General features: G+C 63.9%; 51 protein-coding genes and 2 pseudogenes (1 of these 53 running past the window's edge). 30 read left to right on the top strand and 23 right to left on the bottom strand.

The window, feature by feature from the left end:
* The 3 genes and pseudogenes from HV744_RS24035 to queF all read left to right on the top strand — a co-directional run.
* Positions 1–181 (top strand): annotated as a pseudogene (locus tag HV744_RS24035) (threonine ammonia-lyase, biosynthetic); the annotation flags it as partial.
* 23 nt (positions 182–204) lie between these two features.
* Positions 205–1,107: a 5'-nucleotidase gene (locus tag HV744_RS24040; RefSeq protein WP_175151893.1), complete on the top strand. Its 903-nt coding sequence runs from the start codon at positions 205–207 to the stop codon at positions 1,105–1,107.
* The gene (queF, locus tag HV744_RS24045; protein ID WP_175151894.1) at positions 1,104–1,928 is read left to right on the top strand and encodes an NADPH-dependent 7-cyano-7-deazaguanine reductase QueF; all 825 of its coding nucleotides are present in this window, start codon (positions 1,104–1,106) and stop codon (positions 1,926–1,928) included. The genes HV744_RS24040 and queF overlap by 4 nt, the downstream gene beginning before the upstream one ends.
* Positions 1,929–1,990: 62 nt before the next feature.
* On the opposite strand, the gene HV744_RS24050 is transcribed toward queF, so the two are convergent.
* The 3 genes from HV744_RS24050 to HV744_RS24060 all read right to left on the bottom strand — a co-directional run bounded on the left by HV744_RS24050 (position 1,991) and on the right by HV744_RS24060 (position 4,829).
* Positions 1,991–2,377, bottom strand: coding sequence for a RidA family protein (locus HV744_RS24050; RefSeq protein ID WP_175151985.1), 387 nt, complete (start codon positions 2,375–2,377; stop codon positions 1,991–1,993).
* 76 nt (positions 2,378–2,453) lie between these two features.
* Complete coding sequence (locus HV744_RS24055) at positions 2,454–3,935, bottom strand: N-acyl-D-amino-acid deacylase family protein (RefSeq protein ID WP_175151895.1); 1,482 nt, start codon at positions 3,933–3,935, stop codon at positions 2,454–2,456.
* Positions 3,936–3,938: 3 nt separating this feature from the next.
* The gene (locus tag HV744_RS24060) at positions 3,939–4,829 is read right to left on the bottom strand and encodes a MurR/RpiR family transcriptional regulator (RefSeq protein ID WP_175151896.1); all 891 of its coding nucleotides are present in this window, start codon (positions 4,827–4,829) and stop codon (positions 3,939–3,941) included.
* Positions 4,830–4,988: 159 nt separating this feature from the next.
* Between HV744_RS24060 and HV744_RS24065 the strand changes: the two genes are divergently transcribed.
* Positions 4,989–6,266, top strand: coding sequence for an amino acid deaminase (locus tag HV744_RS24065; RefSeq protein WP_175151897.1), 1,278 nt, complete (start codon positions 4,989–4,991; stop codon positions 6,264–6,266).
* Between the two features lie 135 nt (positions 6,267–6,401).
* On the opposite strand, the gene HV744_RS24070 is transcribed toward HV744_RS24065, so the two are convergent.
* Both HV744_RS24070 and HV744_RS24075 read right to left on the bottom strand, forming a co-directional pair.
* The gene (locus HV744_RS24070; protein WP_175151898.1) at positions 6,402–6,905 is read right to left on the bottom strand and encodes a MarR family winged helix-turn-helix transcriptional regulator; all 504 of its coding nucleotides are present in this window, start codon (positions 6,903–6,905) and stop codon (positions 6,402–6,404) included.
* Between the two features lie 32 nt (positions 6,906–6,937).
* Complete coding sequence (locus HV744_RS24075; RefSeq protein WP_175151899.1) at positions 6,938–8,533, bottom strand: MDR family MFS transporter; 1,596 nt, start codon at positions 8,531–8,533, stop codon at positions 6,938–6,940.
* Between the two features lie 139 nt (positions 8,534–8,672).
* Here HV744_RS24075 and HV744_RS24080 point away from each other — a divergent pair, with 139 nt between their 5' ends.
* Positions 8,673–9,512, top strand: a complete 840-nt coding sequence (locus HV744_RS24080; protein WP_175151900.1) for an EcsC family protein — start codon at positions 8,673–8,675, stop codon at positions 9,510–9,512.
* On the opposite strand, the gene HV744_RS24085 is transcribed toward HV744_RS24080, so the two are convergent.
* From HV744_RS24085 to HV744_RS24120, 8 genes and pseudogenes are all read right to left on the bottom strand, one after another.
* On the bottom strand, positions 9,482–10,459 hold the full coding sequence (locus tag HV744_RS24085; RefSeq protein ID WP_175151901.1) for an alpha/beta hydrolase: 978 nt from the start codon (positions 10,457–10,459) through the stop codon (positions 9,482–9,484). The two genes, HV744_RS24080 and HV744_RS24085, sit on opposite strands and share 31 nt — an antisense overlap.
* Before the next feature lie 118 nt (positions 10,460–10,577).
* Positions 10,578–11,012 carry a CHRD domain-containing protein gene (locus HV744_RS24090; RefSeq protein ID WP_175151902.1) on the bottom strand — a complete coding sequence of 145 codons (435 nt, stop codon included), beginning with the start codon at positions 11,010–11,012 and terminating at the stop codon, positions 10,578–10,580.
* Positions 11,013–11,607: 595 nt separating this feature from the next.
* A complete protein-coding gene (locus tag HV744_RS24095) occupies positions 11,608–16,038 on the bottom strand; it encodes an ATP-binding protein (RefSeq protein ID WP_425497821.1) in 4,431 nt (1,476 codons plus the stop codon).
* Between the two features lie 55 nt (positions 16,039–16,093).
* Positions 16,094–16,840, bottom strand: coding sequence for an aquaporin Z (gene aqpZ / locus HV744_RS24100; protein ID WP_175151903.1), 747 nt, complete (start codon positions 16,838–16,840; stop codon positions 16,094–16,096).
* Between the two features lie 252 nt (positions 16,841–17,092).
* A complete protein-coding gene (locus tag HV744_RS24105) occupies positions 17,093–17,737 on the bottom strand; it encodes a response regulator (protein ID WP_175151904.1) in 645 nt (214 codons plus the stop codon).
* Between the two features lie 139 nt (positions 17,738–17,876).
* On the bottom strand, positions 17,877–18,545 hold the full coding sequence (locus tag HV744_RS24110) for a response regulator (protein ID WP_175151987.1): 669 nt from the start codon (positions 18,543–18,545) through the stop codon (positions 17,877–17,879).
* A 140-nt stretch (positions 18,546–18,685) separates the two neighbouring features.
* Positions 18,686–19,291 (bottom strand): response regulator, encoded by a 606-nt coding sequence (locus tag HV744_RS24115; RefSeq protein ID WP_246279174.1) that lies wholly within the window; start codon positions 19,289–19,291, stop codon positions 18,686–18,688.
* Between the two features lie 425 nt (positions 19,292–19,716).
* Positions 19,717–20,310 (bottom strand): annotated as a pseudogene (locus tag HV744_RS24120) (MFS transporter).
* Between the two features lie 96 nt (positions 20,311–20,406).
* Here HV744_RS24120 and HV744_RS24125 point away from each other — a divergent pair.
* The 7 genes from HV744_RS24125 (at position 20,407) to HV744_RS24155 (ending at position 27,109) form a co-directional block, all read left to right on the top strand.
* The gene (locus tag HV744_RS24125; protein WP_175151906.1) at positions 20,407–21,294 is read left to right on the top strand and encodes a LysR family transcriptional regulator; all 888 of its coding nucleotides are present in this window, start codon (positions 20,407–20,409) and stop codon (positions 21,292–21,294) included.
* A gap of 450 nt (positions 21,295–21,744) precedes the next feature.
* Positions 21,745–22,461, top strand: a complete 717-nt coding sequence (locus tag HV744_RS24130; RefSeq protein WP_175151907.1) for a c-type cytochrome — start codon at positions 21,745–21,747, stop codon at positions 22,459–22,461.
* On the top strand, positions 22,458–23,915 hold the full coding sequence (locus tag HV744_RS24135) for a c-type cytochrome (protein ID WP_246279175.1): 1,458 nt from the start codon (positions 22,458–22,460) through the stop codon (positions 23,913–23,915). Before HV744_RS24130 ends, HV744_RS24135 begins: the two co-directional genes overlap by 4 nt.
* A 24-nt stretch (positions 23,916–23,939) precedes the next feature.
* Entirely contained in the window at positions 23,940–24,116 is a 177-nt protein-coding gene (locus HV744_RS24140; RefSeq protein WP_175151908.1) for a hypothetical protein, read from the top strand.
* A gap of 2 nt (positions 24,117–24,118) precedes the next feature.
* The gene (locus HV744_RS24145; protein ID WP_175151909.1) at positions 24,119–24,691 is read left to right on the top strand and encodes a cupredoxin domain-containing protein; all 573 of its coding nucleotides are present in this window, start codon (positions 24,119–24,121) and stop codon (positions 24,689–24,691) included.
* A complete protein-coding gene (locus tag HV744_RS24150) occupies positions 24,678–26,303 on the top strand; it encodes a b(o/a)3-type cytochrome-c oxidase subunit 1 (protein ID WP_175151910.1) in 1,626 nt (541 codons plus the stop codon). Before HV744_RS24145 ends, HV744_RS24150 begins: the two co-directional genes overlap by 14 nt.
* On the top strand, positions 26,300–27,109 hold the full coding sequence (locus tag HV744_RS24155; RefSeq protein ID WP_175151911.1) for a c-type cytochrome: 810 nt from the start codon (positions 26,300–26,302) through the stop codon (positions 27,107–27,109). The genes HV744_RS24150 and HV744_RS24155 overlap by 4 nt, the downstream gene beginning before the upstream one ends.
* 84 nt (positions 27,110–27,193) lie before the next feature.
* Here HV744_RS24155 and HV744_RS24160 read toward each other — a convergent pair whose 3' ends face one another.
* Positions 27,194–28,846 (bottom strand): methyl-accepting chemotaxis protein, encoded by a 1,653-nt coding sequence (locus tag HV744_RS24160; protein ID WP_175151912.1) that lies wholly within the window; start codon positions 28,844–28,846, stop codon positions 27,194–27,196.
* Between the two features lie 298 nt (positions 28,847–29,144).
* Between HV744_RS24160 and HV744_RS24165 the strand changes: the two genes are divergently transcribed.
* Positions 29,145–29,945: a bestrophin-like domain gene (locus HV744_RS24165; RefSeq protein WP_175151913.1), complete on the top strand. Its 801-nt coding sequence runs from the start codon at positions 29,145–29,147 to the stop codon at positions 29,943–29,945.
* A gap of 204 nt (positions 29,946–30,149) precedes the next feature.
* Here the strand turns inward: HV744_RS24165 and HV744_RS24170 are convergent, their stop codons facing one another.
* Both HV744_RS24170 and HV744_RS24175 read right to left on the bottom strand, forming a co-directional pair.
* Complete coding sequence (locus tag HV744_RS24170) at positions 30,150–30,692, bottom strand: single-stranded DNA-binding protein (RefSeq protein ID WP_175151914.1); 543 nt, start codon at positions 30,690–30,692, stop codon at positions 30,150–30,152.
* Positions 30,693–30,849: 157 nt separating this feature from the next.
* Complete coding sequence (locus HV744_RS24175; RefSeq protein ID WP_175151915.1) at positions 30,850–32,037, bottom strand: MFS transporter; 1,188 nt, start codon at positions 32,035–32,037, stop codon at positions 30,850–30,852.
* A 334-nt stretch (positions 32,038–32,371) separates the two neighbouring features.
* On the opposite strand from HV744_RS24175, the gene uvrA reads away from it, so the two are divergent.
* The 3 genes from uvrA (at position 32,372) to HV744_RS24190 (ending at position 37,814) form a co-directional block, all read left to right on the top strand.
* Entirely contained in the window at positions 32,372–35,245 is a 2,874-nt protein-coding gene (gene uvrA, locus HV744_RS24180; protein ID WP_175151916.1) for an excinuclease ABC subunit UvrA, read from the top strand.
* Between the two features lie 34 nt (positions 35,246–35,279).
* A complete protein-coding gene (locus tag HV744_RS24185) occupies positions 35,280–36,365 on the top strand; it encodes an AI-2E family transporter (protein ID WP_175151917.1) in 1,086 nt (361 codons plus the stop codon).
* A 222-nt stretch (positions 36,366–36,587) separates the two neighbouring features.
* The gene (locus tag HV744_RS24190) at positions 36,588–37,814 is read left to right on the top strand and encodes a PepSY-associated TM helix domain-containing protein (RefSeq protein ID WP_175151918.1); all 1,227 of its coding nucleotides are present in this window, start codon (positions 36,588–36,590) and stop codon (positions 37,812–37,814) included.
* Between the two features lie 29 nt (positions 37,815–37,843).
* Here HV744_RS24190 and purU read toward each other — a convergent pair whose 3' ends face one another.
* From purU to HV744_RS24215, 5 genes are all read right to left on the bottom strand, one after another.
* Entirely contained in the window at positions 37,844–38,713 is an 870-nt protein-coding gene (purU, locus tag HV744_RS24195) for a formyltetrahydrofolate deformylase (RefSeq protein ID WP_175151919.1), read from the bottom strand.
* Positions 38,714–38,826: 113 nt separating this feature from the next.
* Complete coding sequence (locus HV744_RS24200) at positions 38,827–39,702, bottom strand: NUDIX hydrolase (RefSeq protein ID WP_175151920.1); 876 nt, start codon at positions 39,700–39,702, stop codon at positions 38,827–38,829.
* Positions 39,703–39,768: 66 nt separating this feature from the next.
* The gene (locus tag HV744_RS24205; RefSeq protein WP_175151921.1) at positions 39,769–40,383 is read right to left on the bottom strand and encodes a LysE family translocator; all 615 of its coding nucleotides are present in this window, start codon (positions 40,381–40,383) and stop codon (positions 39,769–39,771) included.
* Between the two features lie 74 nt (positions 40,384–40,457).
* Complete coding sequence (locus HV744_RS24210) at positions 40,458–41,024, bottom strand: adenine phosphoribosyltransferase (RefSeq protein WP_175151922.1); 567 nt, start codon at positions 41,022–41,024, stop codon at positions 40,458–40,460.
* 111 nt (positions 41,025–41,135) lie between these two features.
* Positions 41,136–43,139, bottom strand: a complete 2,004-nt coding sequence (locus HV744_RS24215; protein WP_175151989.1) for a monovalent cation:proton antiporter family protein — start codon at positions 43,137–43,139, stop codon at positions 41,136–41,138.
* Positions 43,140–43,288: 149 nt separating this feature from the next.
* On the opposite strand from HV744_RS24215, the gene kdsD reads away from it, so the two are divergent.
* The 11 genes from kdsD to HV744_RS24270 all read left to right on the top strand — a co-directional run bounded on the left by kdsD (position 43,289) and on the right by HV744_RS24270 (position 52,678).
* The gene (gene kdsD / locus HV744_RS24220) at positions 43,289–44,272 is read left to right on the top strand and encodes an arabinose 5-phosphate isomerase KdsD (protein ID WP_175151923.1); all 984 of its coding nucleotides are present in this window, start codon (positions 43,289–43,291) and stop codon (positions 44,270–44,272) included.
* Complete coding sequence (locus tag HV744_RS24225) at positions 44,272–44,832, top strand: KdsC family phosphatase (protein WP_175151924.1); 561 nt, start codon at positions 44,272–44,274, stop codon at positions 44,830–44,832. The genes kdsD and HV744_RS24225 overlap by 1 nt, the downstream gene beginning before the upstream one ends.
* A complete protein-coding gene (lptC, locus tag HV744_RS24230) occupies positions 44,829–45,437 on the top strand; it encodes an LPS export ABC transporter periplasmic protein LptC (protein ID WP_175151925.1) in 609 nt (202 codons plus the stop codon). Before HV744_RS24225 ends, lptC begins: the two co-directional genes overlap by 4 nt.
* 20 nt (positions 45,438–45,457) lie before the next feature.
* Complete coding sequence (gene lptA / locus HV744_RS24235) at positions 45,458–46,129, top strand: lipopolysaccharide transport periplasmic protein LptA (protein ID WP_175151926.1); 672 nt, start codon at positions 45,458–45,460, stop codon at positions 46,127–46,129.
* Positions 46,126–46,911, top strand: a complete 786-nt coding sequence (lptB, locus tag HV744_RS24240) for an LPS export ABC transporter ATP-binding protein (protein ID WP_175151927.1) — start codon at positions 46,126–46,128, stop codon at positions 46,909–46,911. The genes lptA and lptB overlap by 4 nt, the downstream gene beginning before the upstream one ends.
* Before the next feature lie 185 nt (positions 46,912–47,096).
* Positions 47,097–48,611 (top strand): RNA polymerase factor sigma-54, encoded by a 1,515-nt coding sequence (locus tag HV744_RS24245; protein ID WP_175151928.1) that lies wholly within the window; start codon positions 47,097–47,099, stop codon positions 48,609–48,611.
* A gap of 171 nt (positions 48,612–48,782) precedes the next feature.
* Positions 48,783–49,139 carry a ribosome hibernation-promoting factor, HPF/YfiA family gene (gene hpf, locus HV744_RS24250; protein WP_020066967.1) on the top strand — a complete coding sequence of 119 codons (357 nt, stop codon included), beginning with the start codon at positions 48,783–48,785 and terminating at the stop codon, positions 49,137–49,139.
* A 278-nt stretch (positions 49,140–49,417) separates the two neighbouring features.
* Entirely contained in the window at positions 49,418–49,933 is a 516-nt protein-coding gene (locus HV744_RS24255) for a PTS sugar transporter subunit IIA (protein WP_012431657.1), read from the top strand.
* A 110-nt stretch (positions 49,934–50,043) separates the two neighbouring features.
* Entirely contained in the window at positions 50,044–51,012 is a 969-nt protein-coding gene (hprK, locus tag HV744_RS24260) for an HPr(Ser) kinase/phosphatase (RefSeq protein WP_175151929.1), read from the top strand.
* Positions 51,013–51,109: 97 nt separating this feature from the next.
* Positions 51,110–52,003, top strand: coding sequence for an RNase adapter RapZ (rapZ, locus tag HV744_RS24265; RefSeq protein WP_175151930.1), 894 nt, complete (start codon positions 51,110–51,112; stop codon positions 52,001–52,003).
* A gap of 39 nt (positions 52,004–52,042) precedes the next feature.
* Entirely contained in the window at positions 52,043–52,678 is a 636-nt protein-coding gene (locus HV744_RS24270) for an LON peptidase substrate-binding domain-containing protein (RefSeq protein WP_175151931.1), read from the top strand.
* Between the two features lie 35 nt (positions 52,679–52,713).
* Here the strand turns inward: HV744_RS24270 and mutY are convergent, their stop codons facing one another.
* Together mutY and mutM are read right to left on the bottom strand one after the other, a co-directional pair.
* The gene (gene mutY / locus HV744_RS24275) at positions 52,714–53,853 is read right to left on the bottom strand and encodes an A/G-specific adenine glycosylase (protein WP_175151932.1); all 1,140 of its coding nucleotides are present in this window, start codon (positions 53,851–53,853) and stop codon (positions 52,714–52,716) included.
* 7 nt (positions 53,854–53,860) lie between these two features.
* Positions 53,861–54,691 carry a bifunctional DNA-formamidopyrimidine glycosylase/DNA-(apurinic or apyrimidinic site) lyase gene (mutM, locus tag HV744_RS24280; RefSeq protein WP_175151933.1) on the bottom strand — a complete coding sequence of 277 codons (831 nt, stop codon included), beginning with the start codon at positions 54,689–54,691 and terminating at the stop codon, positions 53,861–53,863.
* Positions 54,692–54,778: 87 nt separating this feature from the next.
* On the opposite strand from mutM, the gene HV744_RS24285 reads away from it, so the two are divergent.
* The 3 genes from HV744_RS24285 to ispE form a co-directional block, all read left to right on the top strand.
* Positions 54,779–56,620, top strand: a complete 1,842-nt coding sequence (locus HV744_RS24285) for a tetratricopeptide repeat protein (protein ID WP_175151934.1) — start codon at positions 54,779–54,781, stop codon at positions 56,618–56,620.
* Positions 56,620–57,252, top strand: coding sequence for a lipoprotein insertase outer membrane protein LolB (gene lolB / locus HV744_RS24290; protein WP_175151935.1), 633 nt, complete (start codon positions 56,620–56,622; stop codon positions 57,250–57,252). Before HV744_RS24285 ends, lolB begins: the two co-directional genes overlap by 1 nt.
* Positions 57,253–57,317: 65 nt before the next feature.
* Positions 57,318–57,671, top strand: partial view of a 4-(cytidine 5'-diphospho)-2-C-methyl-D-erythritol kinase gene (gene ispE, locus HV744_RS24295; protein ID WP_175151936.1) — the beginning only. 528 nt of this gene lie beyond the right edge of the window; 354 of the gene's 882 nt are visible here — the first part of the coding sequence; its start codon is at positions 57,318–57,320; its stop codon lies off the right edge, out of view.

Genomic DNA, 57,671 nt, shown 5'->3' on the forward strand with positions numbered 1-57,671 from the left:
GCCGAACTGGAACATCAGCCTGTTCCACTACCGCAACCAGGGCGCGGACTACAGCTCGATCCTGGTCGGCATCCAGGTGCCCGCGAGCGAGACCGAGGCGTTCGAGCGTTTTCTCGCGACCCTCGGCTATCCGAACTGGGAAGAGACCCAAAACCCGGTGTATCGGCTGTTTCTTGCCTGACCTTTTAGGATTGAAACGCGCAGATGGCTCTTTCGCTTGTCGACAAACTGGTAGTGGCAATCTCGTCGCGCGCGCTGTTCGACTTCGAGGAAGAGAACCGCGTGTACGAGGAAGGCAACCTTCACGCCTATGAAGCGTTGCAGCGCGACCGGCTGACCGTGCCCGCCAAACCGGGCGTCGCGTTTCCGCTGATCCGCAAGCTACTGGCATTGAACGCGGGCGACCATCGCGTCGAAGTGGTGATCCTCTCGCGCAGCGATCCGATCAGCGGACTGCGCGCGTTTCATTCGTGCCGCGAATACGGACTCACGATCGAGCGCGGCGTCTTCACCCGTGGCCGCGCGCCGTTCGGCTATCTGAAGCCGTTGAACGCGTCGCTGTTTCTGTCCGCGAATCAGCAGGACGTGCGCGACGCGCTGGCCGCCGGATTCCCCGCCGCGCGCGTGTTGCCCGAATCGGCGAAAATGGCGAGCACGTATCCGGACGAAATCCGTATTGCGTTCGACGGCGACGCCGTGCTGTTTTCCGACGAAGCCGAGCGCGTGTTCCAGAAGGATGGCCTGCGTGCCTTCGTCGGCCACGAGATTCACAACAAGGACTTGCCGCTCGCGGACGGTCCGTTAAAGCCGTTGCTCGAAGCACTGCACCGGCTGCAAAAACTCGCGGACCAAGCCGCGCCGATGCATATTCGTACGGCATTGGTGACGGCGCGCTCGGCACCCGCGCATGAGCGCGCGATCCGCACCCTGATGGCGTGGAACATCGAAATCGACGAAGCGATGTTCCTCGGCGGCCTCGACAAGAGCGCATTCCTGCGCGAGTTCGAGCCGGACTTTTTCTTCGACGACCAAATTGGCCACTGCGAATCGGCCCGCGTCGTGACGGCGACCGGGCACGTGCTGAGTGGCATCGTGAACGCATCATGACACCCGAACAATCACCGCTGGGCAAAGCCTCCGCTTACACCGAAAAATATGACGCTTCGCTCCTTTTCCCGATTGCGCGCAGAAATGCGCGCGAGGCGATCGGAATCGGCGCGCAGTTGCCGTTCTTCGGCACGGACATCTGGAATGCTTACGAGCTGTCCTGGCTGAATGCGCGCGGCAAGCCGCAGATTGCGGTGGCAACGTTCTTCGTGCCGGCCGAATCGCCGAACATTGTCGAATCGAAGTCGTTCAAGCTCTATCTGGGCTCGTTCGCACAGACGGCGTTCGAGTCGTTCGAGCTCGTGCGCGACACGATCAAGCGCGATGTGTCCGCGGCTTGTGGCGCGACCGTGTCGGTTCATCTGGCGGGTCCGCACGAGTTCGGCAAGCTACGGATGGAAGAGTTCGAAGGTTTGTCGCTGGATCGACTGGATCTGGACACCGACGTCTATCAGCCGGACGCTTCGCTGCTGAGCGCGGCACTCGACGAAGCCCCGGTCGAAGAAACCTTGTTCTCCAACCTGCTGAAGTCGAACTGTCCTGTGACCGGGCAGCCCGATTGGGGCAGCGTGCAGATTCACTACGTCGGCCCGCAGATCGATCACGCGGGCTTGCTGCGCTACATCATCTCGTACCGCAATCACACCGGCTTTCATGAGCAGTGTGTCGAGCGGATTTTTATCGATGTGCTGCAGGCCTGCAAGCCGGTCAAGCTCGCGGTGTATGCGCGCTATACGCGGCGCGGCGGGCTGGATATCAATCCGTTCCGCACGAACTACAATTTGCCGATGCCGGACAACATGCGTCTGGCCCGGCAGTAATAAGCGAGCGGCGGGTTGCCGCTAAGGGCAAGCGATGCGGCGCCCTCAGCGAACCCAACGCTTTAAGCCGCCGGCTTTTTATAAGCGACGCAGTCCACTTCGACCCGGCAGTCGATCACCATCGACGACACCACGCAGGCCCGCGCCGGCGGATTGTCGCCGAAGTACTCGCGGAACACCTTGTTGAACGACGCGAAGTCACGCGGATCGTCGAGCCACACGCCGCAGCGGACCACATGCTCCGCGCCATACCCGGCTTCCTTCAGAATGGCGAACACGTTCTGAATCGCCTTGTGCGATTGCTCGACGATGCCGCCATTGATCACTTCGCCGTTTTCCATCGGTGTCTGACCGGACACGAACAGCCAGCCGTCCGCTTCGACCGCGCGTGCAAACGGCATATGCTGACCGCCCGTTCCCTTTCCGCCTTCAACGCCATATCGCTTCATCATCACACTCCTTAAAAAGTCCGGCGCGCGTTCCGCACAATCGCCGCGCGCGCCGCAATCAATCGATCAAAAAATTTCAGAACGCGCCGTGCGCATCGCCCTTCGACGCCGCGCCGCGCGCCACGAAGTGACCGGCGCGCTCGCCTGTCACCGCGCCATCACGGTATGACAACACGCCGTTCACCCAGACCGCGTCGATGCCGTCCGCCGCTTGCTGCGGCTTCTCGAACGTCGCCGCGTCGCGCACTTTGTCCGGGCTGAACAGCACCAGGTCGGCGTGATAGCCGATGTGCACTTCGCCACGCTTCGCCAAGCCGAAGCGCCGCGCCGACAGACTGGTCATCTTGCGCACCGCCTCTTCGAGCGGCAACAGACCGGCGTCGCGCGCGTAATGGCCGAGCACGCGCGGAAACGCGCCCCACAAGCGCGGATGCGGCAGCGGGTCGTTCGGCAGGCCGTCCGAGCCGACCATCGTCGCGGGATGCGAGAGGATGCGCCGCACGTCCTCTTCTGACATGTTGTGATACACCGCGCCCGCCGGTTGCAAACGCTTGCCCGCTTCCTGCTGCGAGACGCCCCACTGCGCGGCAATCTCCTTCACCAACTTGCCCGCCATCTCCGGATGCGGCTCGGACCACGTGATCGTGATGTCGATGTCGCCCGTCACCTGCTTCAGGTCGAGCGTCGACGAACTGCGGTTGTACGGATAGCAATCGCAACCGATCGGCTGCATCCGCCGCGCGCCTTCGAGCGAGTTCAGCACCTCTTCACTGCGCCCCCAGTTCGACGGTCCCGCGCACTTCAAATGCGAGATCACCACCGGCACATGCGCGTGACGGCCGACGCGGTACGCTTCGTCCATCGCGTCAAGAATCGCGTCGAATTCGGTGCGCATGTGCGTCGTGTACAACGCACCGGCCGCGGCGAGGGGCTCAGCCAAAGCCATCACTTCCTCGGTCGGCGCGGCGAACGCCGAACCGTACGCGAGTCCCGAACTCAGACCCAGCGCGCCGTTGGCCAACGCCTCTTCGAGCTGCGCGCGCATGCCTTCGATTTCCTGCGGAGTCGCCGCGCGATCGAGCCGGTCCATCTGATTGCTGCGCAACGCCGTATGTCCGATCAACGCGCCGACGTTCACCGCCGGACGCGCGGCGTTCACCGCTTGCACGTACTCGGCAAAGGTCGGGTACTGGAACGCGTCGCGCTCGCCGAGCAGGTTCATCGGATCGGGCGGGTCGCCCTTCAGCGCAACCGGTGCCGCGCTGATGCCGCAATTGCCGACGATCACCGTCGTCACGCCTTGGGTGATCTTCGGCAGCATTTGCGGCGAGCGGATCACGTGCGTGTCGTCGTGCGTGTGGACGTCGATGAAGCCCGGCGCCAACGCGCGGCCCTCGGCCTCGATCACCTCTTCGGCGAGCCAGTTCGACAGATTGCCGATCGCGACGATGCGCCCGTCGCGGATCGCGACGTCGCGCTCGACAGGCGGCGCGCCCGTGCCGTCATACAGTTGCACGCCGACGATCAGCGTATCGGCGGCTTCGGGATGCGAGTGCATGGATCAGTCTCCTAACGGTTGTCGATCGCCGCCGCCGCGGTGCGTGTCGAGTGCGTGCTTCATGCGGCGCAGCAATTCGCGGCTCTCGTCACCCTGACTGACGGCAAGCTCGGTGACGAGCACATCGAGCGCCATCATCATCGCGTAGCGCGACGACGACGGCTTGTAAATGAAATCGGTCTCGAACGCGACGATCGGGATCACCCAGTCGGCGAGCCTCGCCAATGGCGACGCCGGCGCGGTCAGCGCGATCACCGTCGCACCGTAGCTGCGCGCGATCTTGCAGTTCTCGACCATCTCGGGCACGCGCCCGGTGGTCGACAACGCGATCACCACGCACTCGCGCGATACCGTGCTCGCCACCATACGCTGCAACAGGCCGTCCTGATAGGTGGCGACCGGCCTGCCGAGGCGCACGAGCCGAAAGCGCATCTCGTCGGCGAGCGCGGTCGAGCCGCCGCCCATGCCGAACACGTAGATCATCCGCGCCGCGCGCAATGCGGCCGCCGCTGCGCCGAGCGGCGCCTGGCGCAGCAACTGATGGTTATGGGCCAGCGCGGTTTGCAGTTCGTCGAACACGCGGGTCGCGATCGGCTCGGGCGCGTCGCTGGACTGGCCCGGCTGCAGGAAGCGCTGACCGACCGCGGCCGCCTGCGCGAGCCGCAGCTTCAGCTCGCGCACATCGCGGCAGCCCACCGCCTTGGCAAAGCGCGTCACGGTTGCGACACTCACCTCGGCCTGCTGCGCGAGCGCGCCGATGCTGGCGCGCGATGCGCCCGTCAGATCGTCGAGGATCAGCGCGGCGACCTTGCGTTCGGCCGAGCGCAGTTCCGGCGCGCATTCGGCGATGCGCGCGACGATGTCGAAAGCCAGCGGTTCGGCGGTTGAGTTCATGGCAGACTGTGGGCGGTCGCGCGAAGGCTCACCGCGAAGGCTTACAACAAGCCTCCGGAAAGCCGTGGTACTAAATAACATTTCTCCGGCCATCGTACTTTCGGTAACATGGTAAAGTCAAATTTGATTCAATTTAACTGGACGATGGAGCAAGGAGACATGAAAGTTACAAACTATCAAGGCGCGACGATTGATCCTTATAGCAAGGGCTTGGGCATGGTTCCGGGCGCCAGCATCCAGCTCAAGGACGCCGCGCGCCTCGAATGGAACCTGCTCAACGAGGACGTGAGCCTGCCGGCCGCCGTGCTGTACGCGGACCGTGTGGAGCACAACCTGAAGTGGATGCAGGCGTTCGTCGCGCAATACGGCGTCAAGCTCGCGCCGCACGGCAAGACCACCATGGCGCCGCAACTGTTTCGCCGTCAGCTCGAAACCGGCGCGTGGGGCATCACGCTCGCCACCGCGCATCAGGTGCGCGCGGCGTATCACGGCGGCGTCTCGCGAATCCTGATGGCCAACCAGCTGGTCGGCCGCCGCAACATGATGATGATCGCCGAGTTGCTGAGCGACCCGGACTTCGAATTCTTCTGTCTCGTCGATTCGGTCGAAGGCGTCGAGCAGCTCGGAGAGTTCTTCACCTCGGTGAAGAAGCCCCTGCAAGTGCTGCTCGAACTCGGCGTGCCGGGTGGCCGCACGGGCGTGCGCGACGCCGCGCAGCGCAGCGCGGTGCTCGATGCGATCGCACGCTATCCGGACATGCTGAAGCTCGCCGGTGTCGAGTTGTACGAGGGCGTGCTGAAGGAAGAACACGAAGTGCGCGAGTTCCTGCAAAACGCGGTTGCGGTTACGCGCGCGCTCGTCGAAGAGGGGCGTTTCGCACGTACGCCGGCGGTGCTGTCGGGCGCGGGTTCGGCCTGGTACGACGTGGTCGCGGAAGAATTCGTGAAGGCGTCGGAGACCGGCAAGGTCGAAGTCGTGCTGCGTCCCGGCTGCTATCTGACGCACGACGTCGGCATCTATCGCAAGGCGCAGACGGACATCTTCGCGCGCAATCCGGTCGCGAAGAAAATGGGCGAAGGCCTGCTCCCGGCGCTGCATTTGTGGGCCTACGTGCAGTCGATTCCCGAGCCGGATCGCGCGATCATCGGGCTCGGCAAGCGCGACTCCGCCTTCGATGCGGGCATGCCGGAACCGGCGCGTCACTATCGTCCGGGCAGCGAAGCGCCACGCGATATCGCGGCGAGCGAAGGCTGGGAGGTTTTCGGCTTGATGGATCAGCACGCGTATCTGCGGATTCCCGCAGGCGCCGATCTGAAAGTGGGCGACATGATCGCGTTCGACATCTCGCACCCGTGTCTGACGTTCGACAAGTGGCGTCAGGTGCTGGTGGTCGATCCGGCGTATCGCGTCACGGATGTGATCGAAACGTTCTTTTGATCTTGCCGCGAACGGCGCGCTTTGCGGCAATGCGGCGCGCCGTTTGCGGTGATGCTGGCTGAGTGGGGCGGGTGTTCTTCGGCGCGGTCAGCGAGTCAGCGGGCCGACGCTCAACGCGCTGGAGAGCGCCGCGAATCAGGACTGGCGCGCCGCCCCGCTATCCGCCGTTTCAGCCCGCGGCCCAACTTCCGCGCCAGCGGCGCTCGCGCTGGCCGCCACTTCGCCGATCCTCACTTCGAGCATCTTCAGAGCACCCGACAGCGCGCCCAACACGTCATCCGGCAACGCGGCCATCGTGTCGTGCAGAAACGCGTTGCGACGCGGCAAGCTCGCTTCAGTCGCCGACTGCCCCGCTTGCGTCAAACGCACATTGGTCACGCGGTTATCGCGCGTATCCATGCTGCGCGCAATCCAGCCCAATCCTTCCAGCGTTTTCAACTGCCGCGTGAGCGCGCCCGGATCGACCCGCAGGCGCTCGACCAGGCGCTTCTGCGACGACTCGCCCGCCTGCTCGTGCAACGCGAGCAGAATGCGCCAGCGCGGCAACGGATGGCCGACGTGCGCCTCGAATGCCGACATGAACGCCCGATAAGTGCGGCCAAATTGCTGCATGACGGCGACGCGGTCCTGTTCTTCCATGATCTGTTCAGTCAAACGGTGAGTCTAAATAATCAGTCCGCGTGAATCACGGGCTCGAGCTTGCGCTGGAGCTTGATCGGCGGCACGCGGCGGCTTTGCCACACGGACACCACGGCGATGATCGCCGCCATCGCAAGACCCAGATGAATCGCCCCGACCAGCGCCTCGCGCGCGCTTTCGAGCAGCATCGCACCGTTGTGGCCCGCATGGGTCAACTGGTCGACCAGGGTGGTCTGTGCGTCCCGATTGATCAGGATTTGTGGATCGCCGAGATCGGTGAACCAATGCGACGCGTTGGCATTGTCGAGCGCGCTGCGCACGCCGCTCGCGTACAGGTGGCTAACCAGCGTGCCGGTCAGCGCGGTGCCGATCATGCCGCCGATCATCCGCAGTGACTGCAGCAGCGCCGTCGCGATGCCGAGGTGTTCGCGGCCGGCCGTCTGCTGCGCGAAGATCGTCAGGTTCGGCATCACGAAACCGAGCCCCAGCCCGCCGACCACCATGAACGACATCAGCACCCATTGCTGCATCGAACGCGTCGCGGCGACAATGCCGAGGCACGACAACGCCACCAGCGAAAAGCCGATGTACAGCATCAGATTCGGATTGCTCACGCGCGAAACGATGCGGCCGTTGGCGATGCTGCCGATCGTGATGAACACGACCAGCGGCGTGATGACGAGCCCCGCCTCTTTCGGCGACATCCCGAAGCCGCCCTGGAACAGCAGCGGCGCGTAAAACAGCATCGAGAACATCGTGAAGCCGCCCAGCACGGCGAGTGTGAAGAGCGCGGCGAGACTCCGGTTGCGAAACATGTCCACCGGCAGGATCGCCGTCGGGCAGCGCTTTTCCCACTGCCACAGCGCGTAAGCGGACGCGACGCTCAGCGCGAGCAGCGCGAACGCGCTCAGGGTCACGCCATGCTTCGGCAGCAACTCAACGAACAACTGCAGCGAGCCGAGCGCCACCGCGATCAGCAGCGCGCCGGGCCAGTCGAGCCGCATCTTGCCCTCATGCTCGACGTGCCGCAGATGCGGCAGGAAGCGCCAGACGAAAAACAGTGACAACAGTCCGACCGGCAGATTCACATAGAAGACCGAGCGCCAGCCGTAGTACTGCGTGAGAAAGCCGCCGAGCGACGGCCCCACCGCGTTCGCAATGCCGAACGCCGAACTCATCAGCACCTGCCAGCGCAGACGCACGACCGAATCGGGGAACAGATCGGGAATGCAGGCGAACGCGGTGCCGACCAGCATCCCGCCGCCGATGCCCTGCAAGCCGCGCGCAAGCACGAGAAACAACATGTTGTCGGCCGCGCCGCACAGCACCGACGCTGCAGTGAACACGACGATCGACGCGATCACAAAGGGCTTGCGCCCGTAGTAATCGCCGAGGCGGCCGAAAATCGGCACAGTAATCACCGAGGTCAGCAGATACGACGTGGCGACCCACGCGTAAAGCTCGAAGCCCCTCAGTTCGGACACGATGGTGGGCAGCGCGGTGCCGACCACGGTCTGGTCGAGCGCGACCAGCATCGTGACGAACGAAATGCCGAGCATTGCCAGCAAGGATTCACGGAAGGGTAAAACTTGCCCACTCGAGTGGTGGGCCGCGGTATGGACAGCCATTTTTGATGGAGCAACAGTTGACTCGTCAAAAGATCGGGAATCATACCACGCTGCGTCGCTCTAAGCGGGACGCGCCGCCGCGTTTCACGGCGCCGGCAATCGACCGAAGAATGCACACAACATGACGCCAGGGAGGCCCATGCAGCCGAGTTCGCTCGCAGCACCATCGTTATCGGAGCAGGATCTGAACGCGCTGCGGCGCGCGAAACATCAACTCGAAAGCCCCGCGCTGGCGATGAAGCTGGCGAGCGTCGTCGGCGCGCCGATCGAAAAGCTGTTGGCGCGGATTCCGGCGTTCGCCAACGTCAAGGTCACGGACGCGACCGAGCTCGCGTTACGCAAGTGCCTGTCGATCGCGCTGCGCACGCTGGGCCGGCGCGATGCCACGTCGTTGATCGCGCCCGACAAACCGAGCAACCTGCTGCACAAGTTCGCGGTGGCGACCACCGGCGCGGCCGGCGGCGCCTTCGGACTGATCGCGCTGCCGGTCGAGTTGCCGGTCACGACCACGCTGATGTTCCGCTCGATCTGCGACATCGCGCGCAGCGAGGGCGAGGACCTGTCGTCGATCGAGACGCAGCTGCAATGTCTGACGGTGCTCGGGATGGGCGGCACGTCGAGCGAAGACGACGACGCCGAGCTCGGCTACTTCTTCATGCGCGGCGCGCTCGCACAGGCGGTATCGAAAGCGTCGTCCGAGATCACGACCAAGGGCTTCAGCTCGCATGGCTCGGCGGCCTTGCTGCGGCTGCTCAACGCGATCGCCGCGCGCTTTTCGGTGCAGGTGAGCGAACAGATCGCCGCCAAATCGATTCCGGCGATCGGCGCGGTGCTCGGCGCGATGGTCAATACGGTCTTCATCGACCACTTCCAGCAGGTCGCCCATGGCCACTTCACTGTGCGGCGGCTGGAACGGCAGTACGGCCACGAAACGATCGAGGCCGTGTATCAGACTCTCGACATCGCGCTCGACGGTTGAGCGGCCGCTTGCGCGTCATGCGCGGCACGGCTCGTCGCTCGCTGCACGAAAGCGGCCGCATGATCGAGCGCACGGTTCGCTTCCGGGATGAACGGTGCGAGCATCGGCCAGACGTGCGGCATCTTCTTCCACACTTCGAATTCGCAGTCGACGCCTGCCGCGCGCGCGTTGTCGGCGACGCGCTGCGAGTCGTCGAGCAACACCTCGGTGCTGCCCGCCATCATGAACAGCGGCGGCAAGCCGTGCAGATCGGCATAGACCGGCGAAGCATGCGGATCGGTGGCCGGCGAGTCGCCGAGATAGATCTTCGCGGCGAGCGCGATCGAGGCGCCGCAGAACATCGGATCGACGCTGTCGTTGCTGCGGATACTGGCGCCGGCCGCGGCCAGATCAGTCCACGGTGAAAACAGCAGGCAGCCTGCCGGCAGCGGATCGCCGGCATCGCGCAGCGCCACCAGCGTGGCGAGCGCAAGGCCGCCGCCGGCTGAGTCGCCCGCGATCACGATCGACTCGGGCGCGATGCCGATGGCGATCAACCGGCGATAGGCCGCGGTCGCATCATCGAGCGCCGCCGGGTAGCGATGCTCGGGCGCGAGACGGTAGTCGAGCGAAAAGATCCGCGCATCGGCGCGCGTCGCCAGTGCGAACACGAGCGAGCGATGCGTACGCGGTGAGCAGAAGTAGTAGCCGCCGCCGTGGCAATACAGCACGGTCGGTCCCGCGTCGGCAGCCGGCGCGCGATCGGCGCGCTCCAGCCACTCGCCGCGCAGTGGCGCATCGTGCGCGCCATACGATTCCCGCAGACGCCAGTCGCGCGGCACACGGGGCGACCAGACGCGCTTCGCGGTCAGCGCACGCGCTCTCTCGACATTGATGCGAGGCTTGAGGGTTTCCGGTCGAAACTGCCTGCGCAGATACCAGCATGCGAGTGCACTTTGCCAACTCATCGGGACACGCTCCTTCGATAATGTCCCATCATGGTACGTGCGTTCGCCACTACCCCGGTGGACGGCGGCTTCTAATCGTGAACGAAGTTCGAACCACCGGGTCAGGCTGGCACGCCGTCTAGTTCGCCGGCAAAACCTGCCCGCGAATCTCGCCCATCGGGTTCTGCGCGGTATGCACGTTGAAGTACCACTGCCCGGCCATCAGGTCCGTGAACTGCTGCTCGGTGAGCGCCGCCGAGCCTTTGATCGGGCTCGCGAGCGCGCCCTTGTCGATCGGCACCTGGACCTTCGCGTTCTGACCGACCGGCGCGGGCCCTTGGAAATGCGCGGCGGTGACCGGGCCGCTCAAGCCTTCATAGGTGATGGTCCATTGCAGGGATTTGGTCGACGTGTCGAAGGTGGCATCCAGCATGCCGTGCCCATGGCTCACCCGAGGCGGCACTTCGCTCGACGGCTCGAGGTCCGCTTTCAGTGCCACCGTATCCGCGAACGCGACACCCGACGCCAAGGCCCACAACACCACAGCCAGATTTAGTTTTCGCAGCGTAATCATGGTCTTCTCCGGACTTTGATGCGCCGCCGCACCGACAGTTCGGCCGCGCGCGGAGCCACCACATACTAGTGCAAAACCTTCGGGCATGTTCGCGCTCGGGAAGCGCGCTCGATTCGACGTCAGGGTTGGCGTCGGCGCCGCCGTCGACTTGCGGTATGCGCTGAATTTGTAGTTGTCCGTAGTTGTTCGTCAGGAGCGTCACGCACGAATGCGTTCGCGACGTCGGACAAGAAACGCACGGCGTCACCGCACTCGCGACACGCACCTGTGCGTCGAATTCGCAATCTACCCCACCATGCCCCATCGACGCTTTACTCGATTTATCCGAACAGTTATTTGCAAATTTTGTAGTAAATCAATTGCGGCATCCCGGTTATGCTTCCACCTGCGAGAAGTGACTCCTTCATCGAGGGATGTCTCCAAATCTTTTAACGCGGCTTCGGCCGCGTTTTTTTTCGTCTGATTGCCGCGCGCCCGCCTGCATTTTTCTGCATCCGCCTGCACTCAGTTGCACTCAGCTGCATTTTTTCATGCCATTGCAGCGACGCAATGCCCGCGCCTCCGTACTCCGCCGTACTCCCCACGCAGCAACACCCTACGCGAGCAAAGCCGCCTGCTGCTCGATGCCGTCCAGCATCGAGTTGCATTTGCCGATCAACGCCAGCCCTTCGTTGCGCAAGCGCTCCGGTGACTTGACCGCGATATCGCGGCGATATTCACCGAGCGCGTTGAGCAGCGGCGGATATTGCAGCACGCCTGCCGCCCCCTCCACGCGATGCAGCCACTCACGCACGCGCACGACCTCGACGCGCTCGAGCAGCGGCGACAGCGACTGCACGTCTTGACGCACGGACGAAACAAACGCATCGAGCAATGCCTTGACGGTCGATTCGCTGCCCCACAGTTGCGTCATATGCGTCAGGTCGACCGGCACAAACGGCTCCTCGCCTGCCTGAACAACCGGTCCGGCGACCTCCGACACGCGCTCCGCTTCCGCGGGCGCGGCCTGCCACGCGCTGTCGGTGCCGAACCAGCGGCTCAGGTAGTCGCGCAAGGTGGCGAGCCGGGTCGGCTTCACGAGGCTGTCGTCCATACCGGCATCGCGGCATAGATGCAGATCTCCCGGCGCGGTGTTCGCCGTGATGCCCAGAATCGGCAGACGCTGCGCGCCGCCCTGCTCCCGTTCGCGGATGCGGCGCGTCAGTTCGTAGCCGGACAGGTTCGGCATATGGCAATCCGTGATCAGACAGCCATAGCTGGTACGCTCCAGCGCGGCGAGAGCCTCCACGCCGTCGTTCGCGACATCGCACGCGAAGCCGAGCAAAGCCAGTTGATGACGGATCAACTCCTGATTGACCGGATGATCTTCAGCGACAAGAATCAGCCGGCCGCTGGCGATGGCCCGTTCGCGGTCCGGCGGCGTCGCGACGCCCTCGGGCGTACGCGGCACGCCCGCCGCAGGTTGCGTCGTCGACGGCAGTCCCGTCATCGCGGCGGCGCACGCGGCTCCCAGCCCGCGCCACGAAATGGGATTGACGCTCACGCGCACCTTGTTGTCGAGAATGCGGTAACCGGTCGGCTTCGGCTTCTCGGTCAGGCTGATGATGCGTGTGCCTGGGCCGACGCTCGCGGGCAACTGCGCGTCGTCGCTCACGAACAGCAAATCCACCCCGGCCAGCGCGGCGCGATCACGCAACTGCGCCGCCTCCGGCGCGAGCCGGCACAACTCCAGCCCAAGCGCTTCGCCGAAGTGCATCAGCGCGCGGCCGACCCGCTTGTCGCTGGTCGCGACGATCCCGCGTTTGCCGCGCAAGCCGCTGACGGAATAGCACTGCGCCTCGACCGCCATGGTGAGCCGCACGATCATGCAGGTGCCGCAGCCGGGTTCGCTGCGCAACGCGAGCGAGCCGCCCATCAGGTCGATCAGCTTGCGGCAGATCGTCAACCCGAGGCCGGTGCCGCCGAAGCGTCGCGTGGTGGACGATTCAGCCTGCACGAACGGCTCGAACAAACTGGCCTGCACTTCCGGCGCGATGCCGATGCCGGTGTCCTCCACGGTCATTTCGAGCGTCTGTTCGGCGCCTTTCTGCTCGACCACCGACACGCCCACGTCGACCTCGCCCTGCGGGGTGAACTTGATCGCATTGCCGAGCAGGTTGAACAGAATCTGCCGCAAACGCACGCTGTCGCCGCGCAGCGTGGCGGCGACTTCCGGCGCGATATCCACCCGCACCTTCAGCCCTTTTTCATGGGCGCGGCCCGCGAGCAGGCCGACCGCGTTGTCCACCAGTTCACGTATGTCGATAGGCTCGGCTTCGAGCGTCAGTCGCCCCGCTTCGATCTTCGAATAGTCGAGCAAGTCGTCAAGGATCTGCAGCAGCGCGCCGGCCGACTCGTGGATCATGCTCAGCATTTCACCCTGATCCGTATTGAGCGGCGTACGCTCCAGCACCTCGACGAGCCCCAGCACGCCGTTCATCGGCGTGCGGATTTCATGGCTCATCATCGCGAAGAAGTCGTCTTTCGCACGCGAGGCCGCTTCGGCCATATCGCGCGCTCGCGCGAGTTCCTCGGAGCGGGCGCGCTCCACGCTGACGTCCACCCAGAAGCCGCTCCACACGACGCTGCCATCCGCTTCACGGCGCGGCACCAGCTCGGCGCGCACCCACTTGAGACGCTGCTCGCTCCTGAGGCGAAACTCGATATGCACCGGCGTTTCGCACTGCGCCGAGCGCTCCAGTTCAGCCAGCACGAACGCGCGGTCCTGCTCCGCCACGCGATGGAAGTCGACCTGAGCGCGGTGTGTCAGCGACACGTCCTGGTCTTCGTCGCCCAGCAGATGCCGGGTGTCGCCGCCGATATACGGAAACGAATACGCGCCGCTCGCGGTGCGGCGCAATTGGAACACCACCGCCGGTAGTGAGCGCGTCACGTCGAAGAGGCGCCGCTCAGTTTCGCGCGCGAGCATTTCGGCGCGCCGGATATTGGTGATATCGACCATGGTGCCGACGAGGCAAACGGGTTGTCCGTCGCTGCCGTGGCACACACTGTTCCAGAACAGGCCATGCCGCATCTCGCCCGCATTGCGCTCGAACTGCAATTCCACTTCGGCGATGCCGCCGCCCTTCAACACCTCGCGCGTCATGTCGTCGAGAATGCGGCTGTTCACCTCGCCCCATGTCCGCACGTCCATCGTCGTGCGTCCGAGGACGGCCTCGCGGCTGATGCCGGACGCTTCCTCATACGCGCGGTTGACTGCGATGTAACGCCCCTCCAGGTCCTTGGCAACCAGCGCATAGGGAACCGTCTTCATCATCGCTTCCTGGAAATTGAGTTGCAGCGCGAGTTCGCGCTCGGTCGTCTTGCGCAGCCTGACCTCACGTTGCAGCAGCAAATAAGCGCGCAACGTGACCAGCAACACGACGCCGACGCCGATCAGCACCGGCAGCAAACGCACCGCGGTCACGCTCCATATCCCGCTGTCCGGCACCGCGCCGGTCACCCACTTCTGCCGGATGCGCTGCTTGTCAGCCGGCGGCATGGCCAGCAACGCGCGGTCGATCAGCCCGACGAGCGGCCTCAGGTCCGAGCGCACCGCGAAGTCGAGCGAATCGGATTCGGCGAGCGTGCCGAGAATCTTGAGCGTGCCGCCATAGCGGCGCTTCAGCTGGAGATCGACGGCAGCCACGTTGCCCACCATCACGTCCGCCTCGCCGGTCGCGACCATTTTCAGCGCATCATCGAGGCTCGGCGCGACGACGATGTGATCCGGCGCGATGGCGTCGAACGCATGCGGAACCGAACCGGCAACGTGCGCCGGGATGACGACGCGGCGCAACGTGAAATCGTCGAACGAGCGTGCGACCGGTTCGCCGGCGCGCCCGACGATCACCATCGGGTAGCTCTCGTACACGCGGGTATGTTCGGCGTTATTCAGATGCGGACCGTTGCTGGACGCCGTGGAGAGAATCGCCAGCTCGCCGCGCTGGAAAGCCTCCACGGTGGCGGGCCAGTCGGACAGGCGGGCACGGTTGAACACGATGCCAAGCGAGCGGCTCAAATAGGCCAGATAGTCGGCGGCAATACCGGCGGGGCGGCCGGCGTCGTCGATGAAGCTGAAAGGCGGCCAATTGCTGTCAAAGCCGATCTGCAACGGCGGCAATGCGCGAAGCCAGGCTTTCTCTTCCGGTGTCAGCACGAAACGACGCGCGCCCGCGGCCGGCTCCGCGTTGAAGTTGCCGGACAGCCAGCGCACGCGAATCGCCGCGCTTTCGGCCGGGTTCATCGACGCCAGCGCGCGATTGAGTTGATCCCCCAGTGCGGCCTGCTCGCGGGGCACGCCAAAGCGAAGATCGGCGGTTTTACCGCCTTCGTCGAACGCGACATGCAGACCGCGAAAATCTTCGGTGGCCAGTTCATATTGCACGACCGGCGTGAAGCCGAAATAGGCATCGGCTTCGCCGCGCACCACCGCTGAGAGTGCCGCGCGCGTGGTGGCGAACGAACTGATCTGCGCGCGCGGAAAGTTGTCGCGGATCGGGCGCTCGAGCGCAAAACCCCGCTCTATCGCGATGCGCGCTCCGGCGAGTTGGCCGCGGCTCGCATACCGGTCGCCGTCGCGGCGAACGACGGCCGAGGTGGAAGAGCGGAAATACGGCACCGTGAAATTGAGGCACTGTTCGCGCTCGGGCGTGCGGGCGACGCTCATCAACAGGTCGACCGTGCCGGCGCATGCGGCGGCAAGCAGTTGCGGCATGTCGGGAAACGCCTTGGCTTCGATGATGACGTTCGGCCCCACGAGCGCGCGCAGATAGTCGCCGCTGACCCCGGTGAGCCGGCCGTCTTGCAGCATCTCGAACGGCGCCCAGCCGCCCGCGAGCACGCCGACGGTCAATTTTGCGGGGAACGTGCGAGCGGCTGGAGGATGCGCGTGGCCGCCGAACGGTTCCGCGACGGACGTCACCACGGCCACTGACAGGAATAATGCGAGCAGCCACAGCGGCAGGTGCCGCAGCACGCGCGTCACCGCGATGCGCTGAAGAAGACGCACGACCAACAGGATGACTGGCACCTGAACGCGCTCACGCGGCGTCGCCCTGGCCGTCGGCTAGCGTGGCGGCGGGCGAATCGGAGTTGCCATTCAGAAACGAAAACAGGGCGCCGGCAGCGATGCCGCCCGACAGCGGCGCGGCCCAGAACACCCAGAGCTGATCCAGCGCCCAATTGCCGACGAACAGCGCCTGGGCGGTGGAACGGGCGGGATTGACCGAACCGTTGGTCACCGGAATGGACACCAGATAGACGAGCATCAAACAGGCGCCGACGATCAGCGGAGCGATCGGCGCGATGTTTTTTCGATCGACGAGCAACAGCCAGACCATGACGAACGCGAAGGACAGCACGAACTCGATGACCAGCGCCGAATGCAGTTGGTAGTCGGCGGGAGAATGGGCGCCGAAACCGTTCGCGGCGAATTCGCTTGCGCCCAGCTCGAAACCGGGGCGGCCGCTCGCCACGAAGACGAGGAGCGCCGCGGCAGCGACCGCGCCGACAATCTGCGCGGCAATGTAGGGCAGCAGGTCGCGCACCGGAAAACGCTGCGCGACCGTGAAGCCGACTGTGACAGCCGGATTGAAATGCGCGCCGGAGACCCCGCCGAACGCGTAGCTGGCCGTGACGAAGGCAAGGCCGAATGCCAACGACACTTCCAGCCCGCCGTATCCTTGCAGGATCACGCTGGTATCCAGCACGGTACTGCCGCATCCAACGAACACCAGCCACGCCGTCCCGACGCCTTCGACCCACAACCGCTTACCGAGCGTGACCATTGCCCCTCCCATTTTTCTATATACAAGGCAGACGGCACCGCGCGATTGCACCTCACCTCTGCCCTGAATTTTTTCGGCCTGCCACTCTTAGGATGACGAAATACTGCTCACCGTCAGGCGAGCAAGTAATAAAGCCTGAGTCAATTCGGAATTATGGAATGGCGACCTCTTCAGACAAATCAGAAAATTCTTAAATAGCTGATTTCCGGAAATTGAATAAATCTAAAGGTTATACTTAGAGGTTAAATATTGTCAGATCAATCCGATTTGTCTTGCATAGTCGATTAAATCAAGTTCTGTTTCCAATCCGAGCTTGCGCATCGCGCTGCGTTTTTGTGTGCTGATGGTCTTGCCGCTGCGTTGAAGACGTTCCGCAATCTCGTGAACCGTCAGGCCCTGCACGTAGAGTTGGAAGACTTCCCATTCACGCGCACTCAGCGCACCGGCGTGAAGCTGCGGCGCCGGGTCCACCGCGTCTAACGCGGCACGCACCTGCTCCGACAGATGAACGTGGCCGGAGAACACGGCCGCGATTGCGTCGATCAACGTTTCGGCGGCGTCGCGTTTATCGATGATTCCGGTCACGCCGATGTTCCGTAGCCCGGACAACATGTGGCCCTGGCAGATCATCGTGAGCGCGACGACATACGGATGCGGCCGGCGCCGCAACAGGCGGCGCAGAAACGGCACAGCGTTATTGCCTCCGTCGAGCCCCGGCATGCCGATATCCGACACGACGACATCGCACGCGTGCGCTTCGAGCAGGACGGCCAGACCATGGGTGTCGGCCGCCTCGCCGACTATTTCGATATTCGGCCTGGCTTGCAGCAGGTACCTGACGCCGGCACGAACGTATTGATGATCGTCGGCCACGATGACGCGGATCTTGTGTGTCATGTGTTGTTGTCTTGTCGACTGACACGCCCACACGCAATGTGCTTCCCCGGGCTATGCCAATACTCGTGTTGTTTCGTCGCGCGGCGGCGCGACACGTCGCCGGCTTATGTGCGGCTTGTCAGCGGCTTTGAACACGCCCTTAAGAAATCACGCCGTGTTCGGCGGCGAAGCGGAACAGCTCCGCGTCGCTGTGCAGCGAAAGCTTGCGCATTGCAGTGCATTTCTGCGCGCTGATCGTCTTGACGCTGCGCCCCAAACGCGCGGCGATCTCGCTCACGGCGAACCCTGACGCATATTGGGTGAACACCTCGAGCTCACGGCGCGACAACGTGCTGCGGACCAGATCGAGCCGCTGGGCCAGCGCGGCGTCGGCGATCAGCGTGCGCACCGCTGGCCCGACATAGCATTCGCGCGCGAGCGCCATGACGACCGCCACGTGAATCAGATCGATCCGGTCGCGCTTGCTCACCAGTCCGCCGACACCGAGCGAGATGACTTTTTGCAGCGCGGCCGCCTCGGTTTCCATGGTGAGGACGACGAGCGCGACATCGGGATAGCGCGTCTTGAACTGCCTGATGACGTCCAGCCCGCTGCCGTCCAGGCCACCCGGCATGTAGAGGTCCATGAGCACCAGGTCGCATGGACTGCGATCGACTTCCATGAAGAGTTCGGTGGCGTCGGCGGCGCGCCCGACAATCTGCATGTTCGGATAGGTGCCCATCAGATTTTCGATTGCCAGCAGAACCAGTGGATGGTCGTCCGCTATGATCGCTCGAACAGGTGTGCTTATCTCAGCGGTGTCGTGCATCGTCTCCTGATCCTCCATACCTTGACTTCCTGCCTCCCTTTCCGGTGCAACCGGCTCTATCACGATAATTGGATATTTTTTCGAAAATAAACATAAGATCGCTCTGAAATAAGCTAAACCAATTCACAACGATTAATTATTCAGATATGCGATTCAATTTTAAGAATGCCATAGGCGTACACGCGAGAAAAAAGACCGGGATCGTTAGTGACGCCGAGCCTCGCCATCGCTTCGCGCTTTTGCCGGCTCACCGTGCGGCGATGGCAGCCGAGCGCCGCCGCGATCTCGGAAATTGACTGTCCGCTGACAAGGCGCTTGACGACTTCCGTCTGTCTGTCCGACAGACGCAGCGCCGGCAGCGGTGGGCGCTCGTCGTCCTGCGGGTGCGCGAGTGCTTCGACGATGGAGCGGCCGAGGTAGCGCGCACCGCTTACGCCGGCCAGGATCGCCTGCCAGAGTTCGTCCATCGACTCTGTTTTACTGAGCGCGCTGACTGAGTTGTCCGAAACGACGGCGTGAAGGATCGAAGGGTTCGCCAGCGCCGTAATCACGACGACGCGCAGCCGCGGCCAGTTGCGGCGGATGCGCCGGACCAGGCCAAGTCCATCTTCGATAGCGCCGTTGGGGTCCGGCATGGCGAGGTCGGTGACAAGCACATCGCACGGGTTGCGCTGCAACAGTTCGAGCAACGACGTGGGCGTGAGCGCCTGACCGACAAGCGTGACGCCATCACGCGTTGCCAGCATCGCCCGCATGCCGAGCAGAACGAAAGGGTGATCGTCCGCCAGAATGATTCGAAGATGCACCGGGATTTGTCTCGTTCGTTGTAGGAATGGTTAGCGGTACCCGCAGGAAGAAGCTGACCGAAGCTGCACGCTTTAACCTGCCGCCCGGCGACGAACCAACATGCCAAGGCGGCTATAAAATCATCACTACAACTCTGCGAAAATCGGAGTGTTCCGAATCCGGTGAAAAAATTAATAGCCGATTGCGGTTATATCAGAAGATAAAAATTTAATTACCCGAATTGAATATTTGCGGCATTCTCACATCGTCCATATCCGGCTAAGACACAATGACTTAACGCGGCAGCAAACTGGCGGCGAAGTTCGCGCCCTGTATCGTCCAACCGTAGCGCTCAACCGCATCGCCACCGGCCGCCTCTGCTCCATCAAGTTGCATCGCAGGCTTGCGCCGCCCGCACCTTGCCCTGCAGTGCCGTGCGCGGAAACACCGGCAACGCGACCAACGCGCGGCGCTCGCCACCGCCCACACCATCGGCCACGAACCCATGGACAACAGCGGCGGAATCGCGAGCGGCGTCAGGAAGAGCGTGAGAAACACACAGGTATTGCCGATCGCCAGCGCCGTGCCTGCGCGGCTCGTCCCGGCCAGCGTGGCGAGCTCCGTGTAGGCGACGCCGTGCCATGCCGACGCGCTCACGCCCCAACGCGAGGCCGGCGAGCGCGGCAGCGGTCGAAAGCAAGCCGGGCAGCAGCACCCGGCGGGCGCCCCAACGGTCGGTCAGCAGCCCCCACGGCAACTCGCTGACCGCAATGCCGAGGCCGAGCATGCCAAGCACCAGCCCCAGGCCGTGATTGCTCAGGTGATAGCTCGAGCGCAGAAAAACCGCCGTCGTCGGAATACCCGAAAACGCGGCGGAAAAGCTCGCGTTCGCCGCGAATCCGACCCCCAGCACCTTCCACCGATGGCTCGCCTCACGTTCGCCCGAACCCCTTGGAACCGCATTCGATCCGTTTCCCATGACACCCCTCCGCAATCAATTCAGGGATATGCTACGGTTGGCCTTTCCATCGGAAAAACCGGAAATTCAGATGACTTCCATCGGAAATACCGAATCATGAGCCAGCGCGGATTTGATCTCACGCAATTGCGCACCTTCGTCGCCGTCGCCGAATCGGGCAGCGTCTCGGCGGGCGCGGAGCGCGTTTTCCTGTCGCAATCGTCGGTGAGCGAGCAGTTGAAGAAACTCGAGGAACGCGCCGGCCAGCCGCTTTTCGTGCGCAGCAAGCAGGGCGTCAGCGCCACGCCGGCCGGCCGCCGCCTGCTCGACCACGCGCGGCGCATCATCGCGATGAGCGAAGCGGCGTTCGAAGACCTGCAAGGCCGCTCGCTCGACGGCGAACTGCGCGTCGCGATCACCGACTATTACCGTCCGCACGACATCGCGCGCATTCTCAAAACGTTCTCCGAACAGCACCCGCGCCTGAAGCTGCACGTCACCGTGTTGCCGAGCGCCGTGATCGACAGCAACGCCGATGACGATGCGTCGTTCGACATCGGCCTCTCATTGCGGCTGGTCACCGGCAACCCGCGCTCCGCCGGCCGGCGCACCGGCGCGCCGGGCACCGTGGTGCGGCGCGAGAAACTGCTCTGGGTGAGCGCCGCCGATGCCGCGCCGCGCCCCGTTGCACCGTATCAACTGGTGTTGCTGCCATCGAGCTGCCAGTTGCAGCGTTTCGTCGTGAAACTGCTCGACGAGCACAAGGTGCCGTATCTGGTCTCGCATTCCGCGTCCGGCGTGGCGGGCTTGCAGTTGGCGTTGAAGGCCGGGCTCGGCATTTCCTGCCTGAACGAATCGTCGCTCGGCGGCGGCGTGGTGGCCTGTCCGCCGAACATCGGGCTGCCCGCGCTGCCAGCCGTGGAGTTTCATCTGCTGCCGGGACGGCCCGGCGAAAGCGAACGCGTCAGCAATGCACGCACGGCGTTGATGCAACTGTTCGCCTGACGCGCATGGATCAACATCAAACAATCACATTCGCGTCATAGCATCCACGTCGAGATGTCTGCGCAATGGCATTTGAAAGCGCCTCAGGCGACGCCTATGATGGTTGGAAGCGCGGCTGGCCGATGTTTTTTGGGCTATTGACGCGTCGGATAAATTCCTGCAACCTGCTACTCGCTGCCGAACGTTTCAAGCGTCGTTTCCCGCAGCCCGAAAGCCGCCACCCACCGGCGCATTCAGGCAGATCATTGTTTAGCCAAGCAATTGCATCGCCGTACCTGATCAACACTTCGCCACCCCAAACAAGTCCGTACCGATTTGCTGTAACGCAGTCGTTATAAGAAAAGAACTGGCAGACCCGCAATGCGCCGTCCGTCGGATTCGCGAGTGAATCCGCGAGCGAACGCGTGACAACTAAATCGAGAAGAAGAACGTTCCACAACGAGGCCTGGCGTGCATCGTAGAACTATCGGATCTTCGGCTCTGTTCGTGCTTTACGTCCTGTGGAGCGGCGCGGCGCTCGCGGCTGCGGACGCGTCCAGCGCGATGCCCTCGGCCATGGACGAGCGCGTGCGCGCCTGCACCTCGTGTCATGGCGCGCAGGGCCAGGGCCGCAACAACGATTACTTTCCGCGTATCGCCGGCAAGCCAGCCGACTATCTGTTCAATCAGCTGATCGCGTTCCGTGACGGCGGCCGCACCTATCCGCCGATGGGCTATCTGCTGGCCTTTCTGCCCGACGACTATCTGCGTCAGATCAGCCAGTACTTCGCCGAGTTGCAACCGCCCTACCCCGATGCCGATCACACCGATGTCGCGCCCAAGGTGCTCGCCGCCGGCGAACGGCTCGTCATGCACGGCGACCCGGCGCGCAAGATACCGGCGTGTATCGCCTGCCATGGCGCCAGCATGACCGGCACGCAGCCGGGCATTCCTGGCCTGCTCGGGCTGCATGCGAGCTATATCGCCGGGCAGATGGGCACGTGGCGCGCGGGCACGCGTCACGCGATCGAACCGGACTGCATGCATTCGATCGCGGTCAAGCTGAGCGATCGGGACATCACCGCGGTATCGAGCTGGCTCGCGCGCCAACCGCGTCCGGCCGATCCGCGGCCCGCACCGGCATCCGCTGCGCGGCTGCCTCTAGCATGCGGGAGCCAACCACAATGAAGCCGATACTTTGTGCGCTGGATTTGCTTCGCTTGCTGGGCGCGGGTTTGGGCTCTGTGATGCGCTGGGCCTGGTGCTCCGTTGCGCGCCCGATCGCGCAGCGTCGCCGCATCACCGCATCGCTCGTCTCCGGCTCGCTGACAGCCGGCCTCATCGCGAGCGGCAGCGCCGTGCTCCTCCACGCACTGCAAGTGCCGCTCATCGCCGAAGCCCACGCCGCCGACACCACGCCGGCCAAGCCAACCACAACCGCCTCGCCAACGACCACGACCATCCCCGAAAACAGCGCCGACACCCGCCCCGAGATCGTCAAACGCGGTGAATATCTGGCGCGCGCCGGCGACTGCATCGCCTGTCACACCGCGCCGCGCGGCAAGCTGTTCGCCGGCGGCCTCGCGATGGAAACGCCGTTCGGCACGCTGTATTCGCCGAATATCACGCCCGATGCGCAATACGGCATCGGCACATGGAGCGAAGAAGCGTTCTTCAAGATGATGCGCACCGGCCGCAAACCGGACGGCACACTGATCTACCCCGCGATGCCGATCGCCCAATACACGAAGGTCACGCGCGAGGACGCGAACGCGATCTTCGCGTTCCTGAGGACCGTCGAGCCGGTGCGCGAGCCGAATCGCAAGCACACGCTGCGTTTCCCGTTCAACCAGCGCAACCTGCTGTACGGATGGCGCACGCTGTATTTCCGCGAGGGCGAGTTCCAGCCCGACCCGACCAAATCGGTCGAATGGAATCGCGGCGCGTATCTGGTCGAAGGGCTCGGACACTGCTCGATGTGCCACACCAGGATCAACATGCTCGGCGGCTCGTCGCCGAGCGATCAGTTCGCCGGTGGTCTGATTCCGGTGCAGAACTGGTACGCGCCGTCGCTGACGTCCGACAAGGACGGCGGCCTCGGCGACTGGAGCATCCAGGACATCGTCGACCTGTTGCAGACAGGCGTCTCCGCTCGCGGCGCCGTGTACGGCCCGATGGCCGAAGTCACCTATCACAGCCTTCAGCATCTGTCGGACGAAGACATCAGGGCGATGGCCGTCTATCTGAAGTCGCTGCCGGACAATCAAGGCCGCAAGACGGGACCGTCCGCGCAAGCCGACCCCAGGACGTTCGCGCTCGGCAAACAGATCTACGCCGACAAATGTGCGCTGTGCCACGGCGCCAACGGCGAAGGACAGTTGCCGCATTACCCGCCGCTCGCGGGCAATCAATCGATCGAAATGGACTCGGCGGTCAATCCGATCCGGATCGTGCTCAACGGCGGGTTCCCGCCAGGCACGAAGCGCAATCCGCAGCCGTACGGCATGCCGCCGTTCGGCCAGGAACTGAACGACACCGAAGCGGCCGCCGTCGTCACCTATATCCGCACGGCCTGGGGCAATCACGGCGCGCCGGTGACGGCCCGCCAGGTCAGCGAATTGCGCAAGGCGCCGCTGCATTGAAGCGCCGCACCGGAGAACATCGAGATGGAAGCGTATGACACCCACAGCGCGACCCCGCCCACCGATGACGAAGTGGAACACGTCGTCAAGGCCGGTCCACATGGCGCGATCGCGCTGGCCGGCGTCGCCGCGGTGATCGTCATGGCGATCTGGTTCGGCTTCTACTTTCTCGCGTTTCTGCCGCGCGGCATCATTCACTGACCATGTCGACCGATTCCAATCATCAACCGGATAGCGGCCACGCGGTCGCGTTACGCGCCGAGCGACGCTGGGCGATTTTCGCGGTCGGGCTGATCGTGCTGATGCTGGCTGTGGTCGTCTTCTCCGGCCTGCATTGGGCGATGATGCCGCCGTCGCGGGTCGAGACGAGCGACCCCGCGCGCCTGCAACTGTCGGGCGAATTCGTCGAAGACAATCTCGGCAGCGCGGTGCAGCCGGACGGCTCGGTGATCGTGCGCTTCATCGCGCAGCAGTATGCGTTCACGCCGCAATGTCTGCTGGTGCCCGCCGACACGCCGATCACGATCCGCACCACCAGCGCCGACGTCGTGCATGGCCTGCTCGTTACCGACACCAACATCAACACGATGGTCGTGCCCGGCTACGTCGCCACGCTGAACACCCAGTTCGACCACCCCGCCGATCACGCCATGCCGTGTCATGAATTCTGCGGCTTCGGCCACCAGACCATGTGGGCGCACGTGAAAGTGATCGACAAAGCGGCCTTCTTCGAGCAAGCCCGACAATCACGGAGGCTGAGCTGTGTTTCACGCTAAGCGACTCGTTCTCGCGCATTTCTGGCTCGCCTTCATTACGTTTCTGATCGCGCTGTTCCTCGGCGCGTGGCAGATGCTGGTCCGCAGTCCGTTGGTGCCGTGGATCGGCGACCCCGAGTTGTACTATCGATCGGTAACGGCGCACGGCACGGTGATGGCCTACGTGATGCCCACGCTGGTGGCGATGGGCTTCGGCTACGCGATCGTCGAGCTCGCGCTCGCGCAGCGCCTCGTCGGCCTCAAATGGGCATGGGCCGCGCTCATCTTGCTGCTGGTCGGCGCGGTCATGGCCATGGTGCCGGTCGCGCTCGGCACGGCCTCGGTGCTCTACACCTTCTATCCGCCGATGATCGGCAGCCCGTTCTACTACCTCGGCGTGGTGCTGGTGGTGGTCGGCTCGTGGATCTGGGTCGCGCTGATGCACGTCAACCTGCGCATCTGGAAGCGCGCGAACCCGGGCAAGGCCGTGCCGCTCGCGATGTTCGCCAACGTGGCCGGCGCGTATCTGTGGGCGTGGACCGCCGTCGGCGCGGCGCTCGAGATCCTGTTCCAGATCCTGCCGGTCGCCTTCGGCCTCACCCACACGATCGACGCCGGGCTCGCGCGCATTCTGTTCTCGTGGACGCTGCATGCGATCGTCTACTTCTGGCTGGTCCCGGCGTATATCGCGTACTACACGCTGGTGCCGCGCGCGATCGGCGGACGGCTCTACAGCGATTCGATGGCGCGCGTGGCGTTCATTCTGTTCCTCGTGTTCGCGATGCCGATCGGCATTCACCATCTGTTCGTCGATCCGCAGGTCGGCGCGGGCTTCAAGTTCCTGCACGCGGTGTTCACCGGCATGGTGTCGGTGCCGACGCTCCTGACCGTGTTCACGATTTGCGCGTCGGTGGAAATCGCCGGCCGGCTGCGCGGCGGCACGGGCGCGTTTGGCTGGCTCACCGCGTTGCCATGGCGCAATCCGATGATGCTGGTGGTCGCGTTCTCGTTCATCATGCTGGGGTTCGGCGGCGCCGGCGGCCTGATCAACATGAGCTACCAGTTGAACTCGACGGTGCACAACACGCAGTGGGTGACCGGGCACTTCCATCTCATCTTCGCCGGCGCGATCGTCATCATGTATTTCGCGATCGCGTACGAACTGTGGCCGCAATTGACCGGGCGCGCGATCGTGTCGGCGAAGCTGGTGCGCACGCAATTGTGGCTGTGGTTCATCGGCATGATGGTGGTGACGCTGCCGTGGCACTACGTCGGCCTGCTCGGCGCGCCGCGCCGCATGGCCTTTTACGACTACACGATGTCGGGCATGCAGGGGCAGGCGTTCTGGGTCGCCATGTCGGCGGTGGGCGGATTGATTCTCGTGGTGTCCGGCGTGCTGTTCGTCTACATCCTCGCGAAGTCTCAATTCGGACCGGCGGTCCAGCAGCAGGCGTTCCGTTTCGCGAGCGCGGCGCAACCGGTCGACCGCGTGCCCGCCGCGCTCAATGGCTTCGGCTTGTGGGTCGCGTTGATGATCGGGCTCACGGTTGTCAACTACAGTGTGCCGATCGTGCAGTTGCTCAGACTGCCGCAGACGTCGGTGCCGGCAGTCGTCATCGGAGCGCAGCGATGAGTGAGGAACGCGTCTTCAGCTTGCGCAACCCGTGGTTCACCTGGAGCGTGGGCGGCACGCTTGCGATTGCGATCGTCGGGATACTGATCGGCTTCATCTGGCTGCCTTCGGCCAGCAGCGCATTCGGCGACCGCGGCTTATGGGCGACGATCTGCGGCGCCGCCGGCACGCCGTCGAGCTGGTACAGCGGCAGCAGTGCCACCGCGCCGGTGCCGAGCGAGGTGGTCGTGTTGCCGCCCGGGCACCCGACGCGCGGCGCAGGGGATTCGATCGGCCGCGGCGCGACGATCGCGACGCAACACTGCTCGATGTGCCACGGCGTGCTCGGCACGTCGCAGATCACCGCGCCCGCGCTGGCCGGGCAGTACACCGACGCGGTCTACAAGGAATTGCGCGACTATCAGGCCGGCCGGCGGCAAAACGCGGTGATGCAGGCGATCATCGCGGGGCGCAGCGATCAGGATCTGCATGATCTGGCGGCGTACTATACGTCGCTGACGAGAGGCCCCGCGGCCGAGACGCCGCGCGCCGGCGAGGAACCCGATGCGAATGCGGTGAAGCTGGCGATGCAGGGCGACCCGCAGCGCAACATCGCGCCTTGCGCGGCTTGTCATGGCGAGCTCGATCGCAAAGGCGCGGCGCCGTGGCTCGGCGGACTGTCTTCGACTTATCTCGCCGAGCAGATGCGCGCGTTTGCTTCCGGCGCGCGGCGCAACGACATCAATGAGCAGATGCGCAATGTGGCGCGGCAGCTGACATCGGCGGAGATAGATAGTTTGGCTAAGTATTATGCGGCGATGCGGTAGCGGTAGCGGTAGCGGTCCGCTCGCGTGCGCGGCGCCTGTCGCCTCGAAGACGGAAAGCGCCGCCGGGCAACTCAACCGTCGACATCAAGCCGCCGCGAAACCGCTTGCGTCGTCCCGCTTCGGCGCGGCGGCAGCAGCGCCGCGCCGCCCCGCGAACGAAGCCGCCGACGCGGCGGAACCATTGCCCGTCTGGAACACCGCCACCGCCGACGACAGGCGCCGCGCCTGATCCTCCAGCGAACTGGCCGCCGCTGCGGCCTGCTCGACCAGCGCGGCATTCTGCTGCGTGACCTCGTCCATTTGCGCGACCGCGAGATTGACCTGATCGATCCCGGTACTCTGCTCGATCGCGGCCGCCGCGATCTCACCCATGATCGAACTCACACGAGCAATCGCGTCGACGATCTCGGTCATCGTCGAGCCCGAGCGTTCGACCAGGTGCGAGCCGGCCTCCACCCGCGCGGTCGACGCATCGATCAAGCCCTTGATCTCCTTGGCCGCCGCCGCACTGCGCTGCGCCAGCGAGCGCACCTCGCTCGCCACCACCGCGAAGCCGCGTCCCTGCTCGCCCGCGCGCGCCGCTTCGACCGCCGCGTTCAGCGCGAGGATATTGGTCTGAAACGCGATCCCTTCGATCACGCCGACAATATCGGCAATCCGCCGCGAGTCGTCGACGATGCCGTGCATCGTGCCCACCACCTGTTCGGTGAGGTCGCCGCCCTGCGCAGCCAGGCTCGATGCGCCCTGCGCGAGCGAACTCGCCTGCTTCGCGTTGTCGGCGGTCTGCTTGACCGTCGACGTGAGTTGTTCGATGCTCGCCGCCGTTTCTTCGAGCGAAGCGGCCTGTTCCTCGGTGCGTTGCGACAGATCGGCGTTGCCCGCTGCAATCTCGCTCACGCCGGTGTCGATGGATTCCGTGCCCTGACGCACAGCATTCACCGTCGCGATCAGCGACTCCTGCATCTTGCGCAACGCGGCCGCGAGACGGCCCATTTCATTGTTGCTGGTCACGTCGATCCGGCTGGTCAGGTCGCCGTTGGCGATCCGCTGAAACTGTGCGATGGTTGCGTCGACCGGACGGATGATCGCCCGCACCAGCACCGCGCGGCCAAGCCACGAGCCCAGCAGCGACAGCACCATGCCGACCGCCACGGCAATGCAGATCGAGTAGAACAGGTCCTGCGCATTTTGGTAGCGCTGTGCGCCGTGATCGAGCTGCAACTGTTCGAGCGCGAGCATCGCTTTCTCGTACGCGCTGTAGAGCGACGGCAGCTTGTGCGCCTGCAATTGCTGGAAGGCGTTCTTGTCGCCCGACTTGAGCGCGGCAAGCGACGGATCGACACCCTCGTGCAGGAAGGTGTCGCGCTTGGCCTGCATGTCCTTGATCAGACGCTGTTCGTCGGCATCCGTGCTCGCGCGGCTCACATAGTGGGCAAGCCGATCGTTGGACGCTTTCTGGTACTGATCGAAACGCTTGAGCACGGCATTCGCGCCATCCTGGTCGTTCAGTTCGCTCAGCGATGCGTACGTCGCCAGCGCCAGACGCAGGCGCAGCAGTTGTCCGGCGCTGCCTTCGAGGTCGGCGACGGCGGGGGTGTCCACGGTGTACATCTGCTGCAGCGACGCGTTGCTCGCACGCAGCGACAGTAGCCCTGCGGCGGCGCCGAGCAGCAGCACGACGCCGAAGAACACGATCATCAGACTAAGGCAGGTGCGAATCGACAGATTTCTCAACATCGGGCTTGTCTCCGTTGGGCTGCCCGACCGAATGTTCAGCTATAGCCTCGGCCACGCACGCTGCGCCCAAACCCTTCCGGCCAGGTCCGCAACTTTTGTCTAGAATTTAAGCGACCACCACATAGAGGGACTACGGCGGGATAACAAAAAACTTTATGGTTGATGGCGCATACGGTTGCGATACATCAATATTCACGCGCAAGCGCAAGGCCATTCACGCAGCACGTCTGGTTGCGGGACTACCCGGGTTTCCGGCGCGCTGAAGTTGATTGAAAGTCACGGCCTTCGGAGCACTTCTATGTTGGAAGTTGGAGCGGCTCTACTGGTTTTTGCGCTGCTACTGCTGGCAACCGGCCTGGGCGTGTGGGTGCGGCCGCTGTTGCCCGAAGAGCACAAGGCGCACGAAACCGTGCAGCTCGTCCAGTTGGTGATCGGCATGCTGGTGACGTTTGCCGCGCTGGTGCTCGGCCTGATGACGGCATCCGCGAAGTCGAGCTTCGATACCGCGTCGAACGATTTGCGCACCTATGCGGCCGACCTGATCGAATTCGACACGACCTTGCGGGAATTGGGCAGCGAGGCCGACGAAGCCCGCCACCTGTTGCGCGTGTACACGGCGGCGGCGATCGCGTCGACGTGGCCTCGCGAACCGGCACCCAGCGGCGATTATCCGAAGGACATCGGCACGCAGGACAATTCGCAGCGGCTGGAGAACGTGCGGCTCGGCGATATGCTGACCGACGTGGGCAGGCAGTTGCGACAACTGCGCGCGCAGGACTCGCTACAACAGCACGCGCTCGATGACGCGTTGACGCAATACCGGCGCGTCGTGGACGCGCGGTGGAAGCTCATCGAGGAAGCGCACAGTTCGATTTCGCAGCCTTTCTTCAAGACGCTGACGTTCTGGCTGGGCGTGATTTTTCTGAGCTTCGGGTTGATCGCGCCGCGCAACGCGCTGGCGCTGGTCACCATTTCGCTTGGGGCGGTATCGATTGCTTCGGCGATCTATGTGATCGTCGATCTGGATACGCCGTTTTCCGGGCCTATTGTGATTGCCAGTCAGCCGTTGAGGGATGCGCTCACGCATTTGCGGCGGTGAACGTCTTGCTCCATTGCCGCCGCGAAGCGCAACTCGTAGCCAACCCGCGCACGAACACCCGCGTCGCCGGTCGACGTCACTCGCGAGCGGCGCGTCACAAACGCCGTGATTCAAGGCAAAAAAATGGCCCCGGAAATTCTCTCCAAACCATTAATCTGGTGAGAGAACCCGGGGCCAACTTTACATCCTTAACGGATATTCCTCTCAAAACGGAATGTCGTCATCCATCTCATCAAAACCACCGCCGGCCGGCGCGCTCGGACGGCTGGCACCACCACCGCCGCCACCGCCACTACCGCCACGCGAAGCGCCGCCGCCCGACATCGCGCGACCACCGCCACCGCCGCCGCTACGCTCCGACGGCTCACCGCGGCTATAACCACCTTCATCGCCACCGCCGCCCATCGAGCCGCCGCGGCCGCCCAGCATTTGCATCTGCTCGGCGACGATTTCGGTCGAGTAACGATCGGTGCCGTCCTGCGCCTGCCACTTGCGGGTGCGGATGCGCCCTTCCAGGTACACCGACGAGCCCTTCTTCAGATATTCCGAAACGATTTCCGCGAGGCGGCCGAAGAACGACACGCGGTGCCACTCGGTGGCTTCCTTCATCTCGCCGGACGCCTTGTCCTTGTACCGATCCGTCGTCGCAAGGCGGATGTTCGCCACTGCGTCTCCGCTCGGAAGATAGCGGACTTCCGGATCGGCTCCGAGATTGCCGACGAGAATGACCTTGTTCACGGATGCCATGAGTTTCTCCTGTTGATTCCGTTGCGGGCGGCGTGGCAATACGCGGTTCGCGTCTCATGGCTGGCGGGCCGAGATCGGAACAGCGCCTCTGCCCGCCGCCGGGTGAGTTCTGGGTGAATTCGGGATATGCCCCCGAGTGCGCCGCGAGTGTTCCCTATTACGCTTTGCGCGGCGGCTGTTTCATCTTTGCGGCGATTATAAGCCAGCACAAGACGAGCCCCGAACACGTAAAGAATACGGCGCTTTGACCATCCACTTTCAGCAGCCAGCCGCCGACCACGCCGCCCAGTGCAAGACCGATCGACTGGGTGGTGTTGTACACGCCAGCCGCCGCGCCCTTGCGGGTGCCGGGAGCCAGTTTCGACACCAGCGAAGGCTGCGACGCCTCAAGAATATTGAAGCCGAGAAAGTACACAAAAAGGATCGCCGCCACACTCAGAATCGTATGCGGAGCGACGCCCAATAACAACTGGCCGATCAGGATAAGACCGATCGCGGACAGCAGCACGATTTTCATTTTGCCGCGCTTCTCGGCGGCGATGATCGCCGGCACCATCATCACGAAAGACAGGCCCATCACCGGCAAATACACCTTCCAGTGCGACGCGACCGGCAACCCGCCCGCTTCGAGAATGCGCGGCACGACGAGGAACAGCGCGGTCTGCGTCGCGTGCAACACCAGCACACCGAAGTTCAGGCGCAGCAGCTCGACGTTGTGCAGCACTTCGGCGAACGGCGCGCGTACGTGCACCGGCCTCGGCGCATCGGGCACGACCCACAGCACGAGGCCGATCGCGAGGATCGAGAAGATGCCGACCAGCGTGAACAGGCCGCTCATGCCGACCCACTGGAACACAATCGGCGCACCGACGATCGCCACCGCGAACGACACGCCGATACTGCCGCCGACCATCGCCATCGCCTTGGTGCGATGCTCTTCGGCCGTGAGGTCGGCGATAAACGCGATCACCGCGGACGACACCGCGCCCATCCCCTGGATCACCCGGCCGACGATGATCCACGTCATGTCGTGCGCGCCCGCCGCCACGAAGCTGCCGAGCGCGAAGATCAAGAGGCCGGTCGCAATGACCGGCTTGCGGCCGACCTTGTCGGAGATCCAGCCGTAGAAGATGTAGAGCATCGACTGCGTCACGCCGTACGCGCCGAGCGCGATGCCCACCAGCAGCACGTTGTCGCCGCCCGGAATGGTCCTCGCGTAGATCGAGAACACCGGCATGATCATGAAGAGACCCAGCATGCGCAGCGCGAAGATAGCGGCAAGCGACACGGTCGCGCGCAGTTCAGGCGCGCTCATGCGTGTAGGTGTGGCGGACGGATTGGACATCGGGAGCGTTCTTTGAATGAGCTGGGCGGCACACCGCGGGCGACCGGCCCGTCGGGACGGCCACAACCAGGCGGCCTACCACGGGATGGCGGAATATCTGCGGCGCGGCCTTCGAGCCGGGGGCCTTGCTGCATTCCCGCTGACGCCTCGCGGTGCCTTGTTCTCGCGGAAAACGGCCCCAGCTACGCCTCTTTCCCGCGGCGCTGAACCGCTGCCTTACAGCCTGCCTTGCGCCTTGTTCCGGCTGTCAGGAAGCCGTAACGGCGGCCTTGAAAAGTCGTTATAGTAGCAGGTTTAGCCTCTTCCTCTTTCCGCCAGTTCATGGAATAAATCCGTGGAACAAATCCGTATTCGTGGGGCTCGCACCCACAACCTGAAGAACGTCAATCTAGACCTACCCCGTCACAAGCTCGTCGTCATCACGGGCCTTTCCGGCTCGGGCAAATCGTCGCTCGCGTTCGACACGCTCTATGCGGAAGGACAGCGGCGCTACGTCGAAAGCCTCTCCGCCTATGCGCGGCAGTTCCTGCAGTTGATGGAGAAACCGGACGTCGATCTGATCGAAGGCCTGTCGCCGGCAATCTCGATCGAACAGAAAGCGACCTCGCACAATCCGCGCTCCACGGTCGGCACCGTCACCGAAATTCACGACTATTTGCGCCTCTTGTTCGCGCGGGTCGGCACGCCCTACTGTCCCGATCACGAAATTCCGCTCGAAGCGCAAAGCGTATCGCAGATGGTCGACGCGGCGCTCGCGTTGCCGGAAGAGACCAGGCTGATGATCCTCGCACCCGTGGTGGCGGATCGCAAAGGCGAGCACGTCGAACTGTTCGAGGAAATGCAGGCGCAGGGCTTTATCCGTTTCCGGGTCCGCTCGGGCGGCGGCACCGCCAATGAAGGCGTCGCGAAGATCTATGAAGTCGACTCGCTGCCGAAGCTGAAAAAGAACGACAAGCACACGATCGACGTCGTGATCGACCGTCTGAAAGTGCGCCCGGACATGAAGCAGCGCCTTGCCGAATCGTTCGAAACGGCGCTGCGTCTCGCCGACGGCCGCGCGATTGCGCTCGAAATGGATACGGACAAGGAGAAGCTGTTCAGCTCGAAGTTCGCCTGCCCGATCTGCTCGTATTCGCTGCAGGAACTGGAGCCGCGCCTCTTCTCGTTCAACAACCCGATGGGCGCTTGCCCGGAGTGCGACGGCCTCGGCCAGATCACCTTCTTCGATCCGAAGCGGGTGGTCGTGCATCCGTCGCTGTCGCTCGCGGCGGGCGCGGTTAAGGGCTGGGACCGGCGTAACCAGTTCTACTTCCAGATGCTGCAAAGTCTCGCGGCGTTCTACGAGTTCGATATCGACACGGCCGTCGAAGACCTGCCGGAGAAAGTCCGCAAGATCCTGCTGTTCGGTTCGGGCAAGCAGGAAATTCCGTTCTCGTACATCAATGAACGCGGCCGCACGTCGGTGCGCGAGCATGTGTTCGAAGGGATCATCCCGAACCTGGAGCGGCGTTACCGCGAGACCGATTCGGTCGCGGTGCGCGAAGAGCTCGCCAAGTATCAGAACAACCAGCCGTGCCCGGCCTGCGCCGGCACGCGCCTGCGCCGCGAAGCGCGCTTCGTGCGGATCGGCGCGAACAGCGACGCGCGCGGCATTTTCGAAATCAGCGGCTGGCCGTTGCGCGATGCGCTCGGCTATTTCCAGACGCTGCGGCTGGAAGGCTCGAAGCGCGAGATCGCCGACAAGGTCGTGAAGGAAATCGTCGCGCGGCTGATGTTCCTGAATAACGTCGGGCTGGATTACCTGTCGCTCGAACGCAGCGCGGAAACGCTGTCGGGCGGCGAGGCGCAACGGATTCGCCTCGCATCGCAAATCGGCTCGGGGCTGACCGGCGTGATGTACGTGCTGGACGAACCGTCGATCGGCCTGCATCAGCGCGACAATGACCGGCTGATCGCGACGCTCAAGCATCTGCGCGATCTGGGCAACTCGGTGATCGTCGTCGAGCACGACGAAGACATGATCCGCATGGCCGATTATGTGGTCGACATGGGGCCCGGCGCGGGCGAGCACGGCGGCATGGTGATCGCCGAGGGCACGCCCGGGCAGGTGCAGGCGAACGCGGCGTCGATGACCGGGCAGTACATGTCCGGCACGCGCAACATCGAATTCCCGGACGAGCGCAAGGAGCCGGACGAACGGCGGCTGCGCATCGTCGAGGCGCACGGCAACAATCTGCAGCATGTGTCGCTGGACCTGCCGGTCGGCCTGCTCACGTGTGTGACCGGCGTGTCCGGTTCGGGCAAGTCGACGCTGATCAACGACACGCTGTACCACGCGGTCGCGCATCACCTGTACGGCTCGGCCACGGAGCCGGCGCCGTATGAATCGATCGAAGGCCTCGAGCATTTCGACAAGGTCATCAACGTCGACCAGTCGCCGATCGGCCGCACGCCGCGTTCGAACCCGGCCACGTACACGGGCCTGTTCACGCCGATCCGCGAACTGTTCGCGGGCGTGCCCGCAGCCAAGGAACGCGGCTACGATCCAGGCCGTTTCTCGTTCAACGTGAAGGGCGGCCGCTGCGAATCCTGCCAGGGCGACGGCGTGCTCAAGGTGGAAATGCACTTTTTGCCGGACGTGTACGTGCCATGCGACGTCTGCCACGGCAAGCGCTACAACCGCGAAACGCTCGACGTTCAGTACAAAGGCAAGAACATCAGCGAAGTGCTCGACATGACGGTGGAGAGCGCCTATGAGTTCTTCAAGCCGGTTCCGGTCGTCGCGCGCAAGCTGAAAACCTTGCTGGACGTGGGTCTGGGCTATATCCGGCTGGGCCAGTCGGCCACCACGCTGTCGGGCGGCGAAGCGCAGCGCGTCAAACTATCTTTGGAACTGAGCAAGCGCGACACGGGTCGCACGCTATACATTCTTGACGAGCCGACCACCGGCCTGCACTTTCACGACATCGCGCTGCTGCTGGAAGTGATCCACCGATTGCGAGACCAGGGTAATACCGTCGTGATCATCGAGCATAATCTCGATGTAATCAAAACGGCCGACTGGGTCATCGATCTCGGTCCTGAGGGCGGAGCGGGCGGCGGGCAGATCATCGCTCAAGGCACGCCCGAGCAGGTTTCGAAGTCGAAGGCAAGTTTTACCGGCAAGTATCTGGCGCCTCTGCTGAAACGGGCTGCCAGCAAAAAGTAACGCTGCACAACACGGGTTGGAGACCGAATAAGCCATGGCCAAGCGAAATCAGGCGCGCGACGACGGGCAAGTGCAGGACCTACGCCCACGCCCGGTCAGGCTGACTAGCGACATGAGCCTGCCGAAGCTGTCGGCAGTCGAAATCGGCAGTTACGTTCTGATGCTGGTCGGGATGTGGGCGGTCATCGAACTGAAGCTGCTCGGCGCGTTGCTCGCCGGGCTGCTGGTGTTTCAGCTCGTGCATACGATCGCGCCGCGCATCGAGCGCCACATGTCGAGCATGCGGGCGCGCTGGCTTGCGGTGGTGTTTCTGTCGGTGGTGATCGTGGGGGCGCTGACCGGACTCACGCTCGGCATCATCGAACATTTCGAGAACGACGTGCCGAGCGTACAGAAGCTGCTCGATCAGGCGATGCAGCTGATCGACCAGGCGCGCGGCCGGATTCCGCAATTCGTGGCCAACTATCTGCCGGTCGACACCGAGCAGATGAAGACCAAGGCGGAAGAGCTGATGCACACGCACGCCAACATGCTGCAGCAAAGCGGCACGACCGCGGCGCGCGGTTTCACGCACATCCTGATTGGCATGATCATCGGCGCGATCATCGCGATCAGTGCGCAAAAGCAAATGCACCGGCTGCCGCTGTCCACGGCCTTCGTCACACGCGTGACCCGTTTCGCCGATGCGTTCCGCCGTATCGTGTTCGCCCAGGTGAAGATTTCCGCGCTCAACGCGGTCTTCACCGCGATCTTCCTGCTGGTAATCCTGCCGATCTTTCACGACCAGCTGCCGCTGTCGAAAACGCTGGTGATGGTGACGTTCATCGTCGGCTTGCTGCCGGTGATCGGCAACCTGATCTCGAACACGATCATCGTCGCGGTGGCGCTGTCGGTGAGCTTTCCGGCGGCGGTCATGTCGCTCGTGTTCCTGATCCTGATTCACAAGCTCGAGTACTTCCTGAACGCACGCATCGTCGGCGGACAGATCGAGGCGCGCGCGTGGGAATTGCTGATCGCGATGCTCGTGATGGAAGCCGCGTTCGGCATCCCGGGCGTCATCGCGGCGCCGATCTTCTATGCGTATATCAAGCGGGAGTTGATCTACTTGCGGCTGGTGTAAAGCCGGGGAGCCTGAGCAGGCAAAGCGAGGCGGCACTTTGGTGCCGCTTTTTTTTCGTCTTTTGCCTTTGCCCCTATAAAGCGCTGACGGCCGCCACAGCGACGGGGAACTTGCGGTAGTTCGCGCAAGCCCCTAAGATGCGAACAATTCCCATTTACAGAATGCCTGCTCCGTGACCGTGACGCACCCTCAGCCTTCCCGCTCCACTCCGCTGGCCCGCGCATGAGACGCCAGTTCGTCCGTCTGCACCGCTGGTTCGGCGTCGCCACCGCACTGTTTCTATTCATTGCCGGCCTCACCGGCGCGACCATCGCGTGGGACCATGAACTCGATGCGGCGCTGAATCCATCGTTCTTCCAGGCCCGCACGGCCGCCCCGGCGCTGTCGGGCCTGGAACTGGCGCGCCGCGTGGAAGCCGCCGATCCGCGGCTGCAAGTGACCTTTCTGCCGCTCACCGCCGAACCCGGTCATACGTTGCAGATGATGGTGCTGCCGCGCGCCAACCCCGCCACAAAGCAGCCCTACCTGCTCGATTTCAACCAGATCGCTGTCGATCCCGCCACCGGCGAGATCCAGGGGCGCCGCGAATGGGGCGCCGTCTCGCTCGCGCGGCTCAATCTGATCCCGTTCATCTACAAGCTGCACTACACGCTGCACCTGCCGTTTACCGGCGGCATCGATACCGGCACGTGGCTGATGGGCATCGTCGGCAGCGTATGGATGTTCGATAGCGTGATTGCGCTCTGGCTGTCGTTCCCGAGCTTCAAGGCGTGGCGCAAGTCGTTTGCGTTTCGTCTGAAGCGCGGCGGCTATGCGCTCACCTTCGATTTGCACCGCTCCGGCGGCGTTTGGATCTGGGGCTTGCTGATGATCGTCGCGCTCACTTCGATATCGATGAATCTGTCGAGGCCGGTGGTGCGGCCAGTCGTGTCACTGGTCTCGACGCTCACGCCGGATCCGATCAGCAACCCTGAAATCCTGCGCGCCCCGCAGCCCGGTGATCAGGTGTTGACCCGCGAGCGGATCGTGCAACTGGCCGAGCAAGCCGGCAAGGCGATGAACCTCGCCGTGCCGCCCGGCGGCGTCTACTACGCGGAATTCCTGCATACGTACGGCGTGGGCTTCTACGCACCCGGCAACGATCACGGCGACATCGGCCTCGGCAACCCGTGGATGTATTGGGACGCGGCCACCGGCAAACCGCTCGGCACGCAGATTCCCGGCAAGGGCACGGCGGGCGACATCTTCATGCAGGTGCAATTTCCGCTGCACTCGGGACGCATCCTCGGACTCGGCGGACGGATCCTGATCAGCACGGTGGGCATCGTGGTCGCGGTGCTGAGCGCAACCGGACTGCTGATCTGGCTGAAGAAGCTGAATGCGCGCCGCCGCTCGGCGCAAAACGCCGGTCTCGCGCGGGACGCGGGCGGGTCGGCGGCGCGGTCGTAGGGTAGAGGTTGGGCCCGCCTCAAGCGCTCCTACCGAAACACCACCGTCTTGCTGCCGTTCAACACGACGCGATGCTCCACGTGCCACTTCACCGCACGCGCGAGCGTCACGCATTCGACGTCGCGGCCGATCGCCGTCAATTGCTCCGGCGTCATGCTGTGGTCGACGCGCTCCACTTCCTGCTCGATGATCGGACCTTCGTCGAGATCCGTCGTCACGTAATGAGCGGTCGCGCCGATCAGCTTCACGCCGCGGTCGAACGCCTGGTAATACGGCTTCGCGCCCTTGAAGCTCGGCAGGAACGAGTGGTGAATGTTGATCGCGCGGCCGGCCAGCGCTTCGCACAGCTTCGGCGACAGAATCTGCATGTAGCGCGCGAGCACCACCAGATCCGCCTGATGCTCGTCGATCACTTCGAGCACGCGCGCTTCCTGCGCAGCCTTCGCGTCGGGCGTGCCGCCCATCAGCGGGAAGTGATGGAACGGAATGTCGTAGCTGGCGGCGAGCTGATAGAACTCCTTGTGGTTCGAGATGATCGCAGGAATCTCAATACCCAGTTGACCGGTGCGATAGCGGAACAGCAGATCGTTCAGGCAGTGACCGATCTTCGACACCATGATCACCACGCGCGGTTTCACCGACGCGTCGTGCAACTCCCAGCTCATACCGAACTGTTCGGCGAGCGCCGCGAACGACTTGCGCAACGCCTCCAGCCCTGGATCGCCGCCCACCTGCTGAAAATGCACGCGCATGAAAAACTCGCCAGTGCGGCTGTCGCCGAACTGAGCGGAGTCGAGAATATTGCTGCCACGCTCGAACAGAAAGCCCGACACTGCGTGAACGATGCCGGGCCGGTCGGCGCACGACAGTTTGAGGATAAAGCTGTGATCGGTCGACATGACCTGGGTGACTCCCTTCTTCAATGCGTGGTTTGTTCAGTCGGTACGGCTTGATGCTGCGTGCTTCGGGGTGTTCGGCGCGCGGGCTCCGAGGCTAGTGCTGAAGCCAGCGTCTAGGCAAACACCGGCGGCGCGAACAGCGCTTCGATGCCGGCGCACGCGTCTTCATCGATCCAGCGGCGGCGCAGCAGGCAATCCAGCGTGGCGAGACTCGCGTCCACCGTCAGCGCGCCCTCCTCGATCCAGCGCGCCACTTCGTCGATGCGCGCGAGCCGGTGCTCTCCCACTTCGCCATCCTGATTGCGCGGCGCGAAATCGGCCGGCAGCGCGAGGTCGTAGATGAAGATCTGTTCGGCCTGCGTGCCTTCCGGCAGCGATTGCAGCACATGCGCGGTGCGCCCTGCCACCGCGCGCGCGGCGATCTCCTTGGGGATGCCGGCTTCTTCCCAGCACTCCTTGACGATCGTCGCGTCGATGCCGAAGCCCCAACCAATCCCGCCCGCGACGACGTTGTCGAGCATGCCCGGATCGGTCGCCTTGGTGTCGCTGCGACGCGCGATCCATAGTTGCGGCGCGCCACGGGGTGCCCCGCCATCCGCGTATTCTACGACGCCGTTCAGATGCACCGCGTAGGTCATCGTGCCGAAGAAGCGCGACGCCGCGCGTTCGATATACGCGAGCGGCGGTGCGTCGAACGCATTGCGGATCGCGTAGGTCTCGTTGCGCCAGCCGGGAATGCGGCCTTCGGCGGCGAGCGCGCCGATCACCGAACCGAGCGCCGCGCTACGCAGTTCGACGGTATTGAACGCGGCCGCGAGCGTCACGCGCGCGCTGCTGCCACCACGGTCCATCTCGAACACATCGGGCCAGCGCGCCAGCAGCGGCACATCGCTCGCGCGGATCCAGCCGACCTGTTCGGCGCCGATCCAGAACGGCCGATGCGTAGCGGCGTCGAAACGGCGCGCGGCGGTGATGCAGGGCAGAGTCATCCAAAGCTCCAAACTAAACAGTGCGCAGTGCGCGGCCGGTGAGCGGCGTACGCCGGAACGATCACGTCAGTCACGCAACGCGACGCGAATCCCGATAGCGATGAAGGTCGCACCGGCGAGGCGATCGAGCCACACGCCAACGCGCGGCCGGCGCTTGAGCCAGCCGCCGATGATCCCCGCGCACACGCCGAACAGCGAAAACACCAACACCGTCTGCAACATGAACAGCGCGCCGAGTTCGAGCATCTGCACGGTGACGCTCTGCGCGCCGTGCGGCTGCACGAACTGCGGCAGGAACACGACAAAGAACAGCGTCACCTTCGGATTCAGCAGATTGCCGAGCACGCTCTGGCGAAACACCGTCTTCAATGGCTGCGGCGCGCGCTGATGCGCGGTCGCGAGGCCCTGGCTGCGCAGCGCCTTGATGCCGATCCAGACCAGATACGCGGCGCCGGCCAGCTTGATCGCTTCAAACGCAAGCGGCGACGAACGCAGCAACGCGGCCACGCCGAGCGCGGCGAGCGTCGTGTGAAACGTGATGCCAGCCGCAAAGCCGAGCGCGGCGACGAGACCCGCCGCGCGACCCTGCGAGATGCCGCGCGCGAGCACTTGCAGATTGTCCGGGCCGGGCGCCACGGTGATCGCGATCGACGTGGCGAGAAACAGCAGGAAGTTGGGCATCGTTGTTACCTTTTTGGTATCCGCCAAAAAGCGCGGCAGAAAAGCGCTGCGAAAAGTGCTGCGCGGCCGCGCACTCAATGACCGTCGAAGCTCGTCGCCGTATAGAGCGTGAGGCCGCCGTCGCGCAGCAGCTTCGAGCCGCCGAGCTCGGGCAGATCGACAATTGCCGCGCCCTCCACGACGACCGCGCCGAGCCGCTCGAGCAGAATCTTGCCGGCCATCATCGTGCCGCCGGTCGCGATCAGATCGTCGATGATGACAACCCGGTCGCCGGGCTTGCACGCGTCCTCGTGAATCTCGACGGTCGCGGTGCCATATTCCAGCTCGTACGATTGCGCGAGCCGCTTATAAGGCAGCTTGCCGGCCTTGCGGATCGGAATGAAACCGAGGTTCAACTCATACGCGAGAATCGGCCCGAAGATGAAGCCGCGCGCATCCAGCCCGGCGACGTAGTCGAGCTTGGCGTCGATATAGCGCTGCACGAACAGGTCGATCAGCACGCGCAGCGACTTCGGCTCCTGCAGCAGCGGCGTGATGTCGCGAAACTGCACGCCCGGCTGCGGCCAGTCAGGCACCGTGCGGATGTGGCTTTTGATGTAGTCGGCCGCATCGAGCGGCGCGCTCACGAGCGCGTTGGACATGATGTCTCCGGATGGACCTCGACAGGTCCGATGAAAAACTGAATCAGGGCGGCCCGCGTCAGGGCAGCCTGCAAGCGCAGCGCCGCACCAGGCGCCCAGGCGGCGCACCCGCTAGGCCGCGGCGGCGCCCGCGCGACGGTGCTTCGAGAGCCGCTCCTCGGCTTCCGCCAGTCGTTCGGGCAGACCACGCAACACCACGATATCGCTCGCGCGCAGCTTGGTGGACGGGTCCGGTTCGACGCCGCGAATGCCGTGCCGGCGAATCGCCGTCACTTCCACGCCCAACTCGAACAGGCCCAGTTCCGCCAGCGTGCGGCCCACCGCGTCCGCGTTGGCGTCGACCGGCACCGATTGTAGCCGCACCTGTTCGTGGCCGTCGTCGTCGTCCACGTCGTCGGCACCGTGGAAATAGCCGCGCAGCAGCGCATAGCGCTCGTCGCGCATTTCCTCGACCCGCCGCACCACGCGCCGCATCGGCACGCCCATCACCACCAGCGTGTGCGAGGCCAGCATCAGACTGCCCTCGACGATTTCCGGAATCACTTCGGTCGCGCCGGCGGCGAGCAGTTTTTCCAGATCGGCGTCGTCCACGGTGCGCACGATCACCGGCAGCGTCGGCTCCAGCTCGTGAATGTTATGCAGCACGCGCAATGCCGACGGCGTGTTCGCGTAGGTGATCGCGATCGCGGCCGCGCGATGGATACCGGCGGCGAGCAGCGACTCGCGCCGCCCGGCGTCGCCGAACACGACCGATTCACCGGCCGCAGCAGCCGCCGCGACGCGATCGGGGTCGAGATCCAGCGCGACGTACGACAAGCCCTCGTGCTCAAGCATGCGCGCCAGATTCTGTCCGGCCCGGCCGTAGCCGCAGATGATCACGTGGCCGCTTTGCTTCAGGCTTTGCGTCGCGATGCGCGTCATCTGCAATGACTGCATCATCCATTCAGTCGACGACAGCCGCAGCACGATGCGGTCCGCGTTCTGGATCAGGAACGGCGCGGCGAGCATCGACAGCAGCATCGCCGCGAGAATCGCCTGCAGCAGCGTGGGGTCGACCAGATGCCGGTCGAGAATCAGATTCAGCAGCACGAAGCCGAACTCGCCGGCTTGCGCGAGGCCGATACCGGTACGCATCGCGACGCCCGGCGACGCGCCGAACAGACGCGCCAGGCCCGTGATCATCACCACCTTCAGCAGGAGCGGGCCGACCAGGAAGGCGAGCACGACCAGCGGATGCTCCCAGATCACGCGCGGATTCAGCAGCATGCCGGTGGTGACGAAGAACAGGCCGAGCAGCACGTCGCGAAACGGCTTGATGTCCTCTTCCACTTGATGCCGGTAAGGCGTCTCGGCGATCAGCATGCCGGCGATGAACGCGCCGAGCGCGAGCGACAAGCCGAACTTGTCCGTGATGAACGCCGCGCCGAGCGTCACCAGCAGCAGATTGAGAATGAACAGTTCCTGCGAGCGGCGCCGCGCGACCACGTTGAACCAGCGCGTCATGAAGCGCTGCCCGACGATCAGCAGCAGCGCCAGCGCCACGACGATCTTGATCGCGGCGAGCCCGAGCGCGTTGACCAGATCCTCCGACTTGCCGCCCAGCGCCGCGATGACGATCAACAGCGGCACCACCGCCAGATCCTGGAACAGCAGCACGCCGAAGATGTTGCGCCCGTGCTCCGTTTCGATCTCGAGCCGCTCCGCCAGCAGCTTGCTGACGATCGCCGTCGACGACATCGCCAGCGCGCCGCCCAGCGCCACGCTCGCCTGCCACGTGATGTGCACCCAGCGCTCCAGCACGAAGCCAAGCGACACCGCCACCGCGATCGTGCCGATCACCTGCAACAGGCCGAGGCCGAACACGAGCCGGCGCATCGAGCGCAGTTTGGAGAGCGAAAACTCCAGCCCGATCGAAAACATCAGGAACACGACGCCGAATTCGGCGAGGTTCTGCGCGCCCGCCGAATCGGGAATCAGACCGAACGCGTGCGGCCCGACGACGATGCCGACCGTCAGGTAGCCGAGCATCGGCGGAAGATTCAGAAAGCGAAAGATCACCACGCCCGCTACCGATGCCAGCAGCAGGAACAGCGTCATTTCGAGCGGGGAAATCATCGGCAAAAACGCATTGGTAAAGCGTCCTCGTTCGTCAGCGGAACCGCGCACGCAACACGCCGTGCGACAAGGTTGAGGGGCCGGTAAAGGCAGCGGCTTGGCACAGCAGGCCCGGCGCGGCGAACAAGCGCCTTTGCTATACTCCGCGAATGATAGCGAAAATCAATGGCGACCGGGCACTCACGCTCGCTCGTGACGTGCTCGACATCGAAGCGGACGCCGTGCGCGCCCTTCGCGACCAACTCGACGATGGTTTCGTCGGGGCGGTCGATTTCATCCTGGGTTGCCGTGGGCGTGTAGTCGTCTCCGGCATCGGCAAATCCGGCCATGTGGCGCGCAAGCTCGCGGCCACGCTGGCCAGCACCGGCACACCCGCGTTCTTCGTGCATCCCGCGGAAGCCAGCCATGGCGACCTCGGCATGGTCACGGCGGACGATGTGTTCCTCGCGCTGTCCAATTCCGGCGAAACCGAAGAGCTCGTGGCCATCCTGCCGCTCATCAAGCGGATCGGCGCAAAGCTGATTGCGATGACGGGAAAACCGTCGTCGAGTCTCGCACAACTGGCCGACGTGCACCTGAATTCCGCCGTGTCGAAAGAAGCCTGCCCGATGAATCTTGCGCCGACCGCCAGCACCACCGCCGCGCTCGCGCTCGGCGACGCGCTCGCGGTCGCGGTGCTCGACGCGCGCGGCTTCGGCCGCGACGACTTCGCGCGCTCGCATCCGGGTGGCGCGCTCGGCCGACGCCTGCTCACTTATGTACGCGACGTGATGCGCACCGGCGACCAGCTGCCGAAAGTCACACCCGACGCCACCGTGCGCGACGCGCTGTTCCAGTTGACCGCCAAGCGCATGGGCATGACCGCGATCGTCGCCCAGGACGGCCGTGTGACCGGCATCTTCACCGACGGCGACCTGCGCCGCGTGCTGGAGCGCGACGGCGATTTCCGCCAGCTGTCGATCGCTTCGGTGATGACCGCCGGCCCGCGTACCATCGGCCCGGATCACCTCGCGGTGGAAGCCGTGGAACTGATGGAGCGCCACCGCATCAATCAGATGCTGGTCGTCGACGAAGCAGGCAAGCTGATCGGCGCACTCAACATGCACGACCTGTTCTCGAAGAAGGTGATCTGATGACCATTGCCCCTCCTACCGCTACCGAACGCGCAAGCCGCGTGAAGCTGATGATTTTCGACGTCGACGGCGTGCTGACCGACGGCGGCCTGCTGTTCACGGCGGAAGGCGACACGATGAAGGGCTTCAACTCGATGGACGGCCACGGCATGAAGCTGCTGCGCCAGGCCGGCATCGAGACGGCGATCATCACCGGGCGCAAGTCCGGCATCGTGACTGTCCGGGCGAAGGAAATGAACATCATGCACGTTTATCAGGGCGTGCAGGACAAACCTCAGGCGTTCTCGGACCTTTTGCAGCAGACCGGCATGAGCGCGCAAGAGTGCGGCTACATGGGCGACGACTGGGTCGATCTCGCCGTGATGCTGAAGGTCGGCTTCGCGGCCGCGCCGGCCAATTCGCATCCTGAAGTGATCGCGCGGGCCCACTGGGTCAGCGAGGCGCGCGGCGGCCACGGCGCGGCGCGCGAAGTCTGCGACACGCTGCTGCGCGCGCAGCGCAAATATGAAGCACTGCTTGCGGCAGCCTGTAGCGGCGAACAGCGGGGCCTCGTCGGATGAACCAGTTTCGCCTGACTTCACTGATTCCAGTGGTCGCGATGGCCGCGCTCGCCGGTATCACGTGGTGGCTGCTGCAAGCCACGTTGCCGCGGCAGAACGAAGGCCCGGTGCGCCCCAAGGAACACACGCCGGATTACTTCGCCGACAGCTTCTCGGTTTCCGAACTCGATCAGTCGGGCGCGACGCAATACCGGCTGACCGCCCAGTCGCTGATCCACTATGAAGACGACGAGCTGAGCGACCTGGTCAAGCCGGCCATGCGCGCGTTCCAGCCCGGCAAGCCGATCGTCACCGCCACCGGCGACACCGGCAAGGTGAACGCCGACGCGTCGATCGTCGATCTGTACGGCAACGCCCGTATCCTGCGGGCTCCCGGCTACGGCGATCCACAGATGCAGGCGGATTCGGAGCATTTTAAGGTGCTGGTCAACGACGATGTGATCGAGACCGAAAAGCCGGTTAAACTTCAGCGCGGCGTGTCAGTGATGACTGCCAGCGGCATGAACTACAACAACGTCACCCGGGTGATGCAGCTGTTCGGCAACGTGAGAGGCGCGATCGCCCCGTCCGAAACCGGCGGCAGCTCGCCCAGGCAACCCGGGTAATCCATTCCAGGCGTGACTGCATGAACGAATCGTTCCCCCGTTTTGATACCGGCCGCACGCGCACCCTGTCCGCGTGCCGCGCCGGACTCGCTGCGCTCGTCGTCGCGTTGCCGCTCGCCGGCTTCGCGCCGCTTGCGCACGCGGATCGCGCCGACAAGGACAAGCCGCTGAACATCGAAGCGGACAACATGACTTACGACGACCTCAAGCAGGTCAACATCTTCACCGGCCACGTGGTCGCCACCAAAGGGACGATCGTGATCAGGGCCGATCGTGTCGAAGTGACGCAGGACCCGCAGGGCTATCAGTTCGCCACCGGCACGTCGAGCGGCGGCAATCTGTCGTATTTCCGCCAGAAACGCGAAGGCCTCGACGAATACATCGAAGGTACGGCCATCCGTATCGACTACGACGGCAAGCAGGATCTGACCACGCTCACCACGAACGCCACAGTCAAACGCCTGCAGGGTCTGTCGACGGTGATCGACCAGGTGCGCGGCAGCGTCATTACCTATGACGGCCAGAACGACTTCTACACCGCGAAGGCAGGCAAGGACGTCGCCGGCCCGGGCAACCCGACCGGCCGGGTGCGCGCGATGCTGTCGCCGCGCAACGCCGGCGGCGCGCCGCTGAACGGCGCGTCGGCCACGCTCGCGCCGTCCACCACGATCCAGGGAGCGCCGCATCAGTGAGCACCTCCGCGTCCCTCCCCAATCGCAAGCCGGCCGGCACCAGTAGTTCGCTGGTCGTACGCAGTCTGAAGAAGCGTTACGGTTCGCGCACGGTCGTCAAAGACGTGTCGCTCGACGTGAAAAGCGGCGAAGTGGTCGGTCTGCTCGGCCCCAACGGCGCCGGCAAGACGACCTCGTTCTATATGATCGTCGGCCTCGTGCCGCTCGATGCGGGCGAAATCGACCTGGACGGCAAATCGATCAGCCTGCTGCCAATCCATAAGCGGGCGTCGCTCGGGCTGTCGTATCTGCCGCAGGAAGCTTCGGTGTTCCGCAAGCTCAGCGTCGAGGAAAATATTCGCGCGGTGCTGCAATTGCAGCACGAAGACAACGGCAAGCGGCTCAGCAAAGACACCATCACGTCCCGCACCGAAGCCCTGCTCGACGAGCTGCAAATCGCACATTTGCGTGAAAATCCGGCGCTGTCGTTGTCGGGCGGCGAGCGTCGCCGGGTCGAAATTGCCCGCGCACTGGCCACCAATCCGAGCTTCATTCTGCTCGACGAGCCGTTTGCGGGCGTCGACCCGATCGCGGTGCTGGAAATCCAGAAGATCGTCAAATTTTTGAAGCAGCGCAATATCGGCGTGCTGATCACCGACCACAACGTGCGCGAGACGCTCGGCATCTGCGATCACGCGTACATCATCAGCGACGGCAGCGTGCTGGCCGCCGGTGCGCCGAGCGAAATCATCGAAAACGAAAGCGTGCGGCGCGTCTATCTGGGCGAGCACTTCCGCATGTAAGCGCACAAGGGATTGCCGGCGATGCGAACGCGCATTCGCCGGTCCTTTTTGCGGCAACCGCACATCAGCTTTTTGACCTGGGCCGTCTCGCGCCCAGCGCCGCCCAAAACGGGCGCACGCGTAATTGCGAATGTCGCAAGGTATCGCGGTCGTGGCAAACTCTCTACAATGAATCTCAACTTGCCATGAAAGCCAGCCTCCAACTCCGCCTATCGCAGCATCTTGCGCTGACGCCGCAACTGCAGCAGTCCATCCGGCTGCTTCAGCTGTCCACGCTCGAACTGCAGCAGGAAGTCGCAACGGCGATCTCGCAGAATCCGCTCCTCGAAAACGAGGACGACTGGATCGCGAGCCCGTTGCGGGTGGCGGCTGACGGTTCGCTGATCGCCCAGGCGCCCAATTCGTCCCCACCGGCCGAGCAGATGGGCGGCAACGGGTCGTCGTCATCCACTAGCAGCGAGCGCGCCGAAAATGGCGAGCCGCAAGGTGTCGACGAATACAATGGCCTGTCGGGCGACAGCAACAGCGACACGTCGCAATGGAATCTCGACGACTACGGCCGCTCCGGCAACGCGTCGGACGACGACGATCTGCCGCCTCTGCAAATCCACGAATCGAGCACCTCGCTGCGCGACCACCTGATGGCGCAATTGCGCGTCACCCAGGCGGGCCAGCGCGACAGGGCGTTGATTACATTCCTGATCGAATCGCTCGACGACGAAGGCTACCTCGCCGCCACGCTCGAAGAAGTGCTGGCCGACCTGCCCGAAGAGCTCGAAGTCGACGTCGACGAACTGAATGCAGCGCTCGCGCTGCTGCATAGCTTCGACCCGGCCGGGGTCGGCGCGCGTTCCGCGTCGGAATGTCTGAAGCTGCAGTTGTTGCGGCTCGATCCGTCGCCTACGCGCACGCTGGCGCTCGACATCGTCGCCCACTACCTGGAACTGCTCGCGGCACGCGATTTCACGCGTCTGCGCAAACACCTGAAGGCGAGCGACGACGACCTGCGCGATGCGCATGTGCTGATCCGCTCGCTCGAACCGTTCCCCGGCGCCGCCTACGGCAAGGCGGAGGCGGACTATGTGGTGCCGGACATCATGGTGCGCAAAACCGCACAGGGCTGGCAGGCCGAGCTGAATCCGGAAGTGGTGCCGAAGCTGCGCATCAACCATCTGTACGCGAATATTCTGCGCAATAACCGGGGCGATCCGGGCAGCGGATCGTTGCGCCAGCAACTGCAGGAAGCACGCTGGCTGATCAAGAATATCCAGCAACGTTTCGAGACGATCCTCCGGGTCGCGCAAGCAATTGTCGAGCGTCAAAAGAGCTTTTTTGTGCATGGCGAAATTGCCATGCGCCCCTTGGTTTTGCGGGAAATAGCTGATACGCTGGGCCTACACGAGTCGACTGTCTCGCGTGTGACAACCGGTAAATACATGCTGACCCCATTCGGGACGCTTGAATTCAAGTTTTTTTTCGGATCACACGTTTCGACCGACACGGGCGGCGCGGCCTCGTCAACGGCCATTCGCGCGCTCATCAAACAACTGATAGGAGCGGAAAACCCGAAATCTCCTCTCTCAGACAGTCGCATAGCCGAACTGCTGGCGGAACAGGGCTTCGTGGTCGCACGGCGTACCGTTGCGAAGTACCGCGAAGCGCTCAAGATCCCGGCAGTCAACCTGCGCAAGTCTCTGTAGCCCGCCGCCTTCCGTGACGGGCATTTACCGGCCGCTCCGCAGTTGGCGGACAGGCCGGCCGATGCGACCTGCCAGATGTCAGTCACCGGGGGGCGACTCAGGCAAGCCGTCAGATCGACCGGACCTTTTGTCATCGTGCGGAACAAGCGGCCACTAGCTTGGAGAAGCACTATGAATCTGCAGATCAGTGGACACCACCTCGAAGTAACGCCTGCGTTGCGCGAATACGTGATCACCAAACTGGATAGGGTGCTAAGACATTTCGATCAGGTAATCGACGGCAGTGTGGTCCTCTCGGTCGACAACCACAAGGAAAAGGACAAGCGTCAAAAGGTTGAAATCAACCTGCATCTGAAGGGCAAAGATATCTTTGTCGAGAGCTGCGACAGCGATCTCTACGCTGCGATCGATCTGATGATCGACAAGCTCGACCGGCAAGTGATACGCCACAAGGATCGTCTACAAGGCCATCAGCACGAAGCGATCAAGTATCAACCGGCGCCGCAACTAGACGTGCCGCCGCAATAAGGGAAATTAGAGGGTTTTCTTCATTTCCCTGACCTTGGCAAAACCGCCCGAAATCGGGCGGTTTTTCGTTTCTGGACACCTTTTTCGCGCGACGGCGCAGCTTTTGGACCAAACCGTTAAAAACCCGTCGCGCATCGATGGCGCGCCGCACCATCCGCAGCTACCCTGTTCTATAATGTTCCGGTTACCATCGGGGTCAAGCTAGCTCACACGGAAATCGGCCGGTCGGAGCCTTGCACTTTGAGACTCCTGAGCATGTCTTCGCGAGCATCGAACGAATGGAACGCCACTCAAACGCCCCAGCGAGGAGAACCCAGGCCACGTTTTCGCCTGTCAACATGAATCGTTTAGCCAAATTTCTTCCCCTCGAGAACGTCGTCGTTGGACTATCGGTCACCAGCAAGAAACGCGTGTTCGAGCAAGCGGGCCTGATCTTCGAGAACCAGAACGGCATCGCCCGTAGCACAGTCACTGACAATCTGTTTGCGCGTGAGCGCCTCGGATCGACGGGGCTTGGCGAAGGCGTCGCGATTCCGCATGGCCGGATCAAAGGCTTGAAGCAGCCGCTCGCGGCGTTCGTCCGCCTTGCCGAACCCATCCCCTTCGAGTCGCCCGACGGCCAGCCGGTCTCGCTGCTGATCTTCCTGCTCGTGCCCGAACAGGCCACCCAGCAGCATCTCGAAATTCTTTCGGAAATCGCCCAGTTGCTGTCCGACCGCGAGGCCCGCGAGCGCCTGCACACGGAAGAAGACCGCGAATCGTTGCATCGTCTGCTCACTCAGTGGCAACCTTGATGCATCGGCGGTTATCGGCCCGCATGCGAATACCGCCTGGCAACCCGTGGCCCGCGTTAGCACGTCCGCCTCTTTGCCCGGCAAGCGGCCCACACTGGAGTCATTGACTCATGGATACGTCCAGCATCAACGCCCAAAGCATTTTCGACGACAACGCCGCCATGCTGAAGCTCAGCTGGCTAACGGGGCATGAAGGCTGGGAACGCGGCTTTTCTTCGGAATCGGTCGCGAATGCCACGTCGAGCGCCGACCTCGTCGGCCACTTGAACCTGATCCACCCGAACCGGATCCAGGTGCTCGGCGACGCCGAAATCGACTACTACAAGCGCCAGATCGACGAAGACCGCTCGCGCCACATGGCTGAGCTGATCGCGTTGGAGCCGCCGTTTCTGGTGGTGGCGGGCGGCGTCGCCGCGCCGCCGGAACTGGTGCTGCGCTGCACGCGCTCGTCCACGCCGCTGTTCACCACGCCGATGTCGGCCGCCGCGGTGATCGACAGCCTGCGTCTGTACATGTCGCGCATTCTCGCGCCGCGCGCCACGCTGCACGGCGTGTTTCTCGACATCCTCGGCATGGGCGTGCTGCTTACCGGCGACTCGGGCCTCGGCAAGAGCGAACTCGGGCTGGAACTGATCAGCCGCGGCCACGGTCTCGTTGCCGACGACGCGGTGGACTTCGTGCGCCTCGGTCCGGACTTCGTCGAGGGGCGCTGCCCGCCGCTGCTGCAAAACCTGCTCGAAGTGCGCGGCCTCGGCCTGCTCGACATCAAGACGATCTTCGGTGAAACGGCGGTACGCCGGAAAATGAAGCTGAAACTGATCGTGCAACTGGTCCGCCGTCCCGACGGTGAATTCCAGCGGCTGCCGCTGGAGAGTCAAACCGTCGACGTGCTCGGCCTGCCGATCAGCAAAGTCACGATTCAGGTGGCCGCGGGCCGCAACCTCGCGGTGCTGGTCGAGGCGGCGGTGCGCAACACGATCCTGCAACTGCGCGGCATTGATACGCTGCGCGACTTCATGGATCGCCAGCGCCTCGCGATGCAGGACCCTGACAGCCAGTTTCCCGGCAAACTGATCTGAGCCGGCAAGCCATGAAGCGCCCACAGCCGAAGGCCGGCCACGGGTACGCGCATGGGGGACCAGATGCTATGATGAAATGTACGGTTTCGACGACTCCATGCGCATAATTCTGATCACTGGTATATCCGGCTCCGGCAAGTCAGTTGCCCTGAACGCGCTTGAAGACGCGGGTTATTACTGCGTCGACAATTTGCCGCCGCGCTTTCTGCCGCAACTCGCGTCCTACCTCGCCGAAGACGGGCAAGATCGCCTCGCGGTCGCCATCGACGCGCGCTCGAGCGCGTCCCTCGACGAAATGCCCGCGATGATCCGCGACTTGTCGCGCGCTCACGACGTGCGGGTGCTCTTCCTGAGCGCAAGCACGCAGTCGCTGATTCAGCGCTTCTCGGAAACGCGCCGCCGCCATCCGCTGTCCGGTTCCACCGCGCACGACGCGGACGTCGGCCTGCTCACCTCGCTCGCGGAAGCGATCGAACGCGAGCGTGAACTCGTGGCAGGTCTGGCCGAATTCGGCCATCAGATCGACACCAGCAATCTGCGCGCAAACGTGCTGCGCGCGTGGGTCAAACGTTTCATCGAGCAGAAAGAATCGGGACTCGTGCTGATGTTCGAGTCGTTCGGCTTCAAACGCGGCGTGCCGCTCGACGCGGATTTCGTTTTCGACGTCCGCACGCTGCCGAACCCGTACTACGATCATGAATTGAGGCCGCTCACGGGCCTCGACAAACCGGTGATGGATTTTCTCGATGCGCTGCCGGTCGTGCATGAAATGATCGACGACATCGAGAAGTTTCTCTCCAAATGGCTGCCGCATTTCCGCGACGACAATCGCAGTTATCTCACCGTCGCGATCGGTTGCACGGGCGGCCAGCACCGCTCGGTGTTCATTGCGGAGACGCTTGCCGCGCGTCTCGCAAAGGCGGCGAATGTGATTGTGCGGCACCGCGATGCGCCGATCGAAGTCGGCGAATCATCGAAGCTAGTGGCTTAACCGGCCGCATCGCGCGGCCTCAACTCGAAGCGTTGCGCCATGTCTTCTACTTCTACTGTGCTTGCCGATGTGCCGCTGTTTCCGCTGCATACGGTGCTGTTTCCCGATGGACTGCTGCCGCTGAAGATCTTCGAAGCGCGCTACCTCGATATGGCGCGCGACTGTCTGCGTGAAAAAACGCCGTTCGGCGTGTGCATGCTGAAAAGCGGCGCGGAAGTGGCGCGCGAGGAAGAGCCTTCGGTGCCCGAAGCAATCGGCTGCCTCGCCGAAATCGAAGAATGCGACGTCGAAACCTTCGGCATGCTGCTGATTCGCGCACGCGGCACGCGGCGGTTTCGCCTGCTGTCGCATCGCGTTGAGAGCAGCGGCCTGCTGGTCGGCATGGCGGAACCGATTGGCAACGACATGCCGCTCGAGGGCAATGAGTTGCTCGCCAAATTCGGCGCATGTGCGGAGGTGCTCGAACGGATCATCGCAACGATCCGCGAACGGGATCCGGACAGCTTGCCGTTCGCGGAGCCGTTCAGGCTCGAAGATCCGTCGTGGGTGTCGAACCGTCTTGCCGAAGTGCTGCCGATCACGTTGCGCGCGCGCCAGAAACTGATGGAATTGCAGGACGCCGGCACGCGGATCGACGTGGTTCATCACTACATGCAACAGCATCAACTGCTTTGAGTGTGGCCGCGCGTCCACCGGATTGATTCGATTCGTTAGATCAACGAATCCTGCAAACTGTCCAGTAGTTTGCGCACCGGCGCAGGCACGCCGAACGAATCGAGATCGCTGAGCGCGACCCACGCGGTGTCCGCATCCGCTAGCGCGGCCAACGCGCCCACGCCGCGATCCAGTTCCGCGAGCCGCGGCTCGATATCCAGCTTGAAATGCGTGAACACGTGTGTGAGCGGTGCGAGCGGCGCGACCGCACCGTCGCCGCCGAAGGCGCGTGCGCGCTCGGCGAGCGTGGCTTCGTCGGCGGCTTCGGGCAGGCTCCACAAGCCGCCCCAGATACCCGATGGCGGACGCTTCTCCAGCATCACCGCGTTGCCGTCGCGCAGCACCAGCATCCATGTGCGGCGCGTCGGCACGGTCTTCTTCGGACGCGCCGTCGGCAGTTCGCGCTGACGCCCGGTGACATTGGCCACGCAGTCGGCGGCGAACGGGCAACGCAGGCAGTCCGGCTTGCCGCGCACACACAGGGTCGCGCCGAGATCCATCAGACCTTGCGTGTACGAACTGACCTGGTCGTCCGACGCATTCGACGGCAGCAACGACTCCGCCAGCGTCCACATTGCATTTTCGACTTTCTTCTCGCCAGGAAAACCTTCGACGCCGAATACGCGCGCCAGCACGCGCTTCACGTTGCCGTCGAGAATCGTCGCGCGCGCGCCAAACGCGAAAGACGCGATCGCCGCCGCCGTTGAACGGCCGATGCCGGGCAACTCCGCGAGTGCGTCGACCGATGCCGGAAACGCGCCGCCATGCTGCTCGACCACGACTTGCGCGCAGCGGTGCAGATTGCGCGCGCGCGTGTAGTAGCCAAGGCCAGCCCATAACGCCATCACGTCGTCCACAGGCGCGGCGGCGAGCACGGCGACATCCGGAAAACGCGCAAGGAATTTGGCGTAGTACGGAATCACCGTCGACACCTGGGTCTGCTGCAGCATGATCTCCGACAGCCAGATGCGATACGGATCGCGCGTGTTCTGCCACGGCAGATCATGACGGCCGTACCGGCGCTGCCACGCGATCAGGCGCGTGGAAAAATCGGCCATGACTGGAAAAACAGGCGTTTCAGGCGCGCTGGGCGACGTTGAACGCGAGGCTGCACGCGGTGTTAAGCGAGAAGGCATTGAGAACTTAGCGCTGGCAGGTGGGACAGAAATACGTAGAACGCTGCCCCTGCACGATCTGTTTGATCGGCGTTCCACACACGCGGCATGGCAGCCCCGCGCGATCATAGACGAAATAGTCGAGCTGGAAGTAACCGCTTTCGCCGTCGCTGCCGACGAAATCGCGCAGCGTGCTGCCGCCCTTCTCGATCGCGGCGGCGAGCGTCACGCGCACGGCGTCCGCGAGCAGTTCGTAGCGCACCAGCGAGACACGGCCCGCCGCGATGGTGGGCCGGATGCCGGCGCGAAACAGGCTCTCCGACGCATAGATATTGCCCACACCTACCACGATTTCACCGGCCAGCAGCGCCTGCTTCACCGACACTTTGCGCCCGCGCGTGAGCCGGTGCATCAGCGCGCCGGAGAACGCCGGCGAGAACGGCTCGACGCCGAGTCCCGCGAGCAGTGGATGGTCGAGGATGTCGCCGGCTTCGCGCGGATGCCACAGCACCGCACCGAAGCGCCGCGGATCACGATAGCGCAAAATGAATTCGTCGAAGATCCAGTCGATGTGGTCGTGTTTCGCCGCGGCCGGCGGATGCGGCACATGACGCAGCACCCGCAGCGTCCCAGTCATGCCAAGATGCACAATGAACCAGCCAGCGTCGATCTCGAACAGCAGATACTTGCCGCGCCGCTCGACTTTGCGCACCACACGGCCGCGCAAGGTTTTCGCAAGGTCGGCCGGAATTGGCCAACGTAGCGCGGACGTACGCACGTCGACGCGTTCAACCTTGCGCCCGGACACATACGGTTCGATTCCCCGTCGGGTAACCTCAACTTCTGGCAACTCTGGCATTTCTAACTGGTCTGCAACTTGCGTGAGTGGTTGTGCCCGTATTGTAGCGAGCGCGTTACAATCGACTGAAACATTGAACGGATTTCCATGAACTTGTCCTTCGTGAAGCTGTTTTCGAAGCGCCCGGCTCGCGCATCCCGCGTGCCGCACGCCGTGTCCGCTCGCCGGATGCTCGGTGCAGCCGCGCTCGCCCTCTGGGCGCTGGCTGCCGTGCCCGCGCGCGCGCAGAATCCATCGCCAGATCAGGATGACGCCTCGGTCACGATGCCGGACCCGCTCGGCCCGGCATCGGCGGAAGATCAGAAGTCCCTGCCTGATGTGCCGCTGTCGAGCCAGATCGTATTCCAGGTGCTCGCCGCCGAAGTCGCGCTGCAACGCGACCAGCCGGCGCCCGCTTACCAGACCTACCTTGCCCTCGCGCGCGACACGCATGATCCGCGCATGGCGCAGCGCGCCACCGAAATCGCGCTGGCCGCGCAAAGCCCAGCGGACGCGCTGGCCGCCGCGCAACTGTGGCAGCAGTATGCGCCGAACTCGGAACGCGCCGCGCAACTCGACGCGTCGCTGCTCGTGCTGTCCGGCAAACCTGACGAAGCAGCGCCGATTCTCGCCCGCGAACTCGCGAAGGTGCCCGCGGACAATCGCGGCAACGCGATTCTCGCGCTGCAACTGCTGCTGTCGCGCGGCCCGAACCGGATCGGCGGCTTGCACGTGCTGCAGGACTTGCTGAAGAACGACATGAACCGGCCGGAAGCGCAGGTGGCGATCGCGCGCCAGCAGCTCGTGTCGGACGACGCGCCGGGCGCGCGCAAATCGCTCGAACAGGCGCTGACGCTGAAGCCGGACTATTTGCCGGCGGCGCTGCTGCTGTCGCAGATGGGCCCGGAAGAGCGCAGGGAAGGCATCGCGTCGCTCGAAAAATATGTGCAGCAGAATCCGAAGTCGCATGACGCGCGTCTCGCGCTCGCGCAGATGTATCTCGCGAGCGACCGCCTGGACGACGCGCAGAAGCAGTTCGAGATCATGCACAAGGCCAACGCGAACGACCTGACGCCGCTGATGGCGCTCGCGCTGATCAAGATCCAGCAGAAGAATTTCAAGGACGCGCAAACGTATCTGATCCAGTACGCGCAGCAGGCCGAAAAGACGCCGGGCGCCGATGCGGGCCAGGCGTATATCTACCTTGCGCAACTGTCGCTCGAACAGAAGAACGAAGCGGCGGCGAGCGACTGGCTGAACAAGATCTCGCCGTCGAGCCAGCAATACGTGGCGGCGCAGATCACGCGCGCGCAACTGCTCGCGAAACAAGGCAAGACCGACGACGCGCGCAGACTGCTGGCCAACCTGCAGGTATCCGATCCGCGCGACCTGGCGCTGGTCGCACGCACCGACGCGGCAGTCCTGTTCGACGCGAAGCGTTACCCGGAGGCGGAAACACGCCTGCAACAAGCCACGGCGACCTTCCCCGACGACCCCGATCTCACCTATGACTACGCGATGGCCGCTGAAAAAACCGGCCATTACGACGTGATGGAAGCGCAGTTGCGCAAGCTGATCCAGACGCAGCCGGACAATCCCCAAGCCTACAACGCGCTCGGCTATTCGCTGGCCGATCGTAATCAGCGCCTGCCGGAAGCCGACAAGCTGGTCGAGAAGGCGTCGTCACTGGCGCCGAACGATGCGTTCATCATGGACAGCGTCGGCTGGGTCAAATTCCGGATGGGCGATACGTCGGACGCGATCAAGCTGCTGCGCAAAGCCTACGAGCTGCAGCCGAACGCCGAAATCGGCGCGCACCTCGGTGAAGTGTTGTGGAAAAGCGGTCAGCAGGATCAGGCCCGGGCCGCTTTCCGCGATGCGCGCAAGCTCGAACCGGACAACGACACGCTCGTCAAAACGCTGCAACGTCTTCAGGTAAACGATCTTTGATGCGTCTGTCCCGTTTGATTTCCTTTCCCCGGGCGCCGCGCGGCGCGGCGCTCGGATTCGCTGCGGCAGCGGTTGTCGCGTTGGCCGGCTGTGCATCGGTGAAACCGCAGGGGCCGTCCACGTCGAATGCCGCAACCTCGGTCACCGCGCAGACTAGCCGCGCTTACCAGGGCCGCTTCGCGATCCAGTACAACGATCAGAACGGCCAGCAGCGCAACGCCTACGGCAACTTCTCGTGGCAGGAAACGGGCGACACAGTGACCCTGCAATTGCGCAACCCGCTCGGCCAGACACTCGCGATCGTGACTTCGTCGCCAGCTTCGGCCACGCTCGAATTGCCGAACCGTCAGCCGCTCACAGCGGACAACGTGTCCACGCTGATGCAGAATGCGCTCGGTTTCGCGCTGCCGGTCGAAGGGCTGCGTTATTGGCTGCAGCCTTCGCCGGCGCCTACTTCGCGCGCCAAAACCGAGAAGGATCCGGAGCAGCCATCGCGCCTGAAGCAGATCACCCAGGACGGCTGGACGATCGACTATCTTGCGTATGCCGACGCGCCGGCCACCGGTGTCAAGCGCGTCAATCTGAGCCGTGCGGAGCCGCCGCTCGACATCAAGCTCGTGCTGGATCAGTGACCCGCGTCTGTTCGCGCAACCTTGCAGCCTGTTCGGCGCCACTTTGGCGCATGTAGCCTCGACTCATGATTGAAACGACCGATTCGCTGCGCGATTGTCTCGCGCCAGCGAAACTCAACCTCTTCCTGCACATCACCGGCCGCCGGCCGGATGGTTATCACACGCTGCAAACGGTCTTCCAGTTGCTCGACTGGGGCGACACGCTGCACTTCAAGCGACGCGACGACGGACTCATCACGCGCAGCACCGAGATCGCCGACGTGCCGCCGGAACACGATCTCACCGTGCGCGCCGCGACGCTGCTCAAGACGCATACGGGCTCGCCTGAAGGCGTCGATATCGAAATAGAGAAGCGCCTGCCGATGGGCGCCGGCCTCGGCGGCGGCAGCTCCGACGCGGCGACTACGCTGCTCGCGCTG

The sequence above is a fragment of the Paraburkholderia ultramafica genome, assembly GCF_902859915.1.
Taxonomy (GTDB): Bacteria; Pseudomonadota; Gammaproteobacteria; order Burkholderiales; family Burkholderiaceae; genus Paraburkholderia; species Paraburkholderia ultramafica.

Bases quoted from the DNA above. Each gene is read 5' to 3' on its own strand.
- HV744_RS24040 (WP_175151893.1), top strand. From the start codon at position 205: ATGGCTCTTTCGCTTGTCGACAAACTGGTAGTGGCAATCTCGTCGCGC.
- queF (WP_175151894.1), top strand. From the start codon at position 1,104: ATGACACCCGAACAATCACCGCTGGGCAAAGCCTCCGCTTACACCGAA.
- HV744_RS24050 (WP_175151985.1), bottom strand. From the start codon at position 2,377: ATGAAGCGATATGGCGTTGAAGGCGGAAAGGGAACGGGCGGTCAGCAT.
- HV744_RS24055 (WP_175151895.1), bottom strand. From the start codon at position 3,935: ATGCACTCGCATCCCGAAGCCGCCGATACGCTGATCGTCGGCGTGCAA.
- HV744_RS24060 (WP_175151896.1), bottom strand. From the start codon at position 4,829: ATGAACTCAACCGCCGAACCGCTGGCTTTCGACATCGTCGCGCGCATC.
- HV744_RS24065 (WP_175151897.1), top strand. From the start codon at position 4,989: ATGAAAGTTACAAACTATCAAGGCGCGACGATTGATCCTTATAGCAAG.
- HV744_RS24070 (WP_175151898.1), bottom strand. From the start codon at position 6,905: ATGGAAGAACAGGACCGCGTCGCCGTCATGCAGCAATTTGGCCGCACT.
- HV744_RS24075 (WP_175151899.1), bottom strand. From the start codon at position 8,533: ATGGCTGTCCATACCGCGGCCCACCACTCGAGTGGGCAAGTTTTACCC.
- HV744_RS24080 (WP_175151900.1), top strand. From the start codon at position 8,673: ATGCAGCCGAGTTCGCTCGCAGCACCATCGTTATCGGAGCAGGATCTG.
- HV744_RS24085 (WP_175151901.1), bottom strand. From the start codon at position 10,459: ATGAGTTGGCAAAGTGCACTCGCATGCTGGTATCTGCGCAGGCAGTTT.
- HV744_RS24090 (WP_175151902.1), bottom strand. From the start codon at position 11,012: ATGATTACGCTGCGAAAACTAAATCTGGCTGTGGTGTTGTGGGCCTTG.
- aqpZ (WP_175151903.1), bottom strand. From the start codon at position 16,840: ATGGTCACGCTCGGTAAGCGGTTGTGGGTCGAAGGCGTCGGGACGGCG.
- HV744_RS24105 (WP_175151904.1), bottom strand. From the start codon at position 17,737: ATGACACACAAGATCCGCGTCATCGTGGCCGACGATCATCAATACGTT.
- HV744_RS24110 (WP_175151987.1), bottom strand. From the start codon at position 18,545: ATGCACGACACCGCTGAGATAAGCACACCTGTTCGAGCGATCATAGCG.
- HV744_RS24115 (WP_246279174.1), bottom strand. From the start codon at position 19,291: ATGCTGGCAACGCGTGATGGCGTCACGCTTGTCGGTCAGGCGCTCACG.
- HV744_RS24125 (WP_175151906.1), top strand. From the start codon at position 20,407: ATGAGCCAGCGCGGATTTGATCTCACGCAATTGCGCACCTTCGTCGCC.
- HV744_RS24135 (WP_246279175.1), top strand. From the start codon at position 22,458: ATGAAGCCGATACTTTGTGCGCTGGATTTGCTTCGCTTGCTGGGCGCG.
- HV744_RS24140 (WP_175151908.1), top strand. From the start codon at position 23,940: ATGGAAGCGTATGACACCCACAGCGCGACCCCGCCCACCGATGACGAA.
- HV744_RS24145 (WP_175151909.1), top strand. From the start codon at position 24,119: ATGTCGACCGATTCCAATCATCAACCGGATAGCGGCCACGCGGTCGCG.
- HV744_RS24155 (WP_175151911.1), top strand. From the start codon at position 26,300: ATGAGTGAGGAACGCGTCTTCAGCTTGCGCAACCCGTGGTTCACCTGG.
- HV744_RS24160 (WP_175151912.1), bottom strand. From the start codon at position 28,846: ATGTTGAGAAATCTGTCGATTCGCACCTGCCTTAGTCTGATGATCGTG.
- HV744_RS24165 (WP_175151913.1), top strand. From the start codon at position 29,145: ATGTTGGAAGTTGGAGCGGCTCTACTGGTTTTTGCGCTGCTACTGCTG.
- HV744_RS24170 (WP_175151914.1), bottom strand. From the start codon at position 30,692: ATGGCATCCGTGAACAAGGTCATTCTCGTCGGCAATCTCGGAGCCGAT.
- HV744_RS24175 (WP_175151915.1), bottom strand. From the start codon at position 32,037: ATGTCCAATCCGTCCGCCACACCTACACGCATGAGCGCGCCTGAACTG.
- HV744_RS24185 (WP_175151917.1), top strand. From the start codon at position 35,280: ATGGCCAAGCGAAATCAGGCGCGCGACGACGGGCAAGTGCAGGACCTA.
- HV744_RS24190 (WP_175151918.1), top strand. From the start codon at position 36,588: ATGAGACGCCAGTTCGTCCGTCTGCACCGCTGGTTCGGCGTCGCCACC.
- purU (WP_175151919.1), bottom strand. From the start codon at position 38,713: ATGTCGACCGATCACAGCTTTATCCTCAAACTGTCGTGCGCCGACCGG.
- HV744_RS24200 (WP_175151920.1), bottom strand. From the start codon at position 39,702: ATGACTCTGCCCTGCATCACCGCCGCGCGCCGTTTCGACGCCGCTACG.
- HV744_RS24205 (WP_175151921.1), bottom strand. From the start codon at position 40,383: ATGCCCAACTTCCTGCTGTTTCTCGCCACGTCGATCGCGATCACCGTG.
- HV744_RS24210 (WP_175151922.1), bottom strand. From the start codon at position 41,024: ATGTCCAACGCGCTCGTGAGCGCGCCGCTCGATGCGGCCGACTACATC.
- HV744_RS24215 (WP_175151989.1), bottom strand. From the start codon at position 43,139: ATGATTTCCCCGCTCGAAATGACGCTGTTCCTGCTGCTGGCATCGGTA.
- kdsD (WP_175151923.1), top strand. From the start codon at position 43,289: ATGATAGCGAAAATCAATGGCGACCGGGCACTCACGCTCGCTCGTGAC.
- HV744_RS24225 (WP_175151924.1), top strand. From the start codon at position 44,272: ATGACCATTGCCCCTCCTACCGCTACCGAACGCGCAAGCCGCGTGAAG.
- lptC (WP_175151925.1), top strand. From the start codon at position 44,829: ATGAACCAGTTTCGCCTGACTTCACTGATTCCAGTGGTCGCGATGGCC.
- lptA (WP_175151926.1), top strand. From the start codon at position 45,458: ATGAACGAATCGTTCCCCCGTTTTGATACCGGCCGCACGCGCACCCTG.
- HV744_RS24245 (WP_175151928.1), top strand. From the start codon at position 47,097: ATGAAAGCCAGCCTCCAACTCCGCCTATCGCAGCATCTTGCGCTGACG.
- hpf (WP_020066967.1), top strand. From the start codon at position 48,783: ATGAATCTGCAGATCAGTGGACACCACCTCGAAGTAACGCCTGCGTTG.
- HV744_RS24255 (WP_012431657.1), top strand. From the start codon at position 49,418: ATGGAACGCCACTCAAACGCCCCAGCGAGGAGAACCCAGGCCACGTTT.
- hprK (WP_175151929.1), top strand. From the start codon at position 50,044: ATGGATACGTCCAGCATCAACGCCCAAAGCATTTTCGACGACAACGCC.
- rapZ (WP_175151930.1), top strand. From the start codon at position 51,110: ATGCGCATAATTCTGATCACTGGTATATCCGGCTCCGGCAAGTCAGTT.
- HV744_RS24270 (WP_175151931.1), top strand. From the start codon at position 52,043: ATGTCTTCTACTTCTACTGTGCTTGCCGATGTGCCGCTGTTTCCGCTG.
- mutY (WP_175151932.1), bottom strand. From the start codon at position 53,853: ATGCCTTCTCGCTTAACACCGCGTGCAGCCTCGCGTTCAACGTCGCCC.
- mutM (WP_175151933.1), bottom strand. From the start codon at position 54,691: ATGCCAGAGTTGCCAGAAGTTGAGGTTACCCGACGGGGAATCGAACCG.
- HV744_RS24285 (WP_175151934.1), top strand. From the start codon at position 54,779: ATGAACTTGTCCTTCGTGAAGCTGTTTTCGAAGCGCCCGGCTCGCGCA.
- lolB (WP_175151935.1), top strand. From the start codon at position 56,620: ATGCGTCTGTCCCGTTTGATTTCCTTTCCCCGGGCGCCGCGCGGCGCG.